The sequence below is a fragment of the Streptomyces sp. NBC_00237 genome (assembly GCF_026342435.1).
Lineage (GTDB): Bacteria > Actinomycetota > Actinomycetes > Streptomycetales > Streptomycetaceae > Streptomyces.
This window is the reverse complement of sequence record NZ_JAPEMT010000001.1, coordinates 1230172-1287842: the sequence shown is the minus strand read 5'-3', so window position 1 is coordinate 1287842 and position 57671 is coordinate 1230172. Positions and strand designations below refer to the sequence as shown.

At 71.3% G+C, this 57671-nt stretch carries 45 protein-coding genes, 1 tRNA gene and 1 other RNA gene (2 of these 47 only partly in view); 15 read left to right on the top strand and 32 right to left on the bottom strand.

The annotated features are described in order from the left end of the window. From OG897_RS05525 to OG897_RS05515, 3 genes are all read left to right on the top strand, one after another. On the top strand, nt 1–643 hold the final stretch of the coding sequence (locus OG897_RS05525; protein WP_266653376.1) for a nicotinate phosphoribosyltransferase. 686 nt of this gene lie to the left of the window's left edge; 643 of the gene's 1329 nt are visible here — the last part of the coding sequence; the start codon falls outside the window, past its left edge; its stop codon occupies nt 641–643. Nucleotides 644–764: 121 nt separating this feature from the next. After that, nucleotides 765–1349 carry an isochorismatase family protein gene (locus tag OG897_RS05520; RefSeq protein WP_266653373.1) on the top strand — a complete coding sequence of 195 codons (585 nt, stop codon included), beginning with the start codon at nt 765–767 and terminating at the stop codon, nt 1347–1349. Between the two features lie 407 nt (nt 1350–1756). Further along, nucleotides 1757–2029 carry a hypothetical protein gene (locus OG897_RS05515; protein ID WP_266653371.1) on the top strand — a complete coding sequence of 91 codons (273 nt, stop codon included), beginning with the start codon at nt 1757–1759 and terminating at the stop codon, nt 2027–2029. Between the two features lie 359 nt (nt 2030–2388). Here the strand turns inward: OG897_RS05515 and OG897_RS05510 are convergent, their stop codons facing one another. Next, nucleotides 2389–2697 (bottom strand): hypothetical protein, encoded by a 309-nt coding sequence (locus tag OG897_RS05510; protein WP_266653369.1) that lies wholly within the window; start codon nt 2695–2697, stop codon nt 2389–2391. Between the two features lie 169 nt (nt 2698–2866). Beyond that, nucleotides 2867–5302, bottom strand: a complete 2436-nt coding sequence (locus tag OG897_RS05505) for an immune inhibitor A domain-containing protein (RefSeq protein WP_266653367.1) — start codon at nt 5300–5302, stop codon at nt 2867–2869. 366 nt (nt 5303–5668) lie between these two features. Here OG897_RS05505 and OG897_RS05500 point away from each other — a divergent pair, with 366 nt between their 5' ends. After that, nucleotides 5669–6043 carry a hypothetical protein gene (locus OG897_RS05500; protein ID WP_266653365.1) on the top strand — a complete coding sequence of 125 codons (375 nt, stop codon included), beginning with the start codon at nt 5669–5671 and terminating at the stop codon, nt 6041–6043. A 47-nt stretch (nt 6044–6090) separates the two neighbouring features. Here the strand turns inward: OG897_RS05500 and OG897_RS05495 are convergent, their stop codons facing one another. Next, a complete protein-coding gene (locus OG897_RS05495) occupies nt 6091–6774 on the bottom strand; it encodes an RDD family protein (RefSeq protein ID WP_266653363.1) in 684 nt (227 codons plus the stop codon). Nucleotides 6775–6899: 125 nt separating this feature from the next. Continuing rightward, entirely contained in the window at nt 6900–8393 is a 1494-nt protein-coding gene (locus OG897_RS05490) for an RDD family protein (RefSeq protein ID WP_266653361.1), read from the bottom strand. 240 nt (nt 8394–8633) lie between these two features. Here OG897_RS05490 and OG897_RS05485 point away from each other — a divergent pair, with 240 nt between their 5' ends. Then, nucleotides 8634–9065 carry an SsgA family sporulation/cell division regulator gene (locus OG897_RS05485; protein WP_266656589.1) on the top strand — a complete coding sequence of 144 codons (432 nt, stop codon included), beginning with the start codon at nt 8634–8636 and terminating at the stop codon, nt 9063–9065. 32 nt (nt 9066–9097) lie between these two features. On the opposite strand, the gene OG897_RS05480 is transcribed toward OG897_RS05485, so the two are convergent. Next, a complete protein-coding gene (locus tag OG897_RS05480; RefSeq protein ID WP_266656587.1) occupies nt 9098–10465 on the bottom strand; it encodes an FAD-binding oxidoreductase in 1368 nt (455 codons plus the stop codon). Between the two features lie 286 nt (nt 10466–10751). On the opposite strand from OG897_RS05480, the gene OG897_RS05475 reads away from it, so the two are divergent. Further along, on the top strand, nt 10752–12176 hold the full coding sequence (locus OG897_RS05475) for a lipopolysaccharide assembly protein LapB (protein WP_266653359.1): 1425 nt from the start codon (nt 10752–10754) through the stop codon (nt 12174–12176). 563 nt (nt 12177–12739) lie between these two features. Next, nucleotides 12740–13909: a hypothetical protein gene (locus OG897_RS05470; protein ID WP_266653357.1), complete on the top strand. Its 1170-nt coding sequence runs from the start codon at nt 12740–12742 to the stop codon at nt 13907–13909. Nucleotides 13910–14351: 442 nt separating this feature from the next. Here the strand turns inward: OG897_RS05470 and hppD are convergent, their stop codons facing one another. Beyond that, nucleotides 14352–15512 carry a 4-hydroxyphenylpyruvate dioxygenase gene (gene hppD / locus OG897_RS05465; protein ID WP_266653355.1) on the bottom strand — a complete coding sequence of 387 codons (1161 nt, stop codon included), beginning with the start codon at nt 15510–15512 and terminating at the stop codon, nt 14352–14354. Nucleotides 15513–15635: 123 nt separating this feature from the next. Here hppD and OG897_RS05460 point away from each other — a divergent pair, with 123 nt between their 5' ends. The 4 genes from OG897_RS05460 to OG897_RS05445 all read left to right on the top strand — a co-directional run bounded on the left by OG897_RS05460 (nt 15636) and on the right by OG897_RS05445 (nt 18633). Then, nucleotides 15636–16106 carry an Lrp/AsnC family transcriptional regulator gene (locus OG897_RS05460; protein WP_266653353.1) on the top strand — a complete coding sequence of 157 codons (471 nt, stop codon included), beginning with the start codon at nt 15636–15638 and terminating at the stop codon, nt 16104–16106. A gap of 124 nt (nt 16107–16230) precedes the next feature. Continuing rightward, nucleotides 16231–16929, top strand: a complete 699-nt coding sequence (locus OG897_RS05455) for a transcriptional regulator (protein WP_266653351.1) — start codon at nt 16231–16233, stop codon at nt 16927–16929. 88 nt (nt 16930–17017) lie between these two features. Then, a complete protein-coding gene (locus tag OG897_RS05450) occupies nt 17018–17230 on the top strand; it encodes a hypothetical protein (protein ID WP_266653349.1) in 213 nt (70 codons plus the stop codon). 17 nt (nt 17231–17247) lie between these two features. Beyond that, on the top strand, nt 17248–18633 hold the full coding sequence (locus tag OG897_RS05445) for an MFS transporter (RefSeq protein WP_266653347.1): 1386 nt from the start codon (nt 17248–17250) through the stop codon (nt 18631–18633). Here the strand turns inward: OG897_RS05445 and OG897_RS05440 are convergent. The 4 genes from OG897_RS05440 to OG897_RS05425 all read right to left on the bottom strand — a co-directional run bounded on the left by OG897_RS05440 (nt 18584) and on the right by OG897_RS05425 (nt 24430). Beyond that, nucleotides 18584–19393: a hypothetical protein gene (locus OG897_RS05440; protein WP_266653345.1), complete on the bottom strand. Its 810-nt coding sequence runs from the start codon at nt 19391–19393 to the stop codon at nt 18584–18586. The two genes, OG897_RS05445 and OG897_RS05440, sit on opposite strands and share 50 nt — an antisense overlap. A gap of 79 nt (nt 19394–19472) precedes the next feature. Further along, a complete protein-coding gene (locus OG897_RS05435) occupies nt 19473–20114 on the bottom strand; it encodes an IclR family transcriptional regulator (protein ID WP_266653343.1) in 642 nt (213 codons plus the stop codon). A 528-nt stretch (nt 20115–20642) separates the two neighbouring features. Further along, nucleotides 20643–22424 (bottom strand): DEAD/DEAH box helicase, encoded by a 1782-nt coding sequence (locus tag OG897_RS05430; RefSeq protein ID WP_266653341.1) that lies wholly within the window; start codon nt 22422–22424, stop codon nt 20643–20645. Nucleotides 22425–22804: 380 nt separating this feature from the next. Then, nucleotides 22805–24430: an MFS transporter gene (locus OG897_RS05425; RefSeq protein WP_266653339.1), complete on the bottom strand. Its 1626-nt coding sequence runs from the start codon at nt 24428–24430 to the stop codon at nt 22805–22807. Nucleotides 24431–24558: 128 nt separating this feature from the next. Between OG897_RS05425 and OG897_RS05420 the strand changes: the two genes are divergently transcribed. Together OG897_RS05420 and OG897_RS05415 are read left to right on the top strand one after the other, a co-directional pair. Next, nucleotides 24559–25422 carry an alpha/beta fold hydrolase gene (locus OG897_RS05420; RefSeq protein ID WP_266653337.1) on the top strand — a complete coding sequence of 288 codons (864 nt, stop codon included), beginning with the start codon at nt 24559–24561 and terminating at the stop codon, nt 25420–25422. Between the two features lie 183 nt (nt 25423–25605). After that, nucleotides 25606–25677: transfer RNA gene (locus OG897_RS05415), tRNA-Cys, on the top strand. A gap of 182 nt (nt 25678–25859) precedes the next feature. Here OG897_RS05415 and OG897_RS05410 read toward each other — a convergent pair. From OG897_RS05410 to OG897_RS05365, 10 genes are all read right to left on the bottom strand, one after another. Further along, nucleotides 25860–27137, bottom strand: a complete 1278-nt coding sequence (locus tag OG897_RS05410) for a lactonase family protein (RefSeq protein WP_266653335.1) — start codon at nt 27135–27137, stop codon at nt 25860–25862. Between the two features lie 454 nt (nt 27138–27591). Beyond that, nucleotides 27592–29895, bottom strand: a complete 2304-nt coding sequence (locus tag OG897_RS05405; protein ID WP_266653333.1) for a xanthine dehydrogenase family protein molybdopterin-binding subunit — start codon at nt 29893–29895, stop codon at nt 27592–27594. Continuing rightward, a complete protein-coding gene (locus tag OG897_RS05400) occupies nt 29892–32228 on the bottom strand; it encodes a 2Fe-2S iron-sulfur cluster-binding protein (RefSeq protein ID WP_266653331.1) in 2337 nt (778 codons plus the stop codon). Before OG897_RS05400 ends, OG897_RS05405 begins: the two co-directional genes overlap by 4 nt. Then, the gene (locus OG897_RS05395) at nt 32225–33118 is read right to left on the bottom strand and encodes a xanthine dehydrogenase family protein subunit M (RefSeq protein ID WP_266653329.1); all 894 of its coding nucleotides are present in this window, start codon (nt 33116–33118) and stop codon (nt 32225–32227) included. The genes OG897_RS05400 and OG897_RS05395 overlap by 4 nt, the downstream gene beginning before the upstream one ends. 407 nt (nt 33119–33525) lie before the next feature. Continuing rightward, a complete protein-coding gene (locus tag OG897_RS05390) occupies nt 33526–35151 on the bottom strand; it encodes a beta-N-acetylhexosaminidase (protein ID WP_266653327.1) in 1626 nt (541 codons plus the stop codon). A 32-nt stretch (nt 35152–35183) separates the two neighbouring features. Next, nucleotides 35184–36044, bottom strand: coding sequence for a carbohydrate ABC transporter permease (locus OG897_RS05385; protein ID WP_266653325.1), 861 nt, complete (start codon nt 36042–36044; stop codon nt 35184–35186). Beyond that, a complete protein-coding gene (locus OG897_RS05380) occupies nt 36041–36997 on the bottom strand; it encodes a carbohydrate ABC transporter permease (RefSeq protein ID WP_266656585.1) in 957 nt (318 codons plus the stop codon). The genes OG897_RS05385 and OG897_RS05380 overlap by 4 nt, the downstream gene beginning before the upstream one ends. 26 nt (nt 36998–37023) lie before the next feature. Then, nucleotides 37024–38337, bottom strand: a complete 1314-nt coding sequence (locus tag OG897_RS05375) for an extracellular solute-binding protein (protein ID WP_266653323.1) — start codon at nt 38335–38337, stop codon at nt 37024–37026. Nucleotides 38338–38573: 236 nt separating this feature from the next. Then, on the bottom strand, nt 38574–38873 hold the full coding sequence (locus OG897_RS05370) for a DUF3039 domain-containing protein (RefSeq protein ID WP_189823955.1): 300 nt from the start codon (nt 38871–38873) through the stop codon (nt 38574–38576). A 112-nt stretch (nt 38874–38985) separates the two neighbouring features. Then, nucleotides 38986–39570, bottom strand: a complete 585-nt coding sequence (locus OG897_RS05365) for a YqgE/AlgH family protein (protein ID WP_266653321.1) — start codon at nt 39568–39570, stop codon at nt 38986–38988. 265 nt (nt 39571–39835) lie between these two features. Between OG897_RS05365 and murA the strand changes: the two genes are divergently transcribed. After that, a complete protein-coding gene (murA, locus tag OG897_RS05360) occupies nt 39836–41176 on the top strand; it encodes a UDP-N-acetylglucosamine 1-carboxyvinyltransferase (RefSeq protein WP_266653320.1) in 1341 nt (446 codons plus the stop codon). Between the two features lie 123 nt (nt 41177–41299). On the opposite strand, the gene OG897_RS05355 is transcribed toward murA, so the two are convergent. After that, on the bottom strand, nt 41300–43012 hold the full coding sequence (locus OG897_RS05355; protein WP_266653318.1) for a hypothetical protein: 1713 nt from the start codon (nt 43010–43012) through the stop codon (nt 41300–41302). Between the two features lie 603 nt (nt 43013–43615). Here OG897_RS05355 and OG897_RS05350 point away from each other — a divergent pair. Beyond that, nucleotides 43616–44257, top strand: coding sequence for an HAD family phosphatase (locus tag OG897_RS05350; RefSeq protein ID WP_266653316.1), 642 nt, complete (start codon nt 43616–43618; stop codon nt 44255–44257). Between the two features lie 137 nt (nt 44258–44394). Here the strand turns inward: OG897_RS05350 and OG897_RS05345 are convergent, their stop codons facing one another. The 11 genes from OG897_RS05345 to smpB form a co-directional block, all read right to left on the bottom strand. Next, nucleotides 44395–44676 carry an HU family DNA-binding protein gene (locus OG897_RS05345; RefSeq protein ID WP_003954777.1) on the bottom strand — a complete coding sequence of 94 codons (282 nt, stop codon included), beginning with the start codon at nt 44674–44676 and terminating at the stop codon, nt 44395–44397. Nucleotides 44677–45038: 362 nt separating this feature from the next. Then, nucleotides 45039–46472, bottom strand: coding sequence for an NAD-dependent malic enzyme (locus tag OG897_RS05340; protein ID WP_266653306.1), 1434 nt, complete (start codon nt 46470–46472; stop codon nt 45039–45041). Nucleotides 46473–46845: 373 nt separating this feature from the next. Next, nucleotides 46846–49206, bottom strand: coding sequence for a UvrD-helicase domain-containing protein (locus OG897_RS05335; protein WP_266653304.1), 2361 nt, complete (start codon nt 49204–49206; stop codon nt 46846–46848). Nucleotides 49207–49267: 61 nt separating this feature from the next. Beyond that, nucleotides 49268–50035, bottom strand: coding sequence for an anti-sigma factor (locus tag OG897_RS05330; RefSeq protein ID WP_266653302.1), 768 nt, complete (start codon nt 50033–50035; stop codon nt 49268–49270). Next, the gene (locus tag OG897_RS05325) at nt 50032–50628 is read right to left on the bottom strand and encodes a sigma-70 family RNA polymerase sigma factor (protein ID WP_266653300.1); all 597 of its coding nucleotides are present in this window, start codon (nt 50626–50628) and stop codon (nt 50032–50034) included. Before OG897_RS05325 ends, OG897_RS05330 begins: the two co-directional genes overlap by 4 nt. A 146-nt stretch (nt 50629–50774) precedes the next feature. Next, a complete protein-coding gene (locus OG897_RS05320; RefSeq protein WP_266653298.1) occupies nt 50775–51380 on the bottom strand; it encodes an ABATE domain-containing protein in 606 nt (201 codons plus the stop codon). Nucleotides 51381–51644: 264 nt separating this feature from the next. After that, nucleotides 51645–53525, bottom strand: a complete 1881-nt coding sequence (locus OG897_RS05315; protein ID WP_266653296.1) for an acyltransferase — start codon at nt 53523–53525, stop codon at nt 51645–51647. After that, nucleotides 53522–55645 carry a bifunctional polysaccharide deacetylase/glycosyltransferase family 2 protein gene (locus OG897_RS05310; protein ID WP_266653294.1) on the bottom strand — a complete coding sequence of 708 codons (2124 nt, stop codon included), beginning with the start codon at nt 55643–55645 and terminating at the stop codon, nt 53522–53524. Before OG897_RS05310 ends, OG897_RS05315 begins: the two co-directional genes overlap by 4 nt. Before the next feature lie 103 nt (nt 55646–55748). Further along, nucleotides 55749–56528, bottom strand: a complete 780-nt coding sequence (locus OG897_RS05305) for a hypothetical protein (protein WP_266653292.1) — start codon at nt 56526–56528, stop codon at nt 55749–55751. 440 nt (nt 56529–56968) lie between these two features. Beyond that, nucleotides 56969–57338, bottom strand: a transfer-messenger RNA (tmRNA) gene (ssrA, locus tag OG897_RS05300). 175 nt (nt 57339–57513) lie between these two features. Next, on the bottom strand, nt 57514–57671 hold the 3' end of the coding sequence (gene smpB, locus OG897_RS05295) for an SsrA-binding protein SmpB (RefSeq protein WP_266653290.1). Its footprint extends 334 nt past the window's final position; only the last 158 of its 492 coding nucleotides appear in the window; its start codon lies off the right edge, out of view; it ends in the stop codon at nt 57514–57516.

Sequence of the window (57671 nt, the reverse complement as noted above, 5' to 3'; positions counted from 1 at the left end):
CGGCAGCGGCACGACGCTCCTGGTCGACACGTACGACGTGGCCACGGCCGTCCGTACCGCCGTCGAGGTCGCGGGCCCCGGGCTGGGAGCCGTACGCATCGACTCCGGGGACCTGCTCCTGGTCGCGCACCGGGTCCGCCAGCAGCTCGACGAGCTGGGTGCCACGTCCACCAAGATCGTGGTCACCTCCGACCTCGACGAGTACGCCATCGCCTCCCTCGCGGCGGCCCCCGTCGACGCGTACGGCGTCGGCACCCAGCTCGTCACCGGCAGCGGCCACCCCACCTGCTCGATGGTCTACAAGCTGGTCGCCCGCGCCCAGTCCGCCGACCCCAAGGCCCCTTTGATTCCGGTCGCGAAGAAGTCCATGGGCGCGAAGTCCTCGCGAGGCGGCCGCAAGTGGGCGGCCCGCCGCCCGGACGCGTACGGCATCGCCGAGGCCGAGGTCATCGGCACCGGGCCGGTCCCCGCCGACCTCCTCTCCCACCAGCTCCAGGTCGAGCTGGTCAAGTCCGGCGAGGTCGTCGCCCGCGAACCCCTCGACGCGGCCCGCGCCCGGCACACGGCGGCCCGCTCCTCGCTCCCCATGTCGTCCGTCCAGCTCTCGCGGGGCGAGCCGGTCATCCCCACCGAGTACGTGTAACTCCTCCCCCGCCGAGGCCCCCGCCCTCAAACGCCCACTCCCGCAGGCCCGTTGAATTACCTACCCTCGGTAGTGGGAGTACCGGGCGTCAGGCCGTCGGCCCACCACGTAAGGAAGACACATGCACCGCGCCTTGATCGTCGTCGACGTGCAGAACGACTTCTGCGAGGGCGGCAGCCTCGCCGTGGCGGGCGGTTCCGACGTCGCCGCCGCGATCACCGACCTGGTCGGCGAGGCCCAGGCCGGTTACCGCTACGTCGTCGCCACCCGCGACCACCACGTCGACCCCGGCTCCCACTTCTCCTCCTCCCCCGACTACGTCGACTCCTGGCCGGTGCACTGCGTGGCGGGCACGGAGGGCGTGGGCTTCCACCCGAACTTCGCCCCGGCGGTCGCCTCGGGCGCGGTCGCGGCGGTCTTCGACAAGGGGGCGTACTCGGCGGCGTACAGCGGCTTCGAGGGCACGGACGAGAACGGCGTGGGGCTCGCGGCCTGGCTCCGCTCCCACGAGGTCACCGAGGTCGACGTGGTCGGCATCGCCACCGACCACTGCGTCCGCGCCACGGCCCTGGACGCGGCCCGCGAGGGCTTCACGACGCACGTCCTCCTGGACCTGACGGCGGGCGTCGCGGAGGCGACGACGGAGTCCGCCCTCCGCCAGCTCAAGGAGGCAGGCGTCGCCCTCACGGGCAAACCGGTGGTCTGACCCCCGGCCCGTCCCAGGTCCGATGCCCGGCCCTTGGCTCAAGCCCGGGGCCTGCCCCAGGGCCTCCGCCCGCCCCCCTGCCCGGACCTCGGCCCGGCCTCCTGACCTCCGGCCCCGCCCCTGACTTCCGGCCTGCCCGGTACGCCCTGGCCTCCGGCCAACGACCCGCGCCTGCCCCGCCCTTCCCCCCTCGCCACACCGAGCTCAAGCCCCGCTGCCCACCCGCCCCCGGGCCCGACGATGTAGCCGTCCAGGGAGACGCTCATCGAGTAGGTCACGCCGCGCATCGGATGTCCTTCTCGGTGACGGGAGCATCGGGCAATCCACTCGCCCTGTCGTCCAGGGGACGTTGGTGGTCGGATAGCGGGATGCGGCCCGAGCACTGTGTCACCCGGAACCACATCAGCGTGTGGAACGAACGAGCCCTGCCGAAGAAGGCGGTACAGGTCCCCTTCGGAACGGTTCTGCGCGCCTCGCTCCTGCCCATCGCCGTCTGGGCCGGTACCGCGTGCTTTCTGTGGTTCGCCTTCGCTCCGCTGGCGGCAGCGGTACTCGGCGCGCTGTTTCTTGCGTTGTGCGTCGTGGGATTCGTCGTACGTCGCCGGAAGGGCCACTCCGTCAGGTGCAGCGTGTGGGGCGCTTTCGGTGGCGTGCTCGACAAGTCCGTGGCGGGGTTGTGACGGGAAGCCCCGGATACGTACGCCGTCGAGGAGGAGCGGGGCCCCACCCTGTGCGGCCCACGGGCCGCGCGGGCACACGGCCCGCGCCCGGGGGCGGGTGGGCAGCGGGGCTTGCGGTCGGTGCGGCGAGGGGGGCAAAGGTGGGGCAGACGCGGGTCGGAGGCCAGGACGCGAGGCAGATGCAGCGGGCAGGGCGGGAGCCAGGGAACCGTAGGGCGCGGGGCCGGGGGCGGGAAGCCCGGAGGTCGGGCGGAGGCCCTGGGCGGGACCCGGGCGGAGGTCCGGGAGGGGCCCGGCGGGGGCCGTGGGGTGCCGGGCCAGGGTGCAGGTCCCGGAAGCCCGGGGCGGAGCAGGGAGGGTCAGGAGGCCGGGCGGAGGAGGGTGCGTATGGGGTGCCAGAGTTCGGAGCGGGACTGAGGGGCGGCGCGCCAGAGGAGGCCGTCGGGGTGGTGGAGGACGGCGGTGATCTCGTCGGGGGTGGGGGGCTCGGCGTTGCCCCGGAGGTAGACGGCGCGCAGGCCCAGGTTGCGGAGGCGGGTGAGGGCCCGGGCGCGGTTGGCGGCGTGGACGAGGATGCGGACCTTGGTGTTGGAGGGGCCGGGGCGCGGCAGGGTCAGGGCCACGACCACGCTCCCGTTCGGGAGTCTGTTGAAACCTCCGGCGGACATGAACGATCACTCCCCCGTGCGGCGGCACGGGCATGCCGGGAGGCACGCCCGTAAGACGTCGCGTCAATAGTGAGTACGTAAGAGGCATCTAAACGCGATCGGCCGCCGCCCGCTAGAGGGGCGACGGCCGATCATGGCCTGACCTGGGGTAATGGCCTAAAAGTTACGGTCAGCGACCACTCTTGCTCACCAGGATGGTCATGGTCTGACCGTCCAGCGGCTGGTTCAGGATGGAGATCCGGGTGTTGGTGTCAGTTGTCTGGACACTCCCGGTGGGGTTCTCCTTGTACCAGTAGGTGCCCTTGCGGTCGTCGAAGACCGGGGCGCCCAGGTGGGCGGGGATCTTCGTCGGCTCGCCGAGCTTGTGCAGGGTGAAGCCCGCCGACGGCCACCAGGAGAAGGCGGCGTCGTACGGCTGGATCTTGTTGCCGATGTTCTTGCCGTCGGCCCACTTCAGCGGCTTGGCGTTGGCGTCGATCGGGAGCAGGAGTCCCTTGCCGGGGTGCTCGAAGACGTTGTTGTTGCGCTGCGAGGTGTCCCACTGCCAGATCATCAGGCCGGGGCGGTAGGCGTAGCGCTCGACCCAGCTGTACTTCGGGTCGCCCTTCTTGCGCCAGCCGAAGTTGTACGGGCCGGACTGCAGGGTCTTGTCGTACGAGACGTACTGGCGGTTCTCGGCCAGGTAGAACTGCGGGTAGTCGCCGTTGATCGAGTCGCCGACGCGGGAGAAGCCTCGGACGGTCCAGCCGTTGTCGTCGCCCTCCGCGTTGTCGGTGAACAGGGCGGTGCCGTCGGCCTTGACGGAGATGGCGTCGGCCGCGAAGCCCTTGCCGCCCGCGCCGCCGTCGGTCTTGTAGCGGAAGCGGATGCCGATCTTCTTCCCGGCGTACGCGTCCAGCGGGTAGACCAGGGACTTGTAGGTGCCGGAGACGCCGGTGAGGGCGGGCTTGTCGCCGCCGTCGCGCGGGATGGTCTGGCCGTCGGCCTTGCCGTCGATGGTCTTCCAGCTCGCGCCGTTGTCCGTCGAGACCTGGGTGTAGAGGTAGTCGTAGTCCTTCTCGATGTCCCACCAGCCCTTGAGTTCGAGGGAGGCGGACGTCTTGCCGGTCAGGTCCACGTCACGGGAGAGCGTGTTGGAGAGGTTGTCCCCGTAGTCCGACCACCACTGCTTCGTGCCCTCGGCGGGCTTCACGACCTCGGTGGTGACGTTCTTCTTGGGGAGTTCGACGACGACCGCCTGCGCGTTCTTGGTGTTGTACTCCGCGACGCCCAGCTTGTGGAGGGAGGTCGTGGCGGCCTTCGCCTTGTCGTACTTCAGCCAGCCGAGCTGGAGCTTGTCCCAGGCGGTCATGTCGCCCGGCATGTCGCCGATCTCGCTCTTGCCGGTGTTGAGCCAGGAACCCGCCGACATCAGCGACCAGAAGCCGACCGAGTTCTCGGCCTGGTTGGTGGTGTCGTAGAGGTCCGGCAGACCCAGGTCGTGGCCGTACTCGTGGGCGAAGACGCCGAGGCCGCCGTTCTCGGGCTGCGCGGTGTAGTCGCCGACCCAGATGCCGGTGTCGCCGACGGCCACGCCGCCCGCCTTGAAGCCGGACGGGCCGCTCTCGCCGTCGTCGCGGCTGTACGCGTAACCCCGGTGCGCCCAGATCGAGTCGCCGCCCTGCGCGCCGCCGCCCGCCGAGCCGTCCTCACCGGCGTGCACGACCTGGAAGTGGTCGATGTAGCCGTCGGGCTCGTTGAAGTTGCCGTCGTTGTCGTGGTCCGTGCGGTCCCACTGGTCGTACTTCTGGAGGTCGGCCTTGATCTGGGCGTCGGTCTTGCCCGCCGCCTTCTCCTTGGCGACCCAGGCGTTGACTCCGTCGCGGACCAGGTCCTCGACGTTGGGGCAGTTGTCACTGCCGCAGTAGTTGGAGCCGTAACGGGCCTCGTTGTAGTCGACCTTGACCCAGTCGGTGACCTTGCCCTCGACCGAGTACCGGCCCGACGAGGTCTTCTCGTAGTAGGTCTTGAGGGAGTCGATCGGCTTGCCGTCGGGGCCCTTGCCCTTGCCGAAGTACAGGTTCTGGAAGTGCTCCTGGTTGTAGTCGGCCTTCCAGGCGGTGGAGTTGTCCTTCGTGCGGTCCGGCTCCGGGATCTTGTTGTGCAGGGGTCCCGGGGTGCCGCCGTACTTCACGACCGGCGGCTGCGGTCCGTCGCCGTCCGGGTCGTACATCGAGGTGTTGTCGATCTTGTCGCCGAACTCGACCAGGATGGTGAAGATCTGGTCGGTGCGCTCGCGGCCCAGCTCGACGTACTTCTTGTCGGCGAGCTTGACGACCTGCGAGCTGCCCCGCTTCTCGGTCTTGGCCTTGCCGCTGAGCACCTGCTCCAGGGCGGTCTGCCGCTGCTGGGCCTGCTGGGCGCTGAAGGGTCCGTCGATGAGGTGGCCCTTGCCGCCGTGCCCGTGGCCCGCGCCGGTCTCCGTGTGCGCCGGGTCCTGGCGCTCGATGGGCGCCGGGCTCCGTTCGTCGGCCTGCGCGGTGGCGAAGGCCGAGGCGGTGACGGCGGTCGCGGCGAGGGCCGCGAGTATCGCCGTTCCTCTGAAGACCCGTCTGTTGCTGTTCACTTGATGGTTCCTCCCCCGCGGCCGCCGGCCGATCCCGAAGGGGTTGGAGGGGTACCGTTTGCGGCGCGCGTCACAAGTGACGCCATTCGACCGGAGTTGGCGGAGAAAAGACAGACCTTGACACCAACCAGAGCGGCGCGCTAGGCAGTTGGAGGACTGCTCCCTGCGACTGCGGACGGCGGCCGCGTACCGCACGGGCGCTCGCGTCTCACAGGGCGGACGGCGTGATGACACTGTGCGCCCCCCATGCATCGGCACCGTGTGTTAGGTCACGCTTACTAGCCGTTCCGCCAGGGAACCACATGGTCGTAGGGTCAGCTCAGACCCCGCGACCCACACCCCCCGTGCTCCGAGGACGGAACTGCCATGCAGCGGACGCGCCAGACTCCGAACCGGATCCAGGTCCCGACGTTGACCGTCGCCCAGTGCGTGTGCGGTGCACTGGCGACCGTCTTCTCCACCCTCGCCATGCTGCTGCTCTCGCAGACCACCTCGGGCGCCTGGATCGCGGTCATCGCGTGTGCCGCGCTGGGTCTTGGGCTGCTGGTGGCGATGACCGTGCCGATGCCGAACCTGCGCGGCACGCGGAACGCGCAGGAGACGGCGCGCAGGACCGTGGTCGGTCCTGCGGCCGTCTCCGTGCCCGCCGCCGTGGAGACCGTGGAGGCGTACGACGAGGTCCGGGTGCCCGGGCCCCGCGCGCGCTCCTCGGTGGCTCCGGAGCACTCCGTACGGAGTTAGCGGAGCTCTCTCGCTCCCTCGCGTACGCGTTCGCGTTCGTACGGGAACTAGGCGGCGGTGACCACGACGGTCTTCGCCGCCTTGTCGTGCAGGCCCTGCTTGTACGGCTTGTCGACGGCGATCATGACCAGGTTGACCAGCCACCACAGGCAGTAGCAGCAGACCAGCGCGGGCACCAGCAGTACGGCGGCGCGCATCAGCGCCACGTTGGTCTGTGGGGTGCTGCCGTCGTTGAGCATCGCGACGCGCAGGCCCATCACGCGCTTGCCGACGGTCTGGCCGTTCTTCTTGGTCAGGTACGTGTCGTACGCCAGGTAGACGGCGATCGTGATCAGCGACCAGAGCATGCTCTGGCCCGAGGTGACCTTGGTGAACGTGTCGCCGAGGTCGTCCGTGGTCTTGGTGATCTCCTTGTACGTGCCGAACGGGATGCCCAGCAGGCCCATCGGGATGCCGACGATCAGCATGTCGATGAACCGGGCCAGGAAGCGCTTCCCGAGCGAGGCGAGCGGGGGCATTCCGGCGAGCGGGTCGGCCCCGCCGTAGCCTCCGGTGCCGCCGCCGTAACCTCCGGCGCCGCCGTCGTAGGGGCCGCCTCCGCCGTACGGGGGCAGACCTCCGCTCTGGTCGTAGGGGCTGCCGGCGCCGCCCTGGGGCGGCGGGGGCGGCGGGTACTTCTGGAACGGATCGTTCTCAGGCGGCACGCCGGGCGGCGGCTGGTCGGTGCTCATACCGGCAGTCGACCCCCGGCGTCCGGGGCCCGCAAGGGGTCGGACGCCGTTCGGGGGACGGTGTGGGCCAAGCCGGTGAGGGTGGGTCGGGCGGGGCGGGCGGCGGGGTCGGGCAGCGGGGCGGGTCAGCTCTTGGCGGCCTTGGCGGCGACGAAGGTACGGGCCGCCTTGTCGTGCCAGCACTGCCGCCAGGGGCGGTCGAACAGGCACCACAGGACGTTGAACACGCCGATGCCGAGCACGCCCAGCACCCCGTACACCACCCAGCGGCGCAGTGCACCGCCGAAGCGCGGCGGGTCGTGCTCCTCGATGTCGCGGACCTGGAGGCCGAACACCTTCTTGCCCAGCGTGCGGCCCCACTTGGCGGTCGGGACCGCTTCGTAGAGAACGCCGAGGAGGAGGAAGGTGCCAAGGATGACGCCCAGGATGCCGAGGGTGGTGCTGTCGAGGAGGTAGACGGTGACCGTCGTGCCGGACAGCTTCGCGGCCCGGATTTTCTCGTCGATGTGGTCGACGGCCTGGGTGACCAGGGGGATCGCCACGGCGGCCACGCCCGCGCCGAGGACGACGGTGTCGAGGAGACGGGCGGCGAGGCGGCGGCCGAGGCCGGCGGGGCGGGCGGCGGACTGTTCGCGGGCGGCGCGGGTGAAGGGGTCCTCGACGGGGGGCTTCCAGGGGGTGACCGGGCCGCTCGGTTCGTGGGCGGCGGGGGTCTGGGCGTGGGCTTGGCCCTGTGCCTGGGGGGTGGTGGGGCGTCGTTGGGGTTTGACGGTACGGATGGACATCGTGCCCTCGTGGGAGGGGGCGGGGCGGTCCGGGGTGGGGCGGGGGGCGGCGGAAGAGGTGGAGGGCGTCGGGGCCGGGCGGGGGGTGGTGGGGTGGGGCGGGAGCGAGGGGGGTGCCTCGCGGGTGGCGGAATCCAGGGCGGGGCGGTCCGGGCGGGAGGGGAGGGCGTCGGTGGGGACGCGGGGGTCGCGGGTGCTCGGGGCGCGGTCCTGGGCCGGGGCGAGGGAGGACGCGGCCGAGGCGGCGGGCTGGGCGGCGGCGGGCGAGCCGCTGCCGGGCGGGGCGTCCGCCGGGGAGCCCCAGGAGACGCGGCGGTCGTTCTCGCCGCCGAAGCCGGACTGGCGGGAGGTGTCCGCCTGCCAGGCGACCGGGGGTTCCGGGGAACGGCGGACCTGGACCTCGCGGCCCGCCGGGGCCGGGGTCTGGGCCTCGCGGGCCGGGCTCGGGCGGTCCTGGCTCGGGCGGTCCTGGATCGGGACGTGTTGGGTCGCGGGGTTCGAGCCGTACCGGGACGGGGGCCCGGGGTCTTCCTCGTCGAAGAAGAACGGGCCCGTTTCCTCGACGGCGGGGGTGGGGGTGGGAGTGGAGACGGGGGTGGGAGCGGGAGCCGGGGCCGGGACCGAGGCCAGGTTGGGGAGGCCGGAGGGGGCGGGGACGGGGGCGGCACCCGGCGGCGGGGTCGGCATCGGCTCGCCGGGTGCGGGGGCCGGGCGGCTCGTCCCGGGCACCCATGAACTGCCGTTCCAGTAGCGGACGTAGCCGGGGATGGACGGGTCGGGATAGAAGCCGTGGCCGGGTGTGTTCTCGCCGTTGGCCGGTGTGGGGGCGCTCATCACCGTGTCCCGTATCTGTGAGGTGGCCTCGTTGTCTGATTTCCGGGGTCCACATCTACCAGACGCCCGCCTGCCACCGGGCCCGTCCGCCCGGATGCACCACTTTCCGGTCATTGCCGATCGCCTCGGAAAACTTCTTCGGAAGTCGCGTAATGGGCGGCGGGATGCGCGCTCTCACCTTGTACGGCCCGCCGACCGGGCCCCGTACCGGAAAGGACGTGCATCCCCATGCGGAACCCCATGCAGCACACCGTCGTGGAACGCGAGCTGGAGCTCAACCTCGTGCTGTCCCCCGAACGCACCATCCCCGTACCGGCACGGCTGATGTACCGGACGAGTGACCCGTACGCCGTGCACGTGACCTTCCACATCGGGTCGGACTACCCGGTCAACTGGACGTTCGCCCGGGAGTTGCTGGTCGACGGGGTGTTCCGGCCGTGCGGGCACGGAGATGTCCGGATCTGGCCGACCAAGGTCGACGGACGTTCGGTGGTGTGTCTGGCGCTCACCTCGCCCGAGGGGGACGCGCTGCTCGAAGCGTCGTCGCCGGTCGTGTCGGCGTGGCTGGAGCGGACGCTGAACGTCGTGCCGCTGGGCAGCGAGCGCGGGCAGCTCGGGCTGGACGACGCGCTGGCGGAGCTGCTGGCGACCTCGCAGGAGGGGGAGAGCTGAGCGGGTCGGAGGGTACGGCGGTCCCGTGCGGGTCAGAAGAGCTTTCCGGGATTGAGGATGCCGAGGGGGTCGAAGGCGGCTTTGACGGAGCGTTGCAGTTCGACGCCGACCGGGCCGAGTTCGCGGGCCAGCCACTCCTTCTTCAGTACGCCGACGCCGTGTTCGCCGGTGATGGTGCCGCCCAGTTCCAGGCCGAGCGCCATGATCTCGTCGAAGGACTCGCGGGCCCGGCGGGACTCGTCCGGGTCGGCGGCGTCGAAGCAGACCACGGGGTGGGTGTTGCCGTCGCCCGCGTGGGCGCAGACGCCGATGGTCAGGTCGTACTTCTCGGCGATGGCGGCGGTCCCGTCGAGCATCGCGGCGAGCTTCGAGCGGGGCACGCAGACGTCGTCGATCATGGTCGCGGTCTTGACGGCTTCGAGTGCGGTGAGGGAGAGGCGTCGCGCCTTGAGGAGGAGTTCCGACTCGGCGGCGTCGTCGGCGGGGACGACCTCGGTGGCGCCGAACTCCGTGCAGACCGCGCCCAGGGCGGCCAGGTCGGCGGCCGGGTCGGGGGTGTCGAAGGCGGCGAGGAGCAGGGCCTCGGTGGTTTCGGGGAGACCCATGTGGGCGAGGGCGTTGACCGCCCGGAGGGTCGTACGGTCCATGAGTTCGAGGAGGGACGGGGCGTGACCGCGTTCCATGATCGCGCAGACGGCCTCGCAGGCCGCGGCGGCTGACGGGAACTCGGCGGCCAGGGCGAGCTGGACGGGCGGGGCGGGCTTCAGGGCGAGGACGGCGCGGACGACGATGCCCAGGCTGCCCTCGGAGCCGACGAAGAGCCGGGTGAGGTCGTAGCCCGCGACGCCCTTGGCGGTGCGGCGGCCGGTCCGCAGCAGCCTGCCGTCGGCGAGGACGACGTCGAGGCCGAGGACGTACTCGGCGGTCACTCCGTACTTGACGCAGCACAGGCCGCCGGAGGCGGTGCCGATGTTGCCGCCGATGGTGCACATCTCCCAGCTGGACGGGTCGGGCGGGTAGAAGAGGCCCCGGTCGGCGACCGCGCGGGAGAGGACGGCGTTGATCACGCCCGGTTCGACGACGGCTGTGCGGTCGACGGCACTGATCTCCAGGATGCGGTCCATCTTCGTGAGGGACAGGACGACGCAGCCGTCGATGGCGTTGGCGGCGCCGGAGAGGCCGGTGCGAGCGCCTTGGGGCACAACGGGGACGCGGAGCGCGGTCGCGGTGCGCATGACGTGCTGGACCTGTTCGACGGTCCGGGGCAGGACGACGGCGGCGGGGGTTCCCGAGGCGCAGAAGCTGGCCATGTCGTGGGCGTACGAGGCCATGACGTCGGGGTCCGTGATCAGGGCGTCGTCCGGGAGGCCGGTGCGGAGGCGGCTCTGAAGATCGTCCAGGTCCATGGGGCCAGCCTGGCACCCGGGGCCATCGGTGTGAACCCGTCTGCGGAATGGATCGCGGTGGGCGGGTGTGCTCGTCGTACTGGCGCATGGTGGCGGGATGGATGCGATGGAGCCTGGGGCTGGGCCGGATGTCGAGTCGTGCGGGGCTGCCGGGGGGCCTGGGGGTGGGCCTGCGCCGTGTCCCGGAGCCTTGTCGGGTGGGGGCGGTGCGGGGGTCGGCGGGGCGGCGGCGGGGTTGAGTGCGGCGGAACCGGGGGCGGGCGGGAGTGAGGCGGCCGCGGTGCCCAAAGGGGGTGGGCGGTGGCGGGCGGGGGTCGCACTGGGAGTGGTGGTGGTGCTGGGGGTGGCGGGCGGGGTTGTGGTGATGGGGCGGTCGGGGACGGAAGGGAAGGCTGTGGTGAAGCCGGTGGCGGGGGCTCCCGGCTCGGCTGCGGCGCTGGCGGCCCTCGACGCACGGGCGCGGGCGAATCCCCGGGATGCGGGGGTGTGGACGGAGCTCGGGGTAGAGCTGGTCGCGCGGGGGGTGCGGGGGGCGGACGCGGCGTTCTACCCGAGGGCCGAGGCGGCGTTGCGGCACTCACTGAAGGCGCGGGCGGCGGAACGGGGGAACTTCGGGGCCATGGTGGCGATGGGGCTGCTGGAGCAGGCGCGCGGGAACTTCGCGGCGGCGAAGCGGTGGGGCGAGGTCGTACAGATGCAGGCACCGAAGGAGTGGGCGACGTATCCGCTGCTGATCGACGCCTACGGGCGGATGGGCGACACCAAGGCGGCGGGCCGGGCCGCCGAGGAGCTGATGGAGAGGCGGGGCGGGGCCGCCGCGCTCGGCTGGACGGCGCAGACCTACCGGGACAAGGGGTGGCGGGAGGACGCGGCGGTGCTGGCGGCCCAGGCGGTGGTCGCGGCGGAGGGCGGGGCGGAGAGGGCGGAGCAGTTGCGGCGGGCGGGCGAACTCGCGTGGGAGAGGGGTGACGTGACGGAGGCGCTGGGGTACTACGACGCGTCGCTCGGGATCGAGCGGAAGCGGGGGGAGGCGGTCGCGGGGCGGGCCCGGGTGCTGGCGGCGACGGGGCGTACGGCGGAGGCCGTGAAGGCGTACAAGGCGGCGCTCGCGCTGGCACCGCGACCTGAGTACGCCCTGGAATGGGGCGAGTTGGAGGAGGCGGCCACGGGGAGCGGGGACGCCCAGTACGGGGTGGCGCGGGCGCAGGTGGAGTGGAATCGGAAGCAGGGGGTGCGGGGGGACCTGGTGCTGGGCCGGCTGGAGGCCGATCACGGGGACGCGGACACGGCGGTGGACCTGCTGCGGGAGGAGTGGTCGAGGCATCCGGGAGCGGAGGTCGCGGACGCGTTGGGCTGGGCGCTGCACCGTACGGGGGACGACGAGGCGGCTCTCGCATACGCGCGGCGGGCGGTCAAGGAGGGGGCGCGGAACGCGCTCTTCCTGTACCACCGGGGGGAGATCGAGCGGGCGCTCGGCGAGTACGGGGCGGCGCGGCGGCACTTGGAGGAGGCGCTGCGGGTGCATCCGTCGTTCTCACCGCTGTGGGCGCCGAGGGCGCGGACGTCGCTGGAGCGGCTCGGGGAGCCGCCGGCGGGTGGGCCGAGGAATGTCTGGGGGTACCGGCCGAAGGTGCGGAAGGCCGCTCCGAGCGGCTCGGGGGCGCGGAAGCAGGAGGCTCCGGCGGGGCCTCGCGGGCGGCACTGAGCGAGGGGCTCCGGGCGCACCCGCAGCAGACGGGCGTCCCCGTACGAGGCGAGGACGTCGGCCGGGGGCACCTTGCGCGAGACGAAGACGTCGGCCGGGGCACTTTGCGCAGTCGCGAGGCGTACGTCCGGGTGGTGCCGACGGCCCGGGCGGGCGGCTCCTCGCCCCGCAGGCCATCGACGAGGGCACGTGCGGAGACGGGTGCTCTGCGGTACGGCAGCAGGGCGCGCCGCTGCCGGGTGCCGAGGTGCAGGGGACGGCCGTCGCGCACGCCGCGCAGCTCGCCGCGCAGGTGAGGAGGCAGGGCGGGGCGGGGGCGAGAGCGGGGTCCGGGGCGGGGGCGCCGGAGCCGACCGCCGCTGCCCCCCCGTTTCGGCGTTCGTGCTGGTCGTGGCGGACATGTCGGCCCCCTCGCTCTGCTCGTGCCTGCGGATCGAACTGTCCCGACCGTCGATGAACGTCCACTGGTCGCGCCGTTGATCCCGCGTTGATCGGAGCCTGCGAGTGTCCGTCACTGGAGGAGCCCGCTCGGTGAGCGGGCCACACGGGAGGACGAGCACCACATGCGTATCGCCATGGTCGACGGCTGGGACGAGGGGCGGGCCCTGGCCGCTGAACTGAACCGGCGGGGGGCCGTCTGCTTCCATCTGCGCAGCACGGTGCGGCCGCCGGCCGTGCCCTTCGACACGGTCTCGTACGCGAAGGACTTCGGCCACGCGGCGGACTTCCGCCGTACAGTGGCCCGGCTGCGGGCGATGCGGGTGCAGCGGGTGGTGGCGGGCGCGTCGAGCGGCGCACCGCTGGCACAGGCCCTGTCCACGGCCCTGCTGCTGCCGACGCACCCCCGCCCCACCCGCAGTACCGCCGAACTCCTCGCGGAGGCGGGCCTGTTGATGCCCCGGGAGGCCCGCCCCGAGTCACCTGTCGAGGCGGTCGACCGCTTCCGGGCATGGGGGCTCGGGCGGGTGGTGGTGAAGTCGCCGACGCGGATCTGCCGGGACGCGGAGGAGGTGTGGCACGCGTGCCGCACGGCGCTGGCGTCCGGCCGTACGCCGGTGCTCCAAGAGGCCCTGCCGGGACGGGAGTTCGTGGTGCACACGGTGTCGGAGGGGCCGCTGCACACGGTCGTCGAGTCGTGGGAGCGGATCAGCCACGCGGTGGGCGGGCGCTACCCGGTGACCGACTTCGAGATGCCGACGGACCCGTCCGCTCCGGTGACGGCGCAGGTGCACGCGTACGTACGGGCGGTGTTGAGGGCACTGGGGGTGACGTACGGGCCGATGCGCTGCCGGGTGATCGTGACGAGGCGGGGCCCGGTGCTGGTGGCGGCGGCCACCCGGATCGGTTCGGCCACGCACGCGTCGGTGCTGGCGGACCTGCTGGTGGGGGCGGACATCCCGCTGACGAGCGGGGCGCTGGCAGGACACGGGGCCGGGGCCGGGCGGAGCGAGGTGCGGACGGTGTCCCTGGTGAACCGGGAGCGGGGCACGGTCGCCGGGCGCGGCTGGGAACGCCGGTTGTCGGCGCTGCCGACGGCGGTGGAGCTGACGCCACGGGTACGCCCCGGCGACTGGCTGGAACCGACGGTCGACGCGTCGGGCTCCCCGGGCACGGTCCGGCTGAGGGGCGACCGTGCGGCGGTCTCGCGGGACTGGTCGGCACTACGGGGGTGGGAGTCGGAGGGCCTGTACACGAGGCGGACGGGGGTGCCGTCGTGGAGCGTGGTGGCGTAATCCACCCTGCGAGGGCAAATCCATCCTGCGCGAGCAAATCCAGCCCGCGCGGGCGAATCAACCCTGCGCGGGCACATCCAGCCCGCGCAAGCAAATCCAGCCCGCGCAGGCAAATCAAGCCCGTCGAGGGGGTCCCCCCTGCTCGAACGGAGTTGAGAGCTTGGGGGAGTTTGAGGACGCGCGGCGAAGCCGTGCAGGGGGCGAGGGGCGTAGCCCCAGTCTTGAACAGCAACCCACCCCAGCCCCGTCAGGGTTCAGGTGAAGGGGCGGGGAGGGGCAGCCCGCCGCAGGCGCACCCGAGTACCGCGCCGGTAGCCAACGCGGCCCCGCCAAAGCCCCCCCACCCCACCCGAAAAACACTGCGGCCCCACGGGGCAGGTCCGCGGAGCCGCAGCAGCAAAGTCAGGGCGTCAAGGGACAAGCCACACGCCCTGCACGGGAGTTACAGGTTCCCGCGCTTCTCCTGCTCCCGCTCGATCGCCTCGAAGAGTGCCTTGAAGTTGCCCTTGCCGAACCCCATCGACCCGTGCCGCTCGATCATCTCGAAGAAGACCGTCGGACGGTCCTGGACCGGCTTGGTGAAGATCTGGAGCAGGTACCCGTCCTCGTCCCGGTCGACCAGGATCTTCAACTCGCGCAGCGTCTCGACGGGAACGCGGGTCTCGCCCGCCCACTCCCCCAGCGTGTCGTAGTACGAGTCCGGCGTGTCGAGGAAGGCGACACCGGCGGCGCGCATGGTGCGTACCGTCGAGACGATGTCGTTCGTCGCGAGCGCGATGTGCTGCACACCGGCGCCCCCGTAGAACTCCAGGTACTCGTCGATCTGTGACTTCTTCTTCGCGATCGCGGGCTCGTTGATCGGGAACTTGACCTTCAGCGTCCCGTCCGCGACGACCTTCGACATGAGCGCCGAGTACTCGGTCGCGATGTCGTCGCCCACGAACTCCTTCATGTTCGTGAAGCCCATGACCTTGTTGTAGAAGCCGACCCACTCGTTCATCTTGCCGAGCTCGACGTTGCCGACGCAGTGGTCGATCGCCTGGAACGTCCGCTTGGCGGGCGGCTCGACGATCGGCGACGCGGCGACGAACCCGGGCAGGTAAGGACCCTCGTACCCCTTGCGCTCCACCAGCGTGTGGCGGGTCTTGCCGTACGTCGCGATGGCGGCCAGCACGACGACGCCGTGCTCGTCCTTGACCTCGTGCGGCTCGGTGAGGCCGGTGGCGCCCTGCGCCGTGGCGTAGGCGTACGCGGCACGCGCGTCCGGAACCTCGATGGCGAGGTCGACGACACCGTCACCGTGCTCGGCGACGTGCGCCTCGATGAACCGGCCCTGCTCGGTGGAGGACCGGATGACGGAGGTGAACACGAAGCGGGCCGCGCCGTTCGTCAGCACGTAACTGGCGGTCTCGCGGCTGCCGTTCTCCGGTCCGGAGTAGGCGACGAGCTTCATGCCGAAGGCGGTCGAGTAGTAGTGGGCCGCCTGCTTGGCGTTGCCGACGGCGAAGACGACCGCGTCCATGCCCTTGACCGGGAAGGGATCGGCCTCGCGCGCGGTGTTCGGGGTGACGTGCCCAGTGGTCTCAGTCGTGGTCTCAGTCATGGGGCGAGCGTCGCCCCACATCGCAAGCTGCGCAATAGTTCGCACAAACACTGGGCAACCTGCTCACCATCGAGCGAGAATGACCGGACTATCTGTACACGATGACTACCCCCGGGGGCAGGCATGGCAGTGGACGAACTCGACGGACGGCTGATCGTGCTGCTGGCCCGTGAGCCGCGCATCGGCGTACTGGAGGCGTCCCGCCGACTCGGGGTGGCGCGCGGCACCGTGCAGGCGCGGATGGACCGCCTTCAGTCGAACGGCGTCATCCGGGGCTTCGGCCCCGACGTCGACCCGGCGGCGCTCGGCTACCCGGTGACCGCCTTCGCGACGCTGGAGATCAAACAGGGTCAGGGCGCGGACGTACGGGCACATCTGGGATCGGTGCCGGAGGTCCTGGAACTGCACACCACCACCGGGCACGGGGACATGCTCTGCCGCCTGGTGGCCCGGTCGAACGCGGATCTTCAACGGGTGATCGACCGGGTTGTGGGTTTTGACGGCATCGTCCGGGCTTCCACGGCGATCGTCATGGAAAATCCCGTTCCGCTGCGGATCATCCCGTTGGTGGAGCAGGCGTCCGGGCTGACCTGAACCCGCCGCCCAAGGAGGGCCATCAGGGCGGGAGTTGGGCTTCTCGCAGGCCGTCCGAGAGTTGCAAAGAAGTGGTTGCACAAAAACCCTTGCAACGTGTTCTTTGCAACTTTACGGTGGAGTCATGCCCGACAACGCAGCGCCCGCCTCGCCGACCCCGTCCGCCACACCGGAGCCCTCCGCGCCGCCCGCTTCCCCGGAGGCCCCCGGAGCGTCCGGAGCTTCGGGAACTCCCGAAGCTTCCGGAACTCCCGAGCGCAAGGTGCACGTCCTTGACGCCCGGACCCTGCGCGGTCTCGCCCACCCCCTGCGGATGAGCCTGCTGCGGGCACTGCGCGACTTCGGCCCCGCGACCGCCTCCCAACTGGCCGAGCGGCTCAGCGAGTCGAGCGGCGCCACCAGCTACCACCTGCGCCAACTGGCGGCGTACGGCTTCGTGGAGGACGCCCCGGAGCACGGCAAGGGCCGCGAGCGCTGGTGGAAGTCCGCCCACGACGGCACCATGTACGACGGCTCGCTGGCGGACAGCCCCAACCCGGCCGTGCGCGGCGCTTCGGCACTCTTCGTGCAGCAGGTCGCCAACGAGCACGCACAGGAAATCGGCACCTACCTCGGCAACTCCCACGAGTGGCCCGAGGAGTGGCGGAACGCCACGACGCTGAGCGACTACACCATGACGATCGACCCCGAACGGGCCGTTGAAATGGGCCGCCGCGTCCAGGAGTTGATCGAGTCCTACCGCGAGACGGGGCCCGAGGAGGGAACCGAGGGGACGGAGAAGTACCGCGTCCACGTGCACGCGTTCCCCCTCGCCAGGGACTGATACTCCCCCGCTCCTCCGCCCGCCCACACCCCACAGCACGGCCCCACCCCTCCCCCCGGAACCACCACAGCCGAGAGGAAGCACCGCCATGCACCCCGAGACCTTCCGCCACCTGCACAACGCCCGCTCCAACGACCTCCAGCGCCAGGCCGCCGCCGACCGGCGGGCCGCCGCCGCACCGAAGGCGGACCTTCCCCGCAAGGACGTACGGTCCCAATTGGGCTGGGCTCTGGTCGAGTTGGGCCTGCGCCTCGTCCGTACCTCCGGCGACGCCCGGTTCCGTACGGCCAGCGCCTCGTGAGCCACACCCAAAGACCCGTGAGCCACACCCGAAGAGGGGGCGGCGCGGTCGACCGGCGTCCGCTCGCCGCCCTCCTGACCGCTCACGCCGTCTCCACCACGGGCAACTCGCTCACCCTGATCGGCGTGCCCTGGTTCGTGCTCCAGACCACCGGCAGTGCGGGCCGGGCGGGGGTCGTGGCGTTCTGCGCGACGCTGCCGGTGGTGGTGGCCGCGCTGGTCGGCGGCCCGCTCATCGACCGCTTCGGGCGGCGCCGCACCAGCGTCGTCACCGACCTGATCTGCGGCCTGACGGTCGCGGCGATCCCGGTGCTGCACTACACGGGGGCGCTGGAATTCTGGATGCTGTGCGCCCTGATGGCCCTCGGCGGCCTGGTCGCGACCCCCGGCATGACCTCCCGGTCGGTCCTCATCCCCGACCTCGCCGAACGCGCCGGTACGAGCATCACCCGGGCCGCCTCCCTCTTCGAGGCGGCGTCGAACGGGGCACGCATGGCCGGTGCCTCGCTGGCGGGCGTACTGATCGTGGTGCTCGGCGCGGAGGCCGTACTCCTCCTGGACGGGGCGACGTTCGCCCTCTCGGCGGCGCTGATCGCGGCCGGGGTGCGCGGGGTGCGGGCGGCCGAACCGATGAAGTCCGCCGCCCGGACCTCCTTCGCCGCGTACCGCCGGAACCTGCGGGAGGGGTACGCATACGTGGCTTCCGGCGGGCTGCTGACGGCGGTCGTCCTGATGGTGATGTTCACCAACGGGCTGAACCAGTCGTGGGGTTCGATCCTCTTCCCCGTGCACGCCAGGGAGAACCTCGGCGGAGCCACCCAACTCGGCTTCCTGAGCGCCCTGTTCGGCGCTGCGGCCCTGCTCGGGGCGCTCCTGTACGGCGCGGTGGGCCACCGCTTCTCGCGGCGGGCGGTGTTCACGGTGGCGTTCCTCGTGGGCGAGGTGCCGCGCTTCCTGGTCGCCGCGCTGACGGACAGCACGCTGCCGCTGGCGGTCACCCTGGCGATCGGCGGGCTGCTGATCGGCACGCTCAACCCGATCCTGTCCACGATCGTCTACGAGCGCGTACCGCTGGAACTGCGCACCCGCGTCTCGGGCATCATCACGGCGGGCTGCCAGCTGACGATCCCGCTGGGCGGTCTGTCGGCGGGCTTCCTGGCCGACGGCGCGGGCCTGACCACGGCCCTGCTGCTGGTCGGCGGGCTCTACTTCCTGGTCACGCTGAGCCCGCTGGTCTTCCCGGCCTGGCGCACCATGAACGACGCACCGCCGGTCACGGCCGCTGCTGCGTCGGAGGCCCCGGAAGAGCCGAAAACCGCGGAAACCGCTGCGGCGGAGGCTGCTGCCGCCTCGGTCAGCAGCTCGGAACCTTCCCCGCCCCGCCCTTCTTCGCCAGCTCCCTGAGCGAGGACACCGCCTCGTCGAGGGTGCTCACGGGCACCAGGCGCATGCCGTCCGGCAGGCCGGACTTCGCCTGCTCGCACTCGGCCTTCGGTACGAGGAAGACGGTCGAGCCGTCCGCCCTGGCGCCCTTGATCTTCAGCGGGACGCCACCGACCTGCCCGACGGTCCCGTCGGCCTCGATGGTCCCCGTACCGGCGACGTCGAGGCCGCCGGTGAGGTCGCCGCCCGCACCGTTTCCGTCGATCTTGTCGATGATGCCGAGGGTGAACAGGAGCCCGGCGCTGGGCCCGCCGACGTCGGCGAGATTGAGGGCGACCTTGGCGCCCTTCCCCTTGTCCCCGAGGTAGCCGAGCGCGGCGGAGACGGCACTGTCCTGCGACTTGGCCATCTCTCCCTGGTTGTACTCGGAGATCTCCTTGTCGTCGCCGCCGACCGGGTAGACCACGCTGTGCGGCATGACCGCCCGGTCGTCGCGGAACCAGGCGTCGGCCAGCTCGCCGACCCGGTGGTCGATGGAGGGGCCGGTCGCCACGATGGTCGTCATCCGCAGCTTCCCTTCGGTCTCCCGGGTCGGCACTCCGGAGACGCTGATGACCGGGCGGCCCTTGCTGTCCTTGCCCAGGACGTCGGTGGCCGACCCGGGCTGCGCCACCGCGAACGGCAGCGGCGCCAGGGCCGCCACCCCCAGCAGTACGACGGCGGGCAGGGCACAGAGGGCGAGACGGCCGTTGCGGGAGAGCCGAGAGAGAAGAGGGAGCACGCCCCCAATCTATCGGCCGCCCCCGCACACCCCTCCCCTGCCGGGCCACGCCCCGCCTCAGCGCGTCGCCGACCTCGCCTCACGTCAGCGCGTCGGCGACCTCCCGGGCCGCGTCGACCACCCGGGGTCCCACCCGCTCCGGAACCGAGTCGGAGAGCATGACGACCCCCACACTCCCCTCCACCCCGGTGACCCCTATCAGCGGTGCGGCGGCTCCGCTCGCCCCGGCCTCCAGCTCGCCGTGGGTCAGGGTGTACCCGGGCTCGGTCAGGAGGCTCTGCCGGGCGGCCAGGATCGCCCGGCCCGCGGCCCCCCGGTCGAGCGGATGGCGGAAGCCCGCCCGGTAGGCCACGTGGTAGTCCGTCCAGGTCGGCTCGACCACGGCGACGGCGAGGGCCTCCGCGCCGTCGACCAGGGTGAGGTGGGCCGTCGCCCCTATGTCCTCGGCGAGGGACCTGAGCGCGGGAAGCGCCGCCTCCCGCACCAGGGGGTGGACCTGCCGTCCCAGCCGCAGCACCCCGAGCCCGACCCGGGCGCGGCCGCCCAGGTCACGGCGTACGAGTGCGTGCTGTTCCAGCGTGGCGAGCAGCCGGTAGACCACTGTGCGGTTGACGCCGAGTTTGTTGGACAACTCGGTGACCGTCAGACCGTGGTCCGTATCGGCGAGCAGTTTGAGGACCCGCAGTCCTCTGTCGAGCGTCTGGGAAGTCTCCGCGGTCACGACGCCCACTCCTCTGTGGTGAGTGCGGACGGTCCTCCTGCGCATCGAGCTCGTCGCCGGTCCCGTAGACGACGCGCGCAGAGGCCGCCGGCAGGCCATGGCACCGGCTGCGCTCCGAGGCGGCGCTGCCACGGGGCGTTATTGCGTTGCCGGAAAGGTAGCGATCCACTCCGCTCAGCGGAAGACCTCGTCCAGAATCCGGGCGCGAGAAGGGAGTTGACCCTTCCGGCACCCCGCCCACCACCCACCGAAACCCACCGGAACCCCCCGCCGGGGACACTCCCAGACCCTTCGGGACCAACGTCACGAAGGGGCGGGACTTTTGGGCATGTACCCGCGCCGACCAGCGCAATACTGTGACTGACGTACCGAGGGCCGACCGTGGGGGCCGACTCTCGGACCGGATCCCGTCCTCGCGGGACGGCAGGGCGGGACCCGGAGCACACCCGGATCCCGCCCTCGGTCGTTCCCGGGGCCGTCTCCGGGCCGCCCTCACCCGGGCGGCCCGTCCGGGCGGCCCGTCCGGGCTCACCTCATCCGGGTGGCCCACTCCTGAACCTTCTTGATCCGCTCCTTGAGCTGCCCGGCCGTCGCCTCCGCGCTCGGCGGGCCGCCGCAGACCCTGCGCAGTTCGGTGTGGATGACACCGTGCGGCTTGCCGCTCTGATGGACGTACGCCCCGACCATCGTGTTCAGGGACTTCCGCAGCTCCAGCAGCTGCTTGTGGGTGACGACCGGCCTGGCCTCGGCGGCCTTCTCCAACAGGTCGGCCTCGGCCGCGGGCTTCTGCCGACTGTGCGCGATCTGCCGCGTCTGCCGCTTCTGGAGCAGCAACTGAACCTGATCCGGCTCCAGCAGTCCGGGAATCCCGAGGTAGTCCTGCTCCTCTTCACTCCCCGGGTGCGCCTGCATCCCGAACTCGGCCCCGTCGTAGAGCACCCGGTCGAAGACCGCGTCGGACTCCAGCGCCTCGAACGGCAGCTGGTCCTCGGTCTCCTCGTCCTCCAGCCGCTCCGCGTCGGCGAGGAGCTTGTCCTCCTCCGAGAAGGGGTTCTCCTCCTCGTTGCCGCTCTTCGGCTTGTCGAGGACGTGGTCGCGCTCGACCTCCATCTCGTTCGCGAAGTCGAGCAGCATCGGGATCGTCGGCACGAACACCGAGGCCGTCTCGCCCCTGCGCCTCGATCGCACGAAACGCCCCACGGCCTGCGCGAAGAACAGCGGCGTCGAGATGGTCGTCGCGTACACCCCGACGGCGAGGCGCGGCACGTCGACGCCCTCCGACACCATGCGCACCGCCACCATCCAGCGGGACTCGTCGGCGCTGAACTGGTCGATCTTCTTCGACGCCGCCTTCTCGTCGGAGAGGACCACGGTGGGCTTGTCCCCCGTGACCTTCTTCAGGATCTTGGCGTACTCCCGCGCCGAGTCCTGATCGGTGGCGATCACCAGCCCACCCGCGTCGGGAATGCCCTTCCTGACCTCGGTCAGCCGCTTGTCCGCCGCAGCGAGCACGTTGGGGATCCACTCCCCCGTCGGCGCGAGGGCCGTCCGCCACGCCTGGCCGATCGCGTCCTTGGTCATCGGCTCGCCGAGCCGCGCCGCGATCTCGTCGCCCGCCTTGGTCCGCCACCGCATGTTGCCGCTGTAGCTGAGGAAGATCACGGGCCGGACGACACCGTCCGCAAGCGCGTTCCCGTAGCCGTAGGTGTAGTCGGCCGACGACCGCCGGATCCCGTCGTTCCCCTCCTCGTACGCCACGAAGGGAATCGGGTTGGTGTCCGACCGGAAGGGCGTTCCGGTCAGGGCGAGCCTGCGCGTCGCCGGATCGAACGCCTCCTGGCACGCCTCGCCCCACGACTTGGAGTCACCGGCGTGGTGGATCTCGTCCAGAATCACCAGCGTCTTGCGCTGTTCGCACCGGTTGCGGTGCAGCATCGGCCGCACACCCACACCGGCGTACGTCACGGCGACGCCGTGGTACTCCTTGCTCAGCGGGCCCGCGCTGTACTCCGGGTCGAGTTTGATGCCTATCCGGGCGGCGGCCTCCGCCCACTGCTTCTTCAGATGTTCGGTCGGGGCGACCACCGTGATCTGCTGCACCACGTGGTGATGCAGCAGCCACGAGGCGAGCGTCAGCGCGAAGGTCGTCTTTCCGGCGCCGGGGGTCGCCACCGCGAGGAAGTCGCGGGGCTGGTCCTGGATGTACTTCTCCAGCGCCCCCTGCTGCCAGGCTCGCAGCTTGTTGGCGGTGCCCCAGGGAGCACGGCCGGGAAAGGCGGGTGAGAGGTGGTGGGAGGCGGTAGTAGTCACGGTCTCCGGTCGCAGCGTCGGGTACGTGGCAGCTGTCGCGAGGCTGACCGGGTAGCCCCCGACGCCCGTACGACAACCGGGCCACCTTACCGGCGCTCCACCCACAACGCGCGTCGAGCGCGTCCGACCGGCCCCCGTGTGGGACTCAGCTCACAGCCCCCACGGCGTTCACCGGCGGCTCCTGGTGCCGCCGCCCGATCTCCACGAGATCCCTCGCCAGCCCGGACGCGACGCCATCACCAGCCCGATCTCGACGCCACCGCCCTGCCCCTCCGCCCCTGCGGAGCACCGGCCCAGCCAGGCCCTCCGCGCCTGCCGGACCGGTCTGTGCTTGCCCGACCTGCTGTGCCTGCCGGACCGGTCTGTGCCTCGCCAGGGCCCTACGCCTCCCGCTCGCGCAGCCGCGTCGCCACCCACGCCCCCACCAGCGCCACGCACGCCATCGGCAGGAACACCGCGGCGAACGCCGTCGGGTGGGAGCCCCCTGCCGCACCGGCGACCGTGGAGTGGGCCGCGACCGAGCCCCCGCCGAGTGCCGCGAAGACCGCTCCGCCGACCGCCAGCAACATCACGTTGGAGAGGCCGTCGGAGATCTGGAGGGCGGCGGAGTTGCTGCCCGCTTCCTCGGGGGCGGAGAGCTTCAGCAGCAGGACACTTGTCGAGGCGATGACCATGCCCATCCCGAAGCAGCCGAAGCCCCATGCGACACCGACCACCCACACCGGCACGGACGGGATCAGCACCGTCGGCACGACCGCGATAGCCGCCGCGACGAGCACCATGCCGAACGAGACAAGGCGCTCCCGGTAGGGCTCCATGCGTGGCCGCGACTGCACGAACGACCCGAACGCCCAGGTCGCTCCGCCGACCGCCAGCGACAGCCCGGCCATCGTGGGCGACAGCCCCCGCTCGGTGACCAGCATCAGCGGCACGAACGACTCCGCCGCGATGAACGAGCCCGCCGCCACACCGCGCAGCAGCACCACCGACGGCAGCCCGCGCGCCGCCCGGTACGTCCCCCTGGGGAGCAGCCCGAGCACCGCGGGAACCAGCAGCGCCGCACCCACCACGCCGGGGAGCAGCGACAGCCAGCGCAGGTCCTGGCCCGCGTACTGGAGCAGCCCGGCGCCCAGTGAGATGCCCAGCGCCAGCCTGATCTGCTGCCGGTCGAAGGGAGGAACCGGTGCCTCGGGATCGGCGGGCCCGGCGGCCATCCGCCGGATCGCCGGGAGGGCCAGTGCCAGTGGGAAGACCACCAGGGCCGGAATGCCGATGAACACCCAGCGCCAGCCGAGGTTCTCCGTGATCGCTCCGGAGGCGAGCGGCCCCACGACCGAGGGGATCACCCAGCTCGCGGCGAACGCGGCCAGAATCGCGGGGCGCAACCGCTCGGGGTAGGCCCGGCTGATCACCACGTACAGGGCGACGATCACCAGCCCGCCGCCGAGCCCCTGGACGGCCCGGCCCAGGATAAACAGCAGCATCGTCTGTGCCGTGCCGGACAGCAGGAGCCCTACGGCGAACGCCACGATGCCCGTGGTCAGGGGTGCGAGAGGGCCCCGCCGGTCGGCCCACTGACCGGACAGCACCATCGCGAAGAGGCTGGTGGTGAAGTACGCCGAGAACGCGAAGGCGTAGAGGGGAATGCCGTGCAGTTCGCGGGCGGCGACCGGCATCGCCGTACCGACGGCCGTCGCTTCGAAGGCGATGAGCAGGACGACGGACACGATGCCGATGCTCAACGACCGGTGCGCCCTGCCCAGCACACCCTCCGGCGCGGAGGGTTGCGTGGCGGACTCCGGGGAGGGCTGCGTGGCGGACCGAGTGGGCGACTGCGCGGAGGGCGAAGCGCCCACTACCTCGTCGGACGGGTCGGCGGACACTTCGGGGGTCGCCTCGTCGGGCTTCGTGGCGGAGCCGGGTCCCCCGGTGGCTATGCCGGTCGGCGAATCGTCGGAACTGTCGGTCGGAGCGACATCGGCGTCGCGGGGCCCCAGCGCGGTCATAGCCTCAGAGTAAGGGCCGTTTCCGGCATGTGCCCCTGTCCTCGGTCGGTACCGATCTCCGCCCTTGGTCGTACGACCGGTGCACCGTGAAACCGGTGCCGATGCCGGTCCGGGGCAGGCGTATCTGCATGCCCTACTACCGCTCGTACGACGACGCCGCCCTCGCCTACCGGGCGCTGGGCCCCTCCCGTGCCCCTCTCGTGTGCCTGGCGGGCGGCCCCGCCCGGGACGCCTCCTACCTCGGCTCTCTCGGCGGCCTCGACCGCGACTACCGCCTCGTGGTCCCCGACTCCCGCGGCACCGGCCACTCCCCGCCCGCTTCCGACCCCGACCGCTATGCCTTTCCCGCGCTGGCCCAGGACCTCGAGTACCTGCGCGTCCACCTCGGCCTGGAGCGCTTCGCCCTGCTCGCCCACGACGCGGGGGCGGCCACCGCCCAGTCGTACGCGGCCGCCTACCCGGACCGGCTGAGTCATCTCGTCCTCGTCTGCCCCGAAGGCCGCCTCCAGGGTGCACGGGGCGACCTTCCCGACGACACCCGGGACGTCTTCGAGTCCCGCAGCGCCGAACCGTGGTGGTCCGACGCCTCGGCCGCCCTACGGGAACTCGCCACGGCCGCCGACCCCGAGGAGACCAGTGCGCTGCTCGCCCGCGCCGCTCCGGCGGCCTACGCACGCTGGGAGACCCCGCAGCGCGTCCATGCGGGAGCCGAGTCCGGGCAGCTGAACCCGGTGCCTCGGGCCGGATTCGCCCAGGGCGTCGACGACCTGGCCCGACTGGCCGTCCTGAAGAACCTGCGAGAGGTGTCCTGTCCGGTCCTCGTGGTGACGGGTGAACTGGACACGGTCACAGGCGTACGAGCGGGAGCCGCCGTCGCGGACTCCTTCACCCGTGGCGAATGGCGGCGGCTCACCGGTGTGGGCCATTACCCCTGGGTCGACGACCCGGACCTCTTCCGGGCGGCGGTGGCCTCGTTCCTCGGAGCGCTGTGACACCTCACCGGACAGCGCTCTGTGAACGGAGCATGGCAGTCGTATTGCACCGCGCCGGATTCCCTTGAGGGGATTACCCATTCCGTTCTACTGTTCTGGAGTTGCCAAGGAACAAGCTCGCTGGGGAGCAGAAAGCACAACAGCACGTACGACGTTGGTCTCCCCTGAGCCTGTCCCGCACACGGCCGTGTGCCCGAGTGGCTCAGGGGCTCGCCTGCAAAGCGAGTTACGTCGGTTCAATTCCGATCACGGCCTCTTCTTCGTCTGCGCGTACGCTTGCGCGAACGTTCCGATTCCCGTACGCGGCATGGCCGCCGGGCCTCTTTCGCGGCGCGTCCCGCATCACCTCCAGTCCTTTCCGTACGCATGATCTGTGCGTACGAAAAAGACTAGACCCAGCCACTGACAATCGGCCGCGCGAACCCCAAAACCCCTGCTCAGAGGGGAAATACGCACACCGGAACAGGGAATTCCAGTGGCGTTCCGACCGAACTCGGCCGCCCCGTCCGGCGATCCATCCGGAAGGTCGTCACCCGTCCCGACTTCTGATTGGAAGCGAACAGCAGGCGCCCCGACGGGTCGAGCGCGATATGCCTCGGATACGAACCGCCGGAAGGCGTCACCGAAGCGAGGCGCAGCTCGGCACCTTCACGGCGTACGGCGAACGCGGCGATGCTGTCGTGGCCCCGGTTCGACACGTAGACGAAGCGGCCGTCCGGGGAAATGATCACTGCGGCCGGGTAGTTGCGCTCGTCGAGAGCGGTCCCGGGGGGAAGCGTCGGCTGCGGCTTCCCCGGCGAGAGCGTTCCGGTGCGCGAGTCGTACGCACAGACCACGAGGGTGCTGTCGAGTTCGTTGACGAGGTACGCGTATTTCCCCGCCGGGTGGAAGACCAGGTGCCGTGGGCCCGCGCCGGGCCGTGTGGTGGCCCGTCCGCACGCTCGGAGCGTGCCCTTCCGCTCATCGAGCCGGTACGTGTACACGGAATCGGTCCCGAGGTCGACGGCCAGCACGTGCCGGCCGGACGGATCGGTGACCACCTGATGCGCGTGCGGGCCTTCCTGGCGCTGCGGGTCGGGCCCCGCACCCTCGTGCCGCACAAGGTCACTGGTCTCGCCCAGGTTTCCGTCCCGCCCGAGGGGGTGCACGGCGAGGCTGCCGCTCGTGTAGTGGGCACTCAGCAGGAACCTTCCGCCCGAGTGCACCGACAGATGACACGGGTCGGCCCCGCCCGTCGTCCTGCTGCCCAGGACCTCGGGTGGCCTTCCGGCACCGATCCGGACCGCGGTGACGGCCCCTTCGGCCTGCTCGTTGACCGTGTACAAGGTGCGTCGGTCGGGGGCGAGGGCGAGGTAGGACGGATTCGCGACCCCGTCGAGCCCGCCGGTCAAGGCGAGCTCGCCGCGTCCCGGACGGTAGGCGGCGAGGCCGATGCCAGTACCGCCGCCGGGCTGACTGGTGTACGTACCGAGGTACGCGGTCCGCAGCGCGGCGGCCGCCGACCAGGCAGTAGGCGGCCCAGCAGTCGGCAGCACGGCGGAGCGGTCGGCCGGAGCACTCGATTCCGCGGAGGCGCTGCCCGGCAGGACCATCCCCGCGAGGCCCACACCGGCGAGAACGCCCAGCCCCCGGCGGCTCAGTACCTTTTCGGGTTCCTTGCCGACACGCACCTCATGGCCCTCACTCACATCGCGCGCCACATGCTTCTCGCCCATGAAGTCCCTCACGCCTCTCTGGTCCCACCAGCACGTCGTGTCGCGCCCCGCATGGTGGCGTAGCCCACTGGGCCGCAGCAAGGGGGCACACCGGTGAGGCCCGACGAGCGGCGGGGAAAGGGCCGTTGTCAGACCCGGGTGCCACACTCTCTTCCACGCACTCATTCCGTGCGAAGTCGCTGCGGCGACCGGTTCCTTGCGAACTGCATAGGGAGTACAGGGAAGTCAACGAGCGCCCGGCCGCCTCGCCTCGCTCGGCCCGCCCACGCCTCACTCAGCCCGCCTCTGCCTCGCTCAGCCCAGTCGCGCCTCGTCCAGGCGCGCGAGGATCTCGTCGACCGTGCCTTCCGGAGTTACGCCGCCACGGGTGCGCCTGCTCGGGACGGGCCGGAACCGGGAGGACCGGAACCGGCACGCTCACCGTGCGGCAGGGGGTGGCGCAGGGGGCCGAGGGTCAGGGGTTGCTCACCGCCGCCTGCGGCCTGATCGGCAGACGGTTGACCGGGCGTCCGGTGGCGGCCCGCACCGCCGAGGCGACCGCGGCGGGCGAGGTGACGACCGGCACCGCACTGGCGGCCTTGGCTCCGAACGGGGCGACGACGTCACGCTCCTCGACCAGCTTGACGATCCGGATGTCCGGGGCGTCCAGGGCCGTCGGCAGTGCGTAGTGCGTCAGGTTGGGGTGGCGGACCAGCCCTTGCGGGGTGCGGAGGTTCTCCGTGAGGGCCGCCCCGACGCCCTGCGTGACTCCGGCCTCGATACGGGCGGCGAGCTGCGCGGGGTTCAGGACCCGGCCGACGTCCTGGGCGACCGCCATCTCCACGACCCGGATGGAACCGAGCTCGATGTCGACGTCCACGACGGCGCGCACGGCGCAGAAGGCGAGTCCGACGAAGGCGTCGCCCTGCCCGGTCTCGTCCAGGGGCTCGGTGGGGTGGGGGCGGCACTGGGCGGTGGCCCACAGTTCCTTGCCGTCCAGGGCCTCGGTGACGGTGGTGCTCAGAACGCCGTCGTAGGAGGTGATCTTGCCGTCGGCGATGGAGAGCAGTTCGGTGGACATGCCGAACTTGTGCGCCAGCGGCTGGAGGAGCTGGGTGCGGACCATCTTGGCGGCCCGCTCGACCGCACCGCCCGAGACCCAGGTGTGGCGGCCGTGGGTGGCCGGTCCCGCCGGGGGCTGGTCGGTGTCGACGGAGGCGACGTGCACCTCGTCGATGCCCAGGGTCTCCTGGACGATCTGGCGGGCCAGCGTCGAGAATCCCTGACCGGTCTCGACGGCCGCGCAGATCACGGTGGCGATGCCGTCGTGGACCTTCACCGTGGCGGTGGAGACCTCGTCGGCCCCCTCGGCACCGAGCATGTGCACCATGCCCAGCGCATAGCCGACGCCACGGCGCACGGCGCTCGGCTCGCCCGCTCCCTCCGGGCCGCCGGGCAGGAGCCAGCCCTCTTCCGGGGAGTCCTTGGGCAGGGTGGGCAGCGGGAAGTCCCTTACGGCGCGCAGGAGTTCCGCGACGGGGGCGGGGCAGGTGACGGTCTGACCGGTCGGCAACAGGTCGCCGGTGGCCAGGACGTTGCGCATGCGCAGCTCGGCGGGTTCGAGGCCCAGCTTGGCCGCGAGCTTGTCCATCTGGCCCTCGTACGCGGCGCACACCTGGAGGGCGCCCTCGCCGCGGACGTGGCCGGACGGAGGGTTGTTGGTGCGGACGGCCCAGCCCTCGATGAAGGCGTGCGGCACGACATAGGGGCCGCACGCGAAGGACACGGCGGCGGCGAGGGACTCGGACGAGTCGTCGGCGTACGCGCCCGCGTCGAGCAGGATCTGTGCCTCGACCTTGACCAGACGGCCGTCGGCGTCCGCGTGGTGGCGGTAACGCAGCAGGGTCGGGTGGCGGTGGGCGTGACCGAGGAAGGACTCCTCGCGGGTCGCCGCCAGCTTGACCGGGCATCCGGTGCGCAGGGCCAGCAGGCCGAGCGGGAGCTGGAAGCCCGCGTCCTCGCGGTCGCCGGTGGCGCCGGGCACACCGGTGACGACGATCTTCACGCGTTCGCGGTCCAGGCCGAAGCTGGCGGCGGCCAGGTCACGGTCGGTGTGCGGGTCGGTGGAGGCGGTGTAGATCTCGACGCCGCCGTCGGGACGGGGCACGGCGAGCCCGGCCTCGGCACCGATCGGTGCGGGGTCCTGGCGGCCGATCCGGTACAGACCCTCGACGACGACCTCGCCGGTGGCTTCGGGATCCCCGAAGCTGAGCGGGATGTGCCGGATCAGGTTGCCGTCGGGATGCAGGGGTTCGGCGGCGAATGCCTGCTCGGGATCGGTGACCGGTTCGAGGACCTCGTACTCGACGGCGATGGCGGCGGCGGCCAGCCTGGCGGTGTCGGGGTGGTCGGCTGCCACGGCGGCGATCGGCTCGCCGTGGTGGCGCACCAGGTCGTACGCGAAGACCGGGCGGTCGACGATCTTGCGGCCGTAGTGGGGGTCACCGGGCACGTCGGTGTGGGTGACGACGGCACGGACGCCGGGCATGGCTGCCGCGGCCGACGTGTCGACGGAGAGGATGCGGGCGTGCGCGTGCGGGGAGCGCAGGATCGCAGCCCACAGCAGGCCCTCGGCCCACAGGTCGGCCGCGTACGGGAAGGTGCCCTCGGTCTTGGCGCGCGCGTCAGCCGGGGGGAGCGAGGCGCCGAGGCCGTGGGCGGGCGGTTCCTGCTGCGTGCCGCCGACCGCTGCGGTCGCGGTGGCTGCGTCGTTGCTCACGCCATGCCTCCGTCGTGCGGGTGGTGAAGGGTGTGCTGGGCGCTGCCCGCGCCAGGGGGTGCCTGGTGCGGGATGCGCGCCTCGTCCGGGGTGTGGCCGGTGGCGGCCTCCGCGCTGGCCTCGCGCTCGGCGACGACGTCCCGTACGGCTTCCAGGACACCGCGGTAGCCGGAGCAACGGCACAGGTTGCCGCACAGGGCCTGCCGGGTCTCCAGCTCGGTCGGCGCGTGGTTGCCTTCGAGGAGGTCGTGGACGGTCATCGCCATGCCGGGGATGCAGAAGCCGCACTGGACGGCCCCGCAGTTGGCGAGCGCCCGCTGGACGTCGGAGGGTTCGCCGTCGGTGGCCAGGCCCTCGACGGTGCGGACCTCGGAGCCCGCGGTGGTGGCGGCGGGCACCAGGCAGGAGGCGACGAGGCGTCCGTCGACCTGGACCGCGCAGGCCCCGCACTCGCCCTGGGAGCAGCCGTCCTTGGCACCGGCCAGGCCGAGGCGTTCGCGCAGCACGTAGAGGAGCGACTCGCCGATCCAGGCGTCGGTGACGGGCCGGTCGGCACCGTTGACCCGCAGCACGTAGGAGGCGCTGGGGTGCTCGCTGGGTGCGTCGTGGAAGGGGGCGGGCTCGTGCGGGGCGGCGTAGGACGGCTCGAAGCCCGACTCCGGAGCGGGGGCGAAACCGAAGCCGGGGCCGTGCTCGGTGCCGTGTCCGACGGCCCCGGCGCCTGCTGCTGTCGCTTCGCCGGTGAGTGTGTCCGGGGCGGCGGCCGTCTCGGTACCGGGTTCCGCGTCTGTGCCGGACTCCGCACCGGGATCGGCAGCGGTTCGACCGGAGGCGCCGTCGGTTCCGAGTTCGCCGTCGTCAGGGTCACCGTCGTCGGAGTCGCCGTCGGTGGAGTCGGCGACGTCGGCGGCAGCGGTTTCGGAGTCCTCGGTGGGCTGGGGTTCGGGCACCCCGGAGGTTTCCGCGGCCTCGGCGGCCGGAGCCTCCGCGCTGGCCTCGGGAGCGGAAGCCCCGGACGCGGGTGCCTCTGACGCGGGAGCGTCGGGGGCGGCGATCCGCTCGGAGCCGTCGGTCGCTGCGCCGGAGGCGGCGGGGACGTCCTCCGTGGCGAAGGCCGGGGAAGCATCCGGGAGCGATCCGGAGCCGGGAGCCGGGAGGTGCGTACCGGCGGCAGGGGTTCCGGTCGCGGAGTCCGACTCGGCCGTGCCGACGGGCTGCGCGGCCGGGATGGCCCAGGGCGCGGGTGCGCCGCCGGGAAGGGTCGAGGGAGCGCTCGATGTCTGCCAGGGCGTGGCCGAGATCACCGGGCCGGTCGAGGAGTGGCCCGTACCGGCCGGGGCCCCGGGGGTTCCCTCGCCCGACGGACCAGTCGCCCCGGCGGACTCACCGTGCTCATCAGGCCCACCGTGGTCACCAGACCCACCGTGGTCACCGGACCCACCGTGGTCACCGGACCCACCCTGCTCGCCAGACCCGCCCTGGTCACCGGACGCGTCCGGTGCGCCCTTCGCGTCGGGGGCCGACGCTGCGGCACCGAACGCCGGGTACTCGCCCGAGTCGTCCCGGGACTCCTCGTCCGCGAACGGCATCGCCCACTGCCCCGTGGACGTACCGGCACCGAGGGAGGAATCGGCACCGTTCCCGGGGGCGGAAGCAGGAGCGGCGGGTGAGGTGGCGTCGAGGGCCTCGGTGAAGTTCCACTGGCTGGTGGCACCGGCGTCGTGGCCCGCGTCCGGCCAGCCCGTGGCGGCCGACGGCCGTTGGGGCTGAACGCCGTGCCCGTGGCGGCCGTGTACCTGGGTGCCGTGCTCCTGGGAGCCGTGTACCCCGTCGCCCCGGCCCTGCGGGTCGTGCGGCGGGAGCGGCGGGAAGGGAGGTGCGAGCGGTGGGGCCTGGTAGGGCTGCGACGACTGGTGCTGGGCGTCGTGGGGGTGCGGCTGGTAGGGCTGCGGTTCCTGGTGGAGGTGGACGTTCCAGGTGCCGGTCTCCAGCGGGGCCGTGATGTGCGGGGGCACGTAGTCGTGGCCGGGCGCGGCGAGCGGAGAGCCGGTACCGCCGCTGAAGTCGAAGCCCTCGGGCAGCTGGACGAACGCCGTGGCGTCGGCGTCGTACTCGCCGCTCTGCGGCGTCGGCTGCCAGCCGTGGGAGGCGAGACCGGGGGGAGCCGGTACGTGCGGAGGCTGATGGCCGGGGCCGGTGTGACCGGTGTGCCCGGTGTTCGCGCCGCCGGGCGTACCCGGGGCGGCCGTGTTGCCGGTGTTCCCCGTGGTTCCGGCCTGTTCGGCCTGTTCGGTCTGTTCCGTGTGGTCGGTGCGGTCGGTGTTGTCCGTCACGACAGCGCCCTCCCCAGTGCTCGTCGGGCCAGCGCGGCGACCGTGCGCCGCAAGTGCAGTACGGCGGGGGCCAGTGGTGCGGCCTCTCCCCCGTCGGCGGGCTGGGGCGGGTCCGGGATGCAGGCGGCGGCGACGTACTCGCCGAACGCCTCGCATGCCTCCGGGGCGAGACGGCGCTCGCCGTCCCAGTCGATCAGCGAGGCGATCCACGCCTCGGCCTCCAGCGGACGCAGCGGCATCTGCGCGATGGCGCCCACCGCGCAGCGCACGCCGCGCCGGGCCGGGTCCAGGACGAGGGCGACCGAGGCCGTGGCGCGGCCGGGGCCGGTGCGGCCGGTGGCCTTGAAGAAGACCTGCGGGGCATGCAGCAGGGGCGCGCGGACGAAGGCGATGAGCTCGCCGGGCTCCAGCATCTCCCGCCCGGCCAGCAGGTGGGAGACGGGGATGTCGCGCTGGCCGCCGGGGCCCGCGACGACCAGGGTCGCTTCTAGAGCGGCCAGGACCGGCAGGGAGTCGCCGGTCGGGGCGGCGGTGACGATGTTGCCGCCGAGGGTTCCGGCGTTGCGGATCTGCGGCGGGCCCGCCGCGCGGGCGGCGGCGGCCAGGGCGGGGATGAGCGCGGCGAAGTCGGGGCGGCCCATGCGGGCGTGGGTGAGTCCCGCGCCGAGGAGGGCGTGCCCGTCCTGGTACTGCCAGCCCCGGATCTCGCTGATCCGGCCGAGGCCGACGAGTCCTGAGGGGCGCAGGTGCCCGGAGTTCACGGCGGCCATCAGGTCGGTGCCGCCCGCGACGGGCACGGCGGCAGGCATGGCGGTGAGAGCCGCCACGGCCTCGTCGAGCGAGGCGGGCAGCGTCACCGACTGCGCCGCCTGCGGTGCGTGCGTGGTCAACCCAGCTGCCCCTTCCCGGTGTCCCGCCTTGTTGCGCCGTACGGTACGTGCTCCCGGCCCGGACGTGGCAACTCTGGCACATCTTCGAATCAGCCCGACGCGAGGGTCCGCCATGGGACTTCCCGGCCTGGGCCGGGGCACGCGTCCGCCGTGGCCCGTCCTCCCCGAAGGAACCGGACCGACCTCATCCGGATACTTCCGAGGATGAGGGGCATCCAGGCGCATTGTTCAACTTTGGCCCGGTTTGAGTCCTGTTGATGCGGCTGGACCGAAGTTGACTGAAACGAAGACGACTGAACCGAAGACGAACAGGACCGAGGACTGCTGGACGACGAAGCGGCCCCGGGACAGTTCCAGGGGAACGGTCCCAGGGCCGGGCGCGTGGCGCGCGCATCTCCCCGCTCGGCTCACACGTTTGGGGGCGACCCCTCGATCGGGCGTCCGATCACTCCCGGTCGCCGCTGCTGGGGCCTGGGCCCGGCGGGCGGACGGTAGTCGACGCCGAGGGCGTCGAGCCGGGCGTAGTGCGTGGCCATCCGGGACGTGAAGGCGGCGAAGTCCCGTTCGGCGGGGGCGGGGAGGGGCGACCAGGCGACCTCGGCGAAGGCGGCGAGGCGGGGGAAGACCTGGTAGTCGACGCGGTCGCGGTTCTCCATCACCTCGGTCCACACGTTGGCCTGGGTGCCCAGGACATGCCGGGCCTCCTCCGCCGAGAGCTCCGACGGCACGGGCTCGAAGCGGTAGACGTCCTCCAGGGTGCGGACGTAGCCGATGGGCACCGGCTCGTCGGGGCCGCCGTGCTGACGGTGGTCCAGGTACACCTGCTGCTCGGGGCACATCACCACGTCGTGGCCCGACTTGGCGGCGGCGATGCCGCCCGCGTACCCCCGCCAGGAGGACACCGCGGCGCCCGGGGCGAGGCCGCCCTCCAGGATCTCGTCCCAGCCGATCAGGCGCCGGCCGCGCTCGGAGAGCCAGGTGTCGAAGTGCCGGACGAACCAGGACTGGAGCTCGTCCTCGTCGGCCAGACCGAGTTCCTTGATCCGGGCCTGGGCGGCCGGGGACTGCTTCCACTGGTCCTTGGGCGCCTCGTCGCCGCCGATGTGCACGAACTGCGACGGGAAGAGGGCGAGGACCTCCTCGAAGACCTCCTCGTAGAAGCGCAGGACGTGATCGGTCGGGGCGAGGATGTTGGGGTTGACGCCCCAGGTGTCCCAGACGTCCAGGGAGGCGGTGTCGACGACGTCGGTGTTGCCGAGTTCCGGGTAGGCGGCGATGGCCGCCTGGGAGTGGCCCGGGATGTCGATCTCGGGGACGACGGTGATGTGCCGGGCGTGGGCGTACGCGACGATCTCGCGGATGTCGTCCTGGGTGTAGAAGCCGCCGTGCGGGGTGTCGTTCCACAACTCAGACGCCCGGTGGCCCCACTTGGTGCGCGGACGCCACGAGCCGACCTCGGTGAGCCGGGGGTGGCGCTTGATCTCGACGCGCCAGCCCTGGTCGTCGGTGAGGTGGAAGTGGAAGACGTTCAGCTTGTGCGCGGCGAGCAGGTCGAGGTAGCGCAGGACGTCGCTCTTCGGCATGAAGTGCCGGGCCACGTCCAGCATCATGCCGCGCCAGCCGAAGCGCGGCGCGTCCTCGACGCGCTGGTACGGAAGCACCGCCGCCGCCTCCCCCAGCGGGGCGCTGCGGAACGCCCGGGGCCCCAGGAGCTGCCGGAGCGTCTGGGCGCCCCAGAACACACCGGCCGGACTGCCGCCGGTGAGCTGCACGGCGGCGTCGGGCCCGATGTCCAGCCGGTACGCCTCCGTCTCCAACGACTCGTCCAGCCGCAGCCGTACGGTCGCCTCCTCGGCCCGCGCCGCCGGGTCCAGCGGCAGGCCGAACGCCGCGCCCAGCACCCCGCGCAGCCAGCGGGCGGTGGGCTCGGTGCCGGGTGCGGCGTGCACGGTGGCCGTCGCGTCCAGCCGTACCGAACCTTCCTGGTGCTGGCGCACCGCCGCCGGGGCCGGTATCAGGTCTGCCACGTCCATCACTCCCATCAGTCCCGTACGGGACAAAAGGTTCAGTCCTTGACCGCTCCGCCCAGTCCCGAGACCAGGCGTCGTTGCACGAGTACGAAGAACACGAGCACGGGAAGGGTCATCACGGTCGACGCTGCCATGATCCCTCCCCAGTCGTTCTCGTCGGGCTTGAAGAAGACCAGCAGCGCCATCGGCAGCGTCGACTGCGACACGTCGCTGATCAGGAAGGTCTTCGCGAAGAGGAAGTCGTTCCAGGTCGAGATGAAGGAGAAGACGCTCGTCGCGACGAGCCCCGGGAAGACCAGCGGGAAGAGGATCTGCCACAGGAAGCGGGAGCGCGAAGCCCCGTCGAGGTACGCGGCCTCCTCCAGCGCCTCCGGGACCGCCTTCACGAAGCCGCGCAGCATCCACACCGCGAAGGGCAGCGAGAAGGCGAGGTGCGGCAGGATCAGCGAGCCGAGGGTGTTGAGCTGCCCGAAGTCCCGCATCAGGAAGAAGAGGGGGATGGTCAGCGCTTCGACCGGCACCATCTGCGCCACCAGGAACATGATCAGCAGAGTGGTGCGGAACCGGAAGCGGAACCGGGTCACCGCCGTCGCCGCCAGGAACGCGATCAGCGCCGAGAGCACCACCACGGAGCCCGCCACCAGCAGGCTGTTGAGGAAGTACCGCCCGAAGTCCTCCTGCGCGAAGACCCGCCGGAAGGAGTCCAGCGACGGCGACAGCGTCCAGGGCTTCGCCTCCGTCGACTGCACCTCCCCCGCCGGCTTGAAGGCCGACAGCACCATCCAGTACAGCGGGAACGCCACCACGACGGCGATCAGCAGCGCCGACGCCTCCGCCGCGAGCCGCCACGGCCGCCGCACCCGGAAACGACGCCCCACCGCATCAACCGCGCTCACAGCTCTTCCCCCTGACGCCTCATCAACCGCAAGTACACGAGCGTCACCGCCAGCAGGATCAGCAGCATCACCACCCCGATCGCCGAGCCGAGGCTGTACTGCGAGGAGGCGAACGCCTTCTGGTAGGCGTACACGTTCAGCACGAGGTTCTGTCCCGCGATGCCGCCGCCGCCCGTCATCACGTAGATCTGCGTGAAGACCTTGAAGTCCCAGATGATCGACTGGATCGTCACGACCACCAGGATCGGCCGCAGCATCGGCGCCATGACGGACCGCCAGATCTTCCACTGCGACGCCCCGTCCAGCGCCGCCGCCTCCAGCACCTCGCCCGGGATCGCCCGGATCCCCGCGTACACGGTGACCATCACGAACGGGAAGGAACACCAGACCACTTCGAGGAGTACGAGCGCGAAGGCGCTGTAGCGGCCGTACGTCCAGGAGAAGTCGCCGAGGCCGAACAGCCGGTTGACCGGCCCGTAGTCCGGGTCGAAGAGGAACACCCAGACGGTGGACCCGGTGATCGCCGGTGTCGCCCACGCGCCGAGCGCCGCCAGCATCAGCGCGAGCCGGGGCAGCGCCCGCACCCGCGTCAGCAGGACCGCCAGCGCGCAGCCGACCGCCAGCGTCGTGACGACGCAGGCGGCGGCGAAGACCACCGTCGCGCCCAGCACCTGCCAGAACTGCCCGTCGCTGAAGAGCGTCGCGTAGTTGCCGAGGCCCTGGAAAGTGGTGGGTTCGCCTCCGCTGACCTGGGCCTGGGTGTATTCGAGGAACGAAATCAGGCCAAGTTGATAGATCGGATAGAGCAGGAGCCCCGCGAGGACGACGAGGGCGGGGGCGAGGTAGAGCCACGGCGTCCACCCGGCACGCCCGCGCGGCGAGGGGGTACGACGCGACGCACCGCGCGGCGTCCCTCCCCCGCGTCCCGCCGGAGCGGACCCGCCCTTCTCCACGAGAGGTGCGGTCACAGGTGCGGAGCTCACTTGGCGGCCGCTCCGAACGCCTCGTCCATCTTCTTCGCCGCCTCGTCGGACGCCTTCACGACGTCGCTCTTGCCGCTGACGATCTGCTGGAACATCGTCGGCAGGACGAGCGACGCGTCGATCTGCCCCCAACCGGGCGACGCGGGAACGAACTTGGTGCCCGCGTCGAGCGTCTTCACGAACGGCGCCACATAGGGCTTCCGCTGCGCCGCCGCCGCCCGCACATCGCTGAAGGTCGGCAGGAAGCCCATCGCGTCGAACAGCTCGCCCTGCGTCTTCTTCGAGGTCAGCGACTTCATCAGGTCGACGGCGAGGGTCCGGCGCGAAGTCGACTTCAGTACGCCGATGTTGTTGCCGCCCGCGAACGCCGGTGCGACGGAGCCCTTCTCGGTGCCCGGCAGCGGCACGACCGCGTACTTGCCCTGCACCGCGCCCGCCTCGACGGCCGCGTGGCTGAAGTCGCCGCCGATCGCCATGGCCGCCTTGCCGGAGGCGAAGGCCGTCACGGTGTCGTTGCCGCCCATCTTGGCGCACTTGGCGGCGGGGCAGTTGTCGTCGCCGAAGAGCGAGGTGTACGCGCTGATGCCCTTGCGGGACGCCTCGGTGTTGATGGCGGACTTGTACGAGGAGCCGCTGCCGGTGGCGAGTTCGCCGCCGTTCGCCCACACGAAGGGCAGCGCGCCGTAGGTGTACGCGCCGCCCACCGCGAGCCCGTACATGTCCGGCTTCGCCTTGTGCAGCGCCTTCGCGGCGGCTATCAACTCGGCCTGGGTCGTGGGCACTTCGACCTTGGCCTCCTTCAGTACGTCCGTACGGTAGTAGAGCGCGCGCACACCGACGAAGAGCGGCGCCCCGTAGACCTTGCCGTCGACGGTGACGGACTGCCTGGCGGTCGGGTCGGTGTCCCTGGCCTCGTTCCACGCACCGAACTCGGCGCTCACGTCGGCGAGTCCGCCGTCGCGGACGTATCCGGCGGTGTCGGTGTTGCCGTACTCGATCACGTCGGGGGCGCTCTTCGGGTCGTTGAAGGCCGCCTTGATGCGCTGGGCGCGGGTGTCGACGGGGATGTACTCCACCTCGACCTTCGCGCCGGAGTGCGCCTTCTCGAAGGCGGCAACGGCGGCGTCGACGACCTTCTTCTTGGGGTCGTTGGCGACTTCCTGGAACAGCCAGACCCGGAGCGTGCCGCTCTTCTCGTCGCTCTTGGCGCCGCCTCCGCCGGAGGTCTGCGGGGCGCAGGCGCCCGCCGCCAGCACACCGGTCAGGACAAGTGCCGCCGCGGGCAGGGAAGTTCGGACGATGCGCTTCATGTACGGAAACCCCTGTCGAGTAAGTGTCGTTGCATTCTCTGCAACGCACGTTTCGTACTGCACAACACAACAGGCAGGAGAGTAGGCGGCACCCCGGGCGTGGACAACCCCCGAACCGTTCCCGAACCGCCCCAGGACGCAAAACAGCCCCCTCGCGGCACGCGTCAACGCACCGCGAGGGGGCTGCCCTCAACGATCAGAACTCAGGAAGACTCAGGAAGGCTCAGGAAGGGGGACTACTTCTTGTCGCCCTTGCCGTCCTTACCGCCCTTGCCACCCTTGTCGCCAAGGGATTCGAAGATCTCCTTGCACATCGGGCAGACCGGGTACTTCTTCGGGTCGCGCCCCGGGACCCACACCTTGCCGCAGAGCGCCACGACGGGAGTGCCCTCCAGGGCGCTCGCCATGATCTTGTCCTTCTGGACGTAGTGCGCAAAACGCTCGTGGTCCCCGTCGCCGCGCGACGTCTGCGGAACCGGCTCGACCAGTGTCCCCGTACCTGCCCCGCGCTCGGGCTCGGGCTCAAGAGTGCTCATGGCACACAAGGGTACCCAGGGTGGCGAGATCACTTCAGCCCGCACGACGGCCGCCGCCCACGAGACCGGTTCAGCCCGCACGACGGCCCCGCCCCGGCCACCGCCCGGGAGATCAGTTCAGCGAAGGATCGTCCGGATACGTCGCGATCATCGCCAGCCCGCTCCGCTGCCGCCTCAGCACCTCCCGCCACAGCCCCTCCGGCCGAGGCGAGGACACGTCACCGGGCTCCGACTCGACCACGTACCAGGCCCCCTCGTTCAGCTCGTCCTCCAGCTGCCCGGGACCCCACCCCGCGTACCCCGCGAAGATCCGCAGCGAGCCCAGCGCCGCCGCCAGCAGCTCCGGCGGCGCGTCCAGGTCGACCAGACCGATCGCCCCGTGCACCCTGCGCCACCCCATGGGGCCGACCCCCACCCGCTCCCCCACCGGGTCCGCCCCCGGCACGACCGCCACCCCCAGCGCCGAGTCCTGCGAGACCGGGCCGCCCCGGAAGACCACCCCGGGCGCACCCGCAAGCCCGGCCCACGGCGCGAGGATCTGATCGACCCCCACCGCCGTCGGCCGGTTCAGTACGACACCGAGCGACCCGGCCTCGTCGTGGTCGATGACCAGCACCACGGCACGGTCGAAGTTCGGGTCCGCGAGTGCCGGGGTCGCCACCAGCAGCCGCCCTGTGAGCGAGGACACCTCCGTCATGGGCGACATGATCCCGCAGAATCGCCCTCCGCGGACAGCCCGTGACAGCCCGAACAGGCCCGCAGCTCAGGGCGCACGGCAGCAGCGGGAGCGCGCACCGCCCACCACATCCGGACCGTAACCCTCCGCTGATGTCCACAAAGCAGAGCGTGTTGTGGCGAATTCATGACGTACGTCCACCCCGTTCGCACACGCTGAACGAGGGCATCAGCCCATTACCCTTTCCTCTTGGCCCCCTGTCCGACGATTCCGGAACGCGAGATACATGACCGGCACAGACGATGTACTGCTTGTCCACGGCGGCACCCCGCTGGAGGGCGAGATCCGCGTCCGCGGCGCCAAGAACCTCGTCCCCAAGGCGATGGTCGCGGCCCTCCTCGGCAGCGGCCCGAGCAGACTGCGCAATGTGCCCGACATCCGCGACGTACGCGTCGTACGCGGGCTCCTCCAACTCCACGGCGTGACGGTCCGCCCCGGCGAGGAGCCGGGCGAACTCGTCCTGGACCCCTCGCACGTCGAGTCCGCGAACGTCGCCGACATCGACGCGCACGCGGGCTCCTCGCGCATCCCGATCCTCTTCTGCGGCCCGCTGCTGCACCGTCTGGGCCACGCGTTCATCCCGGGTCTGGGCGGCTGCGACATCGGCGGACGGCCCATCGACTTCCACTTCGAGGTGCTGCGCAAGTTCGGCGCGACCATCGAGAAGCGGGCGGACGGCCAGTACCTGGAGGCCCCGCAGCGGCTGCGCGGCTGCAAGATCCGCCTCCCGTACCCCTCCGTCGGCTCGACCGAGCAGGTCCTGCTCACCGCCGTCCTCGCCGAGGGCGTCACCGAGCTCTCGAACGCGGCCGTCGAACCCGAGATCGAAGACCTGATCTGCGTCCTGCAGAAAATGGGCGCGATCATCTCGATGGACACCGACCGCACCATCCGCGTCACCGGCGTCGACAAGCTCGACGGCTACACGCACCGCGCGCTCCCGGACCGCCTGGAAGCGGCTTCCTGGGCCTCGGCCGCGCTCGCCACCGAGGGCAACATCTACGTGCGCGGCGCCCAGCAGCGCTCGATGATGACCTTCCTGAACACCTACCGCAAGGTCGGCGGCGCGTTCGAGATCGACGACGAGGGCATCCGCTTCTGGCACCCCGGCGGCGCCCTGAAGTCCATCGCCCTCGAAACGGACGTCCACCCCGGCTTCCAGACCGACTGGCAGCAGCCCCTGGTCGTCGCCCTCACCCAGGCCACGGGCCTGTCCATCGTCCACGAGACGGTCTACGAGTCCCGCCTCGGCTTCACCTCCGCGCTCAACCAGATGGGCGCGCAGATCCAGCTCTACCGCGAGTGCCTCGGCGGCTCCGACTGCCGCTTCGGCCAGCGCAACTTCCTGCACTCGGCGGTCGTCTCGGGCCCGACCAAGCTCCAGGGCGCGGACCTGGTCATCCCCGACCTGCGCGGCGGCTTCTCGTACCTGATCGCGGCCCTCGCCGCCCAGGGCACGAGCCGCGTGCACGGCATCGACCTGATCAACCGAGGCTACGAGAACTTCATGGACAAGCTCGAAAAGCTCGGCGCGAAGGTCGAACTGCCGGGCGGCGCACTCGTCTGAGCCGGACTGCCGGGCGGCGCGCTCGTCTGGACAGACCGTCCCGTACGCCCCCGGGGGCGGCCACCGTACGAAACGGCGGCCGCCCCCGAGGCGTACCAGAACCCCGTCTCAGGCCCCCTCGCCTCAGTACCCCGTCCGCGTCCCCGGTGGGATCGGCGGAATCGGCAGGTCGAGACCGAACCGGTTCACCCGGTACGTGCAGTGCGTGTACCGGTACCCCGGCCTGACCGTGCCCTCGATCGAGCCCTGGCCGGCCTGCGCCGAGGCACCCTCGGGCTTCGACACGAAGTAGTACGTCCCCGCGGGCAGCGACAGCCGGTGCTCGGGGTACGACTTCCGGCCGTCCTTGCAGGCGTCGCTCTTGGCCAGGGACTCGCTGCGGTACGTCGTGCAGTCCCCGCACCCCGGCATCCGGAAGCTCCCGGTCACCGGACCGGTGTAGAGGATCACCGTGGGCCCCGGCGCGTCGTTGCTGATCACGTACGGCATCCGGGCCCCGCCGGGCTCCTGCGTCGCGGGCAGCCGCGCACCGGCCGCCGGGCGCGCCATGGCGACCTCGGCGGCGATGGCGATGGTGCGGGCCCGTCCGGCGTTCCCGCTGTTCTTGTACGTGTCGGCGAAACCGGTCAGCGTCTCGCGCGCCTTGCCGAAGTCCTTGTCCCCGTACTGGTCCAGGCCGCACGACCAGGTGCCCGCCTCCACCGCCCCGTCGGCGTCGCCGCGCAGCGCGCCCGAGGCGCTGCCGGGCAGCCCGGTCGCGGTCGCGCCGATCCGCTTGAGCTCCTCGGTCACCGGGCAGGGGTCGCTGCCGTCCAGCGCCTTCCTGCGGTCCGTGATCCTGGCCCGTACCCCCGCCTCCACCTTCGCGGCCTGCGCGGAGTCGGGGAAGGTCTTCATGAGCTCGTTCAGCTGGGTCCCGGTGGAGGTCCCCAGGCCCCCCATCCCGCACTCGTACAGGGAGGTGGCGAGCCGCCCGTCCGGCCATCCGGCCAGCTTCCCGAGCACCTTCGCGTCGATCTTCCCCGGCACGGTGCGCAGGTACTTCAGCGGTTCGAGCGCCACACAGTGCTCACCCTGGCCGTACGGTGCGCCGACCGCCCCGTAGTACGCGTCCAGCCGGTCGGGCACCGCCTTCGCCGCCCTGGAGTCCGGGTGGTCCTCGACGAGCCGGGCGTACTCGGCGAGGGCCGCACGGTAATCCTGCTGCCCCGCCCCGAAGCTGACCGCCTTCGCCTTCGCCACCCGCGCGTCCGCCGAGGCGAGCCGCGCCAGCAGCATCTCCTGCACGGCCTCGTCCTGCGCGCCCCGGTAGAACACCGTTCCTGACACGGGCAGGGCGAGCAGTACGACGCCGAGCGCCAGGGCCACGTACGGCCTCACCGGAAGCGGCCCGCGCGCCCTGAGCCCCCTGCGCGCCCCGTCCAGCGCCGCCAGCACCAGCAGGGCGAGGTACCCGAGCACGGCCCACCCGGACACCCCGTCCACGTCGGCGGGCAGCGCGTACACCACGAACCCCACCGTGGCGGCCGCACAGACACCGGCGAGCAGCCACTGCCGCAGCAGTACGTAACCGAGCCCGAGCCCCGACAGGTTCAGCAGCCCCGCCCCGAAGGCCCGGCCCGCGTCCGGCGGCGGCCCGACGTCCGGCGGCCTGCTCGGCGGGGGCGGTGGAGCCCCCGGCGTCCCGAACCCGCCCGGCAGGGGCGGAGTCCCGGACGGCGAAGACGGTGGCGGCGGGGGCGGGGGCGGCGGCGGCCCGAACCCGGGAGGCGCGGCAGGCGGCGGCCCGAAGCCGGAGGAGCCCGACTCCCCGGACGGCCCCGAAGGCCCCGGCATCCCCGCCCCGGAAGAACCCTGCTCCCTCACAGGCCCCGACTGCACCACAGGTCCCGGCCGCACCACAGGTCCCGGCTCGCCCACAGGCCCCGGTTGCACCACCGTCGGCTGCGCGGGCGGCTGCTCCCGGCCCTTCCGGGGCCTCGCGTCCTCGACCGCGTCCCTCGGCACCCGGGGGTCCCGCCCGTCCTCCCCCGAAGCCGCCGCGTCCCTCGGCTGATCCGCTGCCCCCATGCCGCCCCCCGGCGCTAGCACGTCGCTGCGCCGGTCCACCCAGGCCGGCCTCGCGAAGCGGGCCCTCGCGGGGCCCGGTCCGGTCCACGATCCAGTGCCCCAGGGGCTCCGTCAACGCCCCCGGCCCCACGGGACGGCACCAACCCGCGCCGCCCCTCCCGCAGGCCGCCCCAGGGCCCCCGGCACACCCTCCCGCCCCACCCGCACCCTCCTCCGGCAGACCCCTTGCCCCGTACACCCACCAAGTGTTCACGTGGCCCCGGCACACTGCGCACCGCAGCACCCCGGGCAACCGTCCGAGCAACCATCCGATCAGCCACCCGATCAGCCACCCGAGCAACCACCGATCAGCCACCGGAAAGGCCGCCCATGCCCGCGCACCCCCCGCTCCCCCGCCCCGCCGCCCTCCTGTGCGACATGGACGGCACCCTCGTCGACACCGAGCACCCGTGGCTGGAGGTCGTCGCCGCCCTGCTGGAGGAGCACGGCGTCGAGCCCGCTCCCGAGGTGCTGGCCCCCTTCGCCGGGGCCGCCATCGACACGGCGGCGGCCCTCCTCGCCGGCCGGCACGGCATCCCCGGCACGGCGGAGCGACTGGACGGTGAGTTCACGGAGCTGGTGGCCGCCGGGGTGAGCGTCCAGCCGGGCGCGCTGCGCCTGCTGGACCGGGCCGCGGAACTGGGCGTACCGGTGGCCCTGGTCACCGCGTCCGAGCGCAAGGTGGCGGACCTGGTGCTGAAGGGCCTCGGCGCCGAGCGGTTCGCCGCCTCGGTCACGCAGGGTGAGACGGAGCGCGGGAAGCCGCACCCGGACCCGTACCTGGCGGCCGCGAGGGCGCTCGGCGCGGACCCGGCGGACTGCCTGGCGGTGGAGGACACCCCGACGGGCGCGGCGGCGGCCCTGGCTGCGGGCTGCGCGCTCCTGGCGGTCCCGTCGGTGCCGGGCATCGGGCCGGGCCCCAGAACGTACCTGTACGCCTCTCTGGAGGACGTACGCATCGCGGACGCGTAGGAAGATCACGGACGCGCACAAGCCCGGGAGGGAGCCCCGGACACACCACAGGGGGCGCCCGTCCGTCGTATTCCGGACGGCCGCCCCCTGAAGGTTCAGCCATGGTGCCGGGGCGGTGGTGCGTGCCCCTGGCGGTACTACTTGCCCTTGGCGGCTTCCTTGAGCTTGGAGCCCGCGGAGACCTTCACGCTGTAACCGGCCGGGATCTGGATCGGGTCGCCGGTCTGCGGGTTACGAGCGGTACGAGCGGCACGGTGGGTGCGCTCGAAGGTCAGGAAGCCGGGGATGGTGACCTTCTCGTCGCCCTTGGCGACGATCTCGCCGACGGTCTCGGCGAGCGCGGCCAGCACGGCGTCGGCGTCCTTGCGGGTCACCTCGGCGCGGTCGGCCAGGGCGGCCACCAGCTCACTGCGGTTCATGTTGTTACTCCCGTGTTCTTCTTGCCTGTGAGGCGTGCCACGCGGCGGAGCCGCATGTTGGGGCACAGCGAAGCCGATGCTGCCAGGGCTCTAGGACAGTCCCCGGACCGGGTCTGGTGTTCAGACCCTCGCGCCCGGTTACGCATCCTGCCCCCACCAGCGGCGGGAAAGCCAATCCGGCACCCGGCAGGGTCACCCGAAGGTCACCTGGAGAGCGTCACTGCCTCGTGTCGTGACGCTCCGTCGACTTCACTGTTGCGGACTGCTTACGGGCCGCGGTCCCCGGGGCCGGGTTCCGCAGGCTCATTGCCCGCCACCCTAGATGTGCCCCGGATACGCTGCGACCCGCGACGCGCCGCGCGTCAGGCGGACGTGGGACCCGTCACAGTCGCCCCGGCGGCCTTCGCAGCAGTCCGCACAGCACCCGCCACCGCGCCCGCGACCTTGTCGTTGAAGACGGACGGAATGATGTAGTTCGGGTTCAGCTCGTCCTCGGAGACGACGTTCGCGAGGGCGGTCGCGGCGGCCAGCATCATCTCCGTGTTGACGGTCCTGGACTGCGCGTCCAGGAGGCCGCGGAAGACGCCGGGGAAGACCAGGACGTTGTTGATCTGGTTCGGGAAGTCGGAGCGGCCGGTGGCCACAACTGCCGCTGTCTGACGGGCGATTGCGGGCTCGACCTCGGGGTCGGGGTTGGCCAGCGCGAAGACGATGGAGCCCTCCGCCATGGCCGCCACGTCGTCCCCGTTCAGGACGTTCGGGGCCGAGACGCCGATGAAGACGTCGGCGCCGACGACGGCCTCCTTGAGGGTGCCGGTCACCCCTTCGGGGTTGGTGTTGTCGGCGATCCAGCGCAGCGGCGATTCGGGGTCGGCGGAGACCAGGTCCTCGCGGCCCGCGTGCACCACGCCGTGGATGTCGGCGACGACGGCGTGCTTGACGCCCGCCGCGATGAGGAGCTTGAGGATGGCCGTACCGGCGGCTCCGGCGCCCGACATGACGACGCGGACGTCACCGATCGACTTGCCGACGACACGCAGCGCGTTCGTCAGTGAGGCGAGGACCACAATCGCGGTGCCGTGCTGGTCGTCGTGGAAGACCGGAATGTCCAGGGCCTCGCGCAGCCGGGCCTCGATCTCGAAGCAGCGCGGCGCGGAGATGTCCTCCAGGTTGATGCCCGCGAAGCCGGGGGCGATCGCCTTGACGATGGAGACGATCTCGTCGGTGTCCTGGGTGTCCAGGCAGATCGGCCAGGCGTCGATGTCGGCGAAGCGCTTGAAGAGCGCCGCCTTGCCCTCCATGACCGGCATGGCGGCCATCGGGCCGATGTTGCCGAGGCCCAGCACCGCGGAGCCGTCGGTGACGACGGCGACGGTGTTGCGCTTGATGGTGAGGCGGCGTGCGTCCTCGGGGTTCTCGGCGATGGCCATGCAGACGCGGGCGACGCCCGGCGTGTAGATCATCGAGAGGTCGTCACGGTTGCGGATGGGGTGCTTGGACGCCATCTCGATCTTGCCGCCGAGGTGCATCAGGAACGTACGGTCGGAGACCTTCCCGAGCACGACCCCTTCGACGCCGCGCAGCTTCTCGACGATCTCGTCGGCGTGCGCGGTCGAGGTGGCGGCGATCGTGACGTCGATCCGCAGCTTCTCGTGACCGGACGCGGTGACGTCGAGGCCGGTCACGGAGCCGCCGGAGGCTTCGACGGCCGAGGTGAGCTGGCTGACCGAGGTCCCGCTCGCGGGGACCTCCAGTCGGACCGTCATCGAGTACGAGACGCTGGGCGCCGTTGCCATGGCCGACTTCCTCTGCTTTCCCTAGCTTCATTGCTACGCCGCTCCGGTCCGAAACCGGACAGCGCAGTCCGATCGTCGCACCTACCGGCGGGTAGCAGGTAATGGGTGCTTCGTTTTCGGAAACAGTTTTCCACCATACGAGAACCTGGGGTCTGGCGGAACCCCCAAAAAAAGAGGTCCGGAGCGCTCACAAGAGCGCTCCGGACCTCTTCCTCAACAGTCAAGCGACACCGGCCCGCCATGCTCGCCTCGCGGCAAGTGGTCGCTCGAAGCGACTAAGGTTGGGCCCGGGGGCTTGGATCGAGCCGGTGTCACATTCGAGACTAACAAACCCTCCACGGAAGTCATTCCCGTGTGGCCAGTTGACTCGAATTCAGTCCCGCAGCAGCGCCGGAACCCCGTCCGCGCCAGGGGCGTCCCGCTTCCCCGACACCACCGTGAGCTGCTGCGTCGCCCGCGTCAGCGCCACGTACAGCACTCGCAGCCCGGCCGGGGACTCCTCGGCGATCTCCGCAGGGGAGACCACGACCGTCGCGTCGTACTCCAGCCCCTTGGCCTCCAGACTGCCGAGCGCCACGACCCGCTCCCCGAGGTCCGCGAGCCACCGCCGCGCCTGGGCACGCCGGTTCATCGCGACGACCACGCCGACGGTGCCGTCCACCTGCTCCAGGAGGCGGCGCGCCTCGTCCCGTACGGACGTCTCCAGGTCTTCCCGTACGGCGACGAAGCGAGGCACGACACCGGTCGAGCGGACCGCGCGCGGGGACTTCATGTCCGGGGCGGCCAACGCCAGGACCTTGGCCGCCAGCTCCGCGATCTCGGCCGGGTTGCGGTAGTTGACCGTCAGCTCGAACTTCCGGCGCGGGCGCGAGCCCAGTGCCTCGTCGCGGGCCTCCGCGGCCTCCTGCGGGTCCGTCCAGGAGGACTGGGCGGCGTCGCCGACGATCGTCCAGGTCGCGGTGCGGCCCCGGCGGCCGACCATCCGCCACTGCATGGGGGTCAGGTCCTGCGCCTCGTCGACGATGACGTGCGCGTACTCGGTGCGCTCGGCGGCCAGGCGCTCGGCGCGCTCCCACTGGGTCTCCTCGCGCTGCGGCATCAGCTCTTCGAGGCCGGTCAGCGCGTCGAGGGGGTCGTACTCGCGCTTCTTCCTGGGGCGCGCGGGCGTGCCCAGGAGAAGCTGGAGCTCGTCGAGGAGGGCGACGTCGTGCACGGACAGCTCGTCGCGCTTCAGGGAGCGGGCGAGCTGGCGGATCTCGCGCGGGTTGAGGATGCGGCGGGCCCAGCGGCCCAGGCGCTTCTCGTCGGCCATGTCGGCGAGAACCCCGCGCGGGGTCAGCTCGGGCCACCAGGCGTTCAGGAACGCCAGGAAGGAGTCCTCGGACGACACGTCGTCGTCGAAGGAGGAGCGCAGCTCGGCGGCCAGCTCCGGGTCGGTGTAGCGGGCCCGGCCGTTGGACTTGGCCCACAGGGCGTCCAGGAGGAGCTTGCGGGCGCGCGGGCGCAGCAGGTTGACCGGGGCGGTGCCGGACAGGACGGTGTTGCGGATCCGCTGGAGGTCGCCCGCCTCCAGCTCCAGGCGCGTACCGAAGGCGACGACGCGCAGGAGGTCGGTCCGTACGGACGGACTCGCGGCGGGCTCCTCGTCGAAGTCCCCGAAGGACAGCTGCCCCTGGGCGTCCTCCTCCGGCGGAGCGGCCGCCGACGGCGACTCCAGCGCCCCCCTGGCCGCCTTGCGGAGCACCTTGAGCATGCGCGACGAGCCCTTGATGCGGGCGATGTTCGGTTCGTCGTACGTGGTCGCCTCGGCCCCGTCGACGAGCGAGCCCAGCGCACGGATCGCCACCTGGCCCTCCTCGCCGAGGGAGGGCAGGACGCCCTCCGTGTACGAGACGAGCAGCGGGGTCGGCGAGACGATCAGGATGCCGCCCGCATAGCGTCTGCGGTCCTGGTAGAGGAGGTAGGCGGCGCGGTGCAGGGCGACGGCGGTCTTGCCCGTGCCGGGCCCGCCCGCGACCTCCGTGACGGAGGCGGCGGGGGCCCGGATGACGAGGTCCTGCTCGGCCTGGATGGAGGAGACGATGTCCCGCATGGTGTGGCTGCGGGCCTGCCCGAGGGCGGCCATCAGCGCACCGTCGCCGATCACGGCGAGCTTCTCGCCGCCGAGGAAGGCGGTCAGCTCGGGCCGCATCAGGTCGTCCTCGACACCGAGGACGCGGCGGCCCTTGGAACGGATGACCCGGCGGCGCACGACCCGGCCGGGATCCTTGGGCGTGGAGCGGTAGAACGGCGCGGCGGCGGGCGCGCGCCAGTCGATCACCAGCGGCGCGTAGTCGGAGTCCAGGACTCCGATGCGGCCGATGTGGAGCGTCTCACCGATCTCGGCGGTGAGATCGTCCCGTACGGCGTCGTCGGCGGGCTCGACGGACGTGAAAGCGCCGTCCGGGCCCTTCTTGCCGTCCTTGCCGTACAGCAGGTCGATCCGGCCGAAGAGGAAGTCCTCGAACTCGTTGTTGAGGCGGTTGAGGTGCACCCCCGCCCGGAAGACCTGCGCGTCGCGCTCGGCGAGCGCGCCGGGCGTGCCGACCTGACCCCGCTGAGCGGCGTCGTTCATCAGGAACTCTGCCTCGTGGATCTTCTCCTCAAGACGGCGGTACACCTGATCCAGATGATCCTGTTCCACGCCGATTTCACGGTCGCGGACCGAATCGACAGCGGCATCCTGCGCGGCCACCGAGGCCCCCTTCTGACGTGCACTGGGCAGCCGTCAACCGTACGCGAAGGGGGCCGTTATGTCAGGCGTCGACTTTGACCAGAGCTGTGCCGTCGAAAGTACGGACCTCGAAGTGGTCGATGTCGTTCACGTCCATGGCCGCTCCGCCGTGGACGTAGAGGGGGTTCTTGGCGGCCTTGTGCGGGCTGTCGGGGATGCCGTATCCCCACTTCGGGACGGACCAGCTGCTGACGACCTCCTCCTCGCCGTCCTTCGACACGGCGATCAGGCTGCACTTCAGCGGACCCTTGACGTTCTTGAGCTCCAGGACGGTGTGGGTGCCCCAGCCCTTCTTCTCGGTGCCGACGACGGCCGTCACCTTGGTGGTCGGGTCGGTGGCCTGCGTCTTCTTCTCCATGTGGTGGAAGAAGGCGTCCTCGGCGGGGCTGGTGGGGTGGGGGTCGGGGAGGGCCGCGGGCGGTGCGGAGTCGTTGTTCGCCGCCGCGACGACCACGGCTCCCGACCCGCCGATCACGACGGCGGCAGCGGCGGCCACCAGATACAGCCCGCGCCTCCTGCGGCGGGCCTGCTGCTCCCGCCGTACGGCCACCTCGTCGACGAGGTTCGTCAGGAGGGTGGTGCTCGGCGGCGTCAACTCCCTTGGCGGGCCCGGAGGTTCGGCGAGGGCGGCGAGCATCGGCGCCAGTCCCGCGAAGTCGTCGAGCTGGGCGGCGCAGTAGTCACAGCCGGCCAGGTGGGCCTCGAAGGCGGTCGCCTCCGACTCGTCCAGAATGCCGAGGGAGTAGGCGGCGACGGCGTCGTGGACCGACTCGCTGTCCTGTGCACTCATGCCGTCACACCTCGTTCCTCAAGAGCCAGCTTCATGGAGCGGAGCGCGTAGAAGACGCGGGAGCGCACGGTCCCGCTGGGCACCCCGAGGACTTCGGCCGCCTCACCGACCGTACGTCCCTTGAAGTAGGTCTCGACGAGCGCCTCCCGGTGGGCGGGCGTCAGATCGTCGAGTGCATCGCTGAGCGTCATCAACCACAGCGCCTTGTCGATCTCGTCCTCCGCGGGCATGACCTCCAGCGGCGACGGATCGACCTCCTGCGGCCGGGCCTGCCGACTGCGGTGGTTGTCGATGACGATGCGACGGGCGACCGTCACCAGCCAGGGGCGGACGGAGCCGGTCGCCCGGTTGAGCGAACCGGCGTTCTTCCAGGCACGGATGAGCGTCTCCTGCACGACGTCCTCGGCGCGCTGACGGTCCCCCGCGACGAGCCGCAGGACGAAGGCGAGCAGCGGACCGGCGTGTTCGCGGTAGAGGGAGCGCATCAACTCCTCTTCCGGAGAAGGTGAGTTGTCGCCGCCTCGCCCGAGGCTTCGAACATGCCGTGCCCGACGCTGCGGACGTTCATCGGCCACGGCCGCATCCTCGCGCACCTGAACCTCCCGGTCGAGCCCCGTCGGAACTTCTTCGAGAGTCCATACGGGCGGGCGGGTGCACCCGACTCAACGGGGGCGCAAGATCTTTCCCGTACGGGGTGCCGCCCGCCCCCTCACGCCCGTACGGGGTCCCGCCCGCCCCCTCACGCCCGAGCGGCGGCGGTGACCGCCGCCCGGCGGCGGTGGCGGGCGACGCGCTCCCGGTTGCCGCACACCTCGCTGGAGCACCAGCGGCGGCGACGGCCCCGGGAGGTGTCCAGGTACAGGCGGGCACAGTTGTCGCCCTCGCAGCGGCGCAGGCAGGACCGGGCGGCGGGATCGGTGAGCAGGGCCACGGCGTCCCGGGCGACCACCGCGAGGAGCTGCTCGCAGCGGGGCTCGGCGGCGAGGGCGTAGGCGAGGGTGCCGTCGGGGGCGCGGATGGCGCGGGGGGCCGGAGGGGCCGCGGAGGCAAGGGAGTTGACCGTATCGAGGTCTCCGTCGGGGCATCCGCCCTCCACCAACTCGACGAGCAGCCGCCGGAGTTCGCGGAACCCCTCCACCCACTCCCCGGTCACCCCGTCGAGCCGCGTCCCTGCGGGGACCAGTCCGGCACCTCGCAGCCACGACTCCAACTCGCCCGGCCCGCGCAGCAGTTCCGCGCCCCGGACGTGTGTGGCGAGCAGATCCAGGCAGACCCGCCCGGAGTCGAACCACCACACCGGGCAGTGCGCAGCCGTACCCGTGGCGGTGGTGTCCCTCACGCCCATGCCGATGCCCTCCGGGGTCGCCGGTGGTGTGCCGCGTGCCCTCCAGAGTGCCCGCCCCCGCCCCCCACCGGAACCCCCGGTACCGCCCCGGCGCCCCGAGGGGGCATGAGGGGCGCGGGGCTGTGTCGATGTGCGGCTCCGCCGCGCGGGCGCGACCAGCCACGACGCACCCGCACCCGCACCCGCACCCGCACCTCGAACGCAGAACGCCCGCCCGCCCCCACAAAGGGAGCGAGCGGGCGCAAGGCGCAAGGGACGGACCCCTCAGCCCGACCGGGCCTTCTTCTTCGCCCCGTTGGGCCAGAGTCTCGGCTTCCGCTTCGCCGCCACGTCCTCCGCCCAGCCGAACGTGGCGATCGCCGCCGCGATCAACGGCCACGCCAGGATGAACATCAGCACCTGGTACAGCTTGCCGAGGTTCGCGTTGACCAACTCGCCCAGCACCGGAACGCTCCCGAGCTCCCAGAACTTGTCGATGACCGGAAGCGTCAGCATGATCGCCATCTCGTGCCAGAGATAGATCGTCACGGCCCGGTTGTTCGCCAGCGTGATCGGGGTGTCGAACCCCTTCAGCTTGTCCGGCAGCACCTCCCACGACGGCGAGTAGTGCAGCAGCACCGCACAGAAGCCGAGCGACCACAGGGCGTTCGCCGTGGGTATCTCGTCGAAGTTCCACCCGGCCTCGCCGATGTGCGTACCCGCCCACCACAGCCCGAGCCCCATCAGCACCGCCGAGAACGACGGGATCATGTACGCCTTGAGCTTCTTCAGCGTGCCTTCGTTGTGCGCGAAGCCGAGCATCCAGCAGGATGCGAACGTCGAGAAGTCCTGGATCGCGTTGCCGGTCTCGCCGGGGATCAGCCCCGGCTTCAGACCGAGCGCCACCGACAGCGCCAGCGGCGCCAGCAGCGTCGGCCACGGCATCTTGCGGAACAGCTTGAGCATCAGGGGCGACAGCATGACGAACCACAGGTACGCCCGGATGTACCAGAGCGGACCCGAGGTCTGCGCCGCCCAGCTGACGTCCAGCAGACCGCCGACCGAGCCGACCTCGTCGGGGCCCGAGGCCGCGCCCACCGGCACGAACCACCAGGCGAGCCTGACCCACCACCAGATGACGGACTCGCCGTCCTCGCCCGCGGTGGGCTTCCACCCGCCGTTGAAGATCAGCGCGAGGGTGACGATCGAGAACACCCACACCGGCACCATCAGTCGCCGTATTCGGCTCTTGATGACCTGGCCCGCGGACCTGGCGCTGAGCGAGCGCGCCATCAGCGAACCGGCCAGCGCGAACATCACGCCCATGGACGGGAAGATGATCGTCATCCACGCCTGTCCGTAGACGTGGAAGAGCACGACGCGGACCAGCGCGATGGAGCGCAGCAGGTCGAGGTAGCGGTCACGGCCGGACTTCTTGGGTGCCGGTTCCGGGGCCTCCTCCGACGAGGGGGTCTCCGAAGGGCCGTCCGGTGAGTCCGGGGCGTCCTTCAGGCCCAGCCCGTCCGCGCCGGCCGTCTCCGGCCACGCGGAGGTACCCGGTCCGTACGGATCGCCGTTCGCGGCGTCCTCGTCGCGGCCCCACGCCGGCTGCTGCCGGGTCGGCGCGCCGACCGCGCTCCTGGCGAACGCCGGAGTCTCCTCCTGCTGCCCACCGGGAACACCGGGACCGCCAGGACCGCCGAGGCCACCGGAGCCGCCGGGCCCGCCGTAGCCGCCGCCGGTCGGCGGGAACGCCGTCGTGGCGTCCCCGTAGCCGGGCTCCGCGTAACCGGTGCCCGCGTAACCGGTGCCCGCCTGCTGGCCGTAACCGCCCTGCTGAGGGCGCCGGTTGTTGGTCTGCTGCGGCCAGCCGCCCTGCTGGGGCGAAGGCTGCTGGGGCTGCTGCTGGTAGCCCCCCGTCTGCGGGTACGCCTGCGGGAAGCCGCCCTGCTGCCCCTGTCCGTACGAGGAAGAAGGCAGCGCGGGACCGGGGTTGTTGCGCACCGTCGGCCAGCCGCCGCCACCCTGCTGGGGCGCGGCGGGGGCGGGACGGCCCCCGCCCTGCGGGAGCGGGAAGCCGTCCGCGTCGTACCCGGGGCCGTAACCCTGGGCCCCGGGGTCATCGGGGTAGTGGCTGCCGTCCGAACCCGGATGTCCGTGGCTCATCCGACCGGCCACCTCTCCTCTTCGCGCCGCTGGCCCGGCAGGGCCCCCGGCGCTTCGACCACACCGGTCCGGCGCAGCTTCTGCCAGCGCAGACGGCCACCCGTGAGGGCGGTGATCCAGGACTGGAGCAGCACGACGTACATGATCTGGCGGTACAGGATCTGCTGGAGCGGGAAGGACAGCAGGTGCGTCATCTTCTCCTTGTCCAGCCGGAACGCGTAGGCGGCGCAGACCACCTGGAGCATCAGCACGCCGAACCACGCGATGACGGTCTTGCCCGTCGGGCCGAAGACGAGGCCGTAGATCAGGAAGATGTCGATCAGCGGGGCGAGCAGCGGGAAGACGATCATGAAGAGCGAGACGATCGGCAGGCCGATGCGTCCGAAGCGGCCCGAGGGACCCTTCTCTATGAACGCGCGGCGGTGCTTCCAGATCGCCTGCATGGTGCCGTACGACCAGCGGTAGCGCTGCGACCACAGCTGCTGCACGGACTCCGGCGCCTCGGTCCAGGCGCGCGCGTCCTCCGCGTACACGACCTTCCAGCCGTCGCGGTGGAACGCCATCGTGATGTCGGTGTCCTCGGCGAGGGTGTCCTCGCTCATGCCGCCGACCCGGTGCAGGGCGTCCGCGCGGAACGCGCCGATCGCGCCCGGGATGGTCGGCATGATGCCGAGCATGTCGTACAGACGGCGGTCCAGGTTGAAGCCCATCACGTACTCGATGTGCTGCCAGGCGCCGATGAGCGAGTCACGGTTGCCGACCTTCGCATTGCCCGCGACCGCGCCGACGCGCGGGTCGCCGAACGGCTGGACCAGCTCGCGGACGGTGGACGGCTCGAAGACCGTGTCGCCGTCCATCATCACGATGATGTCGTAACGGGCGTGCCGGATGCCGTTGTTGAGCGCGGCGGGCTTGCCCGCGTTCTGCTGGCGGACCACCCGGACGTTGGGGATGCGCATCTGCTCGACGATGTCGGCGGTGCCGTCCGTCGAGCCGTCGTCGATGACGATGACCTCGATCGGATGGTCGCTGGACATCAGGGAGCGGACGGTGTTGGCGATGCACTCGCGTTCGTTGTACGCGGGGACCAGCACGGTGACCGGTCTGGTGATCTCGGGACCCCAGCGGAACCCTCGTTTGCGGACCTTGCGGGCGTGCACGAAGGACAGGATCAGCATCAGGCCGAAGCGCGCGATGACCAGCGAGCCGACGATCGCCAGACCGTAGGTCAGGACGTCGGTGATGCCGTCGGAGACGGTGATCGCGGCCAGGAACGCCTTCGACTTCCACAGCTCCGCACCCGTCACCGGCGAGTGCGCCGAGGGAGCGCCGAGCGCCTCGGTGAGGTTGGTGAACTTGAAGCCGCGCTTCTGCATGTCCGGCAGGAACTGGTCCAGCGCCGCGACGGTCTGCGTGCGGTCACCGCCGGAGTCGTGCATCAGCACGACGGTGCCCTTGGTGGTCTTGGGCGTGGCGCGCTTGATGATCTCCTTGACGCCGGGGCGCTTCCAGTCCTCGGAGTCGGTGTCGTTGACGACGGTGAGGTAGCCGAGCTCGCCGACGTACTGGGCGACCGGCCAGCTGGCGTCGTCGAAGGCGTACGCGAACGAGGAGTACGGCGGCCGGAACAGCGAGGTGTGCACTCCGGCCGCGCCCGCCAGCGCGAGCTGGTTGCGCGAGAACTGCGAGTCGATGCCGTCGCGCGTCTTGTACGAGAGGTCGGGGTGGTTCCAGGTGTGTAGACCCAGTTCGTGCCCCTCGTCCACGATGCGCTTGACGAGGTCCGGGTAGCGGGTGGCGTTGGAGCCGACGACGAAGAAGACGCCGTGGGCGCCGTACTCCTTCAGCTTGTCCAGGACCTTCGGCGTCCACTTCGGGTCCGGACCGTCGTCGAAGGTGATGACGACGTGCTTGTCCTTGACGTGCCGCGCCTCGGGCTTCTTCGGGTCCCGGGTGTCGATGACCGGACCGCCCTCGCGGACGGCCGCCGGCACCGTGCCCTGGTCGACGGGCGGACGCGCGCCGGTCTGGTCGGAGTCGATCTCGTTGTGGACGTAGCCACGCAGCATCAGCATCGCCATCAGGGCGACGAGGACCAGCGACGGCAACAGGTAACGCATGGGGAACCAGCGTCGCCGGTTGCGCGTGCGCGAACGCGCGGCGGAGCGGCGGGCGCCCTGAGAGGAACGCCTGCGAGGGTTGGACATCTACGTGCCGTGCCTTCTACTTCGCCGGATTGACCGGGTCAGGAATGGGGTCCGTGGTGCCGGAGTCACCACCGGGGGTGCCGCCGGGAGTGCCGCCGGGGGTCGTACCGGAGTCACCGCCAGGGGTTCCGCCCGGCGTACCACCGGGGGTCGTACCGGAGTCACCGCCGGGGGTGCCGCCGGGAGTTCCGCCGGGGGTCGTGCCGGAGTCACCGCCAGGGGTTCCACCCGGCGTACCACCGGGAGTCGTACCGGAGTCACCGCCGGGAGTGCCGCCCGGCGTACCGCCCGGGGTGCCGCCGTCGCCCTGACCGGCCGCCGTCTTGTCCGGCTTCTGCTTGTCCGGGACCGGCTTGTCCGGCGTCTTCGGGTCCTTGGCGTCGTCCTTCTTGGTGCCGCCCGCGGGGACCTTGCCGGTGGTGGTGCCGGGGGTCCGCTGACCGCCCACGGGCACGTTGCCACCGGTGACCGGCGGAACGTCGTCCGCCTTCGGCACGGAAGGAGTGGGGTCGGGCTCGGACTTGACCTTGTCGGGCGCCTGTTCCGAGGAGGCACCCGGGATCAGCAGGCTGGGTGCGAGGGAGTTGCCGCCGATGAGGGAGATGATGAGCATCGCCGCGTAGCAGGCGCATATCGCGCCGAGCACCCAACCGGCTCTGCGGAACTTCTTTCCGCGACGGCCGCTCTCGTCGACGAACACCGGTCCGTCGGCGCTCTCCGTGGACAGCTCGGGAAGTATCGGGGCTTCCGGCTGCCGGCGCTTCCCGAACTGCGACCCGACGCTGTCGAGCTGCATGGTCCGGTCGTCGGCTTCGCGTATCTGGCGTATTTGGCGGGTCTGCCCGGTCTGGGCACCCTCAGGCGTGTTCTTCACAGCTCTTCGCACATCCCCCACTGACTGATTCATCGGTGGGCGCGCGCGACCAGCTGGATCCGGCATTGGCCCGGGCCCCCACCCGTCCAAGCGTCCCTATCACACTGCACCCGGACGATGAATGTAGCGCACGCGGGTGACAGAGCTTCTCTTGAGTGCGCTCTTGTCACACATCAATGACATATCCGGAGCCGGAATGGATCGTTCCGTGTCCAATTTGCGCCATTTACCCCCTATCTCTAGGGCAGATAAGACATCACGTGACGCATACGACAGCGGAGGCACCCGGGCCCTGTGACCTGCCCCGGACACGACGAAGGCCCGGCTGCGTCAAGCATCCGGGCCTTCGTCTCACATGGGAACTGTGGAGATGGCGGGAATCGAACCCGCGTCCAACGGTGCAGAATCAGGGCTTCTCCGTGTGCAGTCTGCTGCGATTTTCTCGGCCCCGGAGATCACGCAGACAAGTCTCCGACGGGCTCAGTCACTGTTTGATTTCCTCACCGTCCCCGTGACCGGGACGGTGAGTTTAGATCCCTTGATGATGCCAGGATCCGGGTCGGGATCACCCCCGGGCTGACACTTCGCAAGTCGCTACTTAGGCAGCGAGGGCGAAGGAATCGCGCTTGGTGTTGGCGATTATTGGTTGCGACATATGGTTAACGAGATCATTGCCGCTTCCTCGACACGCTTCCCCTGCTTCGACATCCGCTGTCGAAACCGATCATCCCCATGTTGACTCGCTGTTGAATTAGATACAGCTGAAAAGCGGGGCGGGCGGCCTGAGCCACCTTCCCCATCGCCTGACCCATCACCATGTGGGGTGCGATGCATCCATCGTACGTGACCACCGTCCGCCGATGCCAGCCAATAAAGCCCGCAGGCCCCGCGGGCTCGGCCCGGAAGCCTAGAGCTGGCCGCGCTCCTTGCGCTTCACCGCCGCGATGGCGCGGTTCGTCTCCCGCGTGTCCTGCTTCTCGCGGAGCGTCTGACGCTTGTCGTACTCCTTCTTTCCCTTGGCGAGCGCGATCTCGCACTTGACCCGGCCGTCCTTGAAGTACAGGG

Bases quoted from the DNA above. Each gene is read 5' to 3' on its own strand.
- OG897_RS05520 (WP_266653373.1), top strand. From the start codon at position 765: ATGCACCGCGCCTTGATCGTCGTCGACGTGCAGAACGACTTCTGCGAG.
- OG897_RS05510 (WP_266653369.1), bottom strand. From the start codon at position 2,697: ATGTCCGCCGGAGGTTTCAACAGACTCCCGAACGGGAGCGTGGTCGTG.
- OG897_RS05500 (WP_266653365.1), top strand. From the start codon at position 5,669: ATGCAGCGGACGCGCCAGACTCCGAACCGGATCCAGGTCCCGACGTTG.
- OG897_RS05495 (WP_266653363.1), bottom strand. From the start codon at position 6,774: ATGAGCACCGACCAGCCGCCGCCCGGCGTGCCGCCTGAGAACGATCCG.
- OG897_RS05490 (WP_266653361.1), bottom strand. From the start codon at position 8,393: ATGAGCGCCCCCACACCGGCCAACGGCGAGAACACACCCGGCCACGGC.
- OG897_RS05485 (WP_266656589.1), top strand. From the start codon at position 8,634: ATGCAGCACACCGTCGTGGAACGCGAGCTGGAGCTCAACCTCGTGCTG.
- OG897_RS05470 (WP_266653357.1), top strand. From the start codon at position 12,740: ATGCGTATCGCCATGGTCGACGGCTGGGACGAGGGGCGGGCCCTGGCC.
- hppD (WP_266653355.1), bottom strand. From the start codon at position 15,512: ATGACTGAGACCACGACTGAGACCACTGGGCACGTCACCCCGAACACC.
- OG897_RS05460 (WP_266653353.1), top strand. From the start codon at position 15,636: ATGGCAGTGGACGAACTCGACGGACGGCTGATCGTGCTGCTGGCCCGT.
- OG897_RS05455 (WP_266653351.1), top strand. From the start codon at position 16,231: ATGCCCGACAACGCAGCGCCCGCCTCGCCGACCCCGTCCGCCACACCG.
- OG897_RS05450 (WP_266653349.1), top strand. From the start codon at position 17,018: ATGCACCCCGAGACCTTCCGCCACCTGCACAACGCCCGCTCCAACGAC.
- OG897_RS05425 (WP_266653339.1), bottom strand. From the start codon at position 24,430: ATGACCGCGCTGGGGCCCCGCGACGCCGATGTCGCTCCGACCGACAGT.
- OG897_RS05420 (WP_266653337.1), top strand. From the start codon at position 24,559: ATGCCCTACTACCGCTCGTACGACGACGCCGCCCTCGCCTACCGGGCG.
- OG897_RS05410 (WP_266653335.1), bottom strand. From the start codon at position 27,137: ATGGGCGAGAAGCATGTGGCGCGCGATGTGAGTGAGGGCCATGAGGTG.
- OG897_RS05390 (WP_266653327.1), bottom strand. From the start codon at position 35,151: ATGGACGTGGCAGACCTGATACCGGCCCCGGCGGCGGTGCGCCAGCAC.
- OG897_RS05375 (WP_266653323.1), bottom strand. From the start codon at position 38,337: ATGAAGCGCATCGTCCGAACTTCCCTGCCCGCGGCGGCACTTGTCCTG.
- OG897_RS05370 (WP_189823955.1), bottom strand. From the start codon at position 38,873: ATGAGCACTCTTGAGCCCGAGCCCGAGCGCGGGGCAGGTACGGGGACA.
- OG897_RS05365 (WP_266653321.1), bottom strand. From the start codon at position 39,570: ATGACGGAGGTGTCCTCGCTCACAGGGCGGCTGCTGGTGGCGACCCCG.
- murA (WP_266653320.1), top strand. From the start codon at position 39,836: ATGACCGGCACAGACGATGTACTGCTTGTCCACGGCGGCACCCCGCTG.
- OG897_RS05355 (WP_266653318.1), bottom strand. From the start codon at position 43,012: ATGCCGGGGCCTTCGGGGCCGTCCGGGGAGTCGGGCTCCTCCGGCTTC.
- OG897_RS05350 (WP_266653316.1), top strand. From the start codon at position 43,616: ATGCCCGCGCACCCCCCGCTCCCCCGCCCCGCCGCCCTCCTGTGCGAC.
- OG897_RS05345 (WP_003954777.1), bottom strand. From the start codon at position 44,676: ATGAACCGCAGTGAGCTGGTGGCCGCCCTGGCCGACCGCGCCGAGGTG.
- OG897_RS05340 (WP_266653306.1), bottom strand. From the start codon at position 46,472: ATGGCAACGGCGCCCAGCGTCTCGTACTCGATGACGGTCCGACTGGAG.
- OG897_RS05330 (WP_266653302.1), bottom strand. From the start codon at position 50,035: ATGAGTGCACAGGACAGCGAGTCGGTCCACGACGCCGTCGCCGCCTAC.
- OG897_RS05320 (WP_266653298.1), bottom strand. From the start codon at position 51,380: ATGGGCGTGAGGGACACCACCGCCACGGGTACGGCTGCGCACTGCCCG.
- OG897_RS05315 (WP_266653296.1), bottom strand. From the start codon at position 53,525: ATGAGCCACGGACATCCGGGTTCGGACGGCAGCCACTACCCCGATGAC.
- OG897_RS05310 (WP_266653294.1), bottom strand. From the start codon at position 55,645: ATGCGTTACCTGTTGCCGTCGCTGGTCCTCGTCGCCCTGATGGCGATG.
- OG897_RS05305 (WP_266653292.1), bottom strand. From the start codon at position 56,528: ATGCAGCTCGACAGCGTCGGGTCGCAGTTCGGGAAGCGCCGGCAGCCG.